Below are 57,671 nucleotides of genomic sequence, written 5' to 3'. Positions count from 1 at the left end.
TTGATCTAAGCAAAAGCAGCAAAGCTCTAAAAGATATCCTTTTACCAAATGGGGCAAAAGAGATAATGGATAAAATTTTAAGCTAGATCCTCGCCTATAGCGTAAGCTTTTAGCTCTCGTAGCTCGTAGATTAGATAGTGATAGATAAGCTCATTTGTCTTTAGGCTTTTGCCTGAAAGCACTGGTCTTATCATCTCGATGATCCTATCTGTGATGCCAGCGATCTCAACCAAAAGTAGCTCATCGCCCCTTTGTTTAGCCACTCTTATGCAGTTATAAAAAAATGTGTAGATAGTTTTAAAATTTTCCAAAACGACGTTTGAGACGATTTGAGAGTCGAGATGTAAAATTTTATTCATCCTATTTTGTAGCTCCATTAGCTCTGCAAGTAGCCCTCTTATCATCGCTGTGTCGCCACTTCTTGAGAAGATACTCTTTTTCTTTTTTTTATTTTGTATCTGATACTCGGCAACTAAAATTTGCATGATATTTGAGATGTTTGTTAGGCTCTCTTGCAGGTTTTGATTAGTCTTTAGGCTCACGCCAGCCTTTTCTATCTTGTAGTATAGGCTTTTGTTTGTCTGCTCTAGGTATGAGCTAATGTTTTCGTAGTAATCTTCAGTATTAAAGACATTTTTAAAAAAACTGCCCTCGTCTGTTGTGCTATAAAGTCTTTTTTTGATCTCTTCGACATTTTTATTAAAAGTAAGCGCATCGATCTTTGTCTCAGGCTCGACAACGCCGTTGTTTTCGATAACTTCCAAGTTTTTCTTAAGCGTGTTTATCAGCTTATCAATCTCATTAAAATCCATTTTGCCTCTTTGAAATTTTTGGCTATTTTACTATAAAAAGCTGAAGTTTTCGCTTGCAATTCTTAAAAAGATATTTATACTTCTTTTAATAAAATATCTCAAAAAAGGAGCAAAAATGAATGGTGAAGTTTTTAACTCTTGCATTATCGTAGCCTCTATAAAGCAAGCATTAAAGTCAAATTTAGAGCTAAACTACAAAAGCGAAAAATATATAAAAAGCCTAGTTTTTGACTTTATCTTAGGTGATGAGCCAGAAAAAAGAGAGCAAGCTAGCATAAATGAGTGGTTTAAGCACGCCTTAAAGCTTGGGCTAAGTGACGTGAAATTTGCTACAAATTTGATGGTTTCATCAAAGGAGCGCACACTGCAAGGCTTTTCAAATGCAAGCCACAAGTCAATCCTTTGCATTTATAAAGATAAGATGAGCTACTTCGTTCCGCACTGGAGCTTTGAAGAAGATAAAAAGGGCTGGGATATAGTCTATAAAGAATTTAGCCTAAATGGCACGCCAAAAATTCAAAAATTTAGTGACAACACTTTGGAATTTAAAGATATCCTAATAAGGATCACTAAATTTGCAGATGAGATAGAGTGTGAGAACTTTGGCGACTGCTTTAGAAAAGGGCTAAAAGCGCTAAACGAGCCAGAAAATATAGAGCAAAATATCCTAAATGCGCCACTTATGCCAAAGCTAAATTTAGCTCTTTTTACTGCGGCAAGCGCGGCAGATGTCTTTGGTGGCATGGGCTCTTGGAACGACGACGCAGCAGGATTGGCGCAGCATAAAAGACGAGGCAAAGAGTATGATGAGCTTAGCAGTGAGCTTTTTACGCAGATGCGAAAAGCCACTCTTTTTGCCATAAATGAGTGGTAGCTAGCCGTTTATCTGATAGATCTTTTTTCGCTGGCTTGAGCTGCCGATGTTTAGGATTTTGCGGTATTTGGTAATGGTTCGGCGAACGATTTGGATGTTAAATTTAGCTTGGATTAGCTCTTGGATTTTTAGATCAGAAAGTGGCTTTTTGTGATATTCATTTTTGATAAGCTCTAGCAAAAATTCCTTTATCGCGGCGTTTGAAGTTTCCTCGTCAAAGCCAGTTGCGAAGAAATTTTTAAGTGCGACCGTGCCTCTTGAAGAGCTTAGATATTTGTTCGCAATCGCTCTTGAGATGGTTGAAGGGTTGCGTCCAAGCTCGTCAGCTAGGTCTTTTAGCTTCATAGGCTTTATGTCGCCGCCCAAAAAGTAATCATACTGATACTCAACTATCATGAGCCCTATCTTATAAAGCGTCGCCTTTCTCATCTCAAGGGCGTCTATGAGCTCGCTAGCCTCTTTTATGCGCGAGCTTACAAAGGCCTCTTTCTCGTCTAGTCCCTCGGTGTCGATAGAAATTTCAGGATAATAGTCGTCATTTATCTGCACGCTTATGCCACTACTTGTGCTTAGCACGAAGATGTCAGGTACCGCCTCTTTTTCATCTTCAAGATATTCAATAGCTGGGGGATTTTTAAATTTCTTTATGATCTTTAGCGCGTCGTCATAGAATTTAAGCTTTCTAAGCTTCTCTATATTTTCAAAATTTAAGATGATCTTTTTTGCGCACTCGATGATCTCATCACTCGCCTCTGCCTCGCCAAGCTGAAACAAAAAGCTCTCTTTAACATCCTTTGCGCCCACGCCACAGGGCTCAAGGTAGGCAAATCTCGCTCTAACCCGCTCCACCTCATTCTCATTAAAATCCGTAAAAATTTCATCATCATAAGAAAAATAGCCCTCATCATCTAAGCACTCAATGATCTTATATGCGATATCTTGGGACTTTTGTGTGGGGAAAAGTGGTGGATTTATCTGGCTAACGAGCTTTTCATAGAGGCTTTCTTTATAGATGCTTAAAGCCTCGATACTTTCGCTAACCGAGTTTTTGCTAACCTGCTCAAAAAAATTTCGCTTTTTTTCGCTTTTTTCTAAATTTTTATGCTCAATCGTGGCAAATGGATTTTCTTTTATAAAAGGCTCAAGCGTCTCTTTTAGCTCGTCAAGCCCGCTTTGAAGGATAGGAAGCCAGCTTCTTAGCGTTTGGTTTAGTTTGATCTTTGGCGCTAAAGTTTGCTTTTGCCTTAGCATCATCTACTCAAGCAGCTTAAATTCTTCGCCAAGATAGTGCGTTCTAACGAGCTTATTGTTTGCCACTTCGCTCGCACTGCCGCTTGCTAGCAGCGAGCCATCTTTGATGACGTAGGCTCTGTCGCAAATGGCTAGTGTCTCACGGACGTTGTGGTCAGTTATCAAAACGCCTATGCCTAGCTTTTTAAGGTCTCTAACGATGCTTTGGATGTCGCTAACTGCGATAGGATCGACGCCTGCAAATGGCTCATCAAGCAGCAAAAATTTTGGCTTTATAATGAGGCTTCTAGCGATCTCACAGCGTCTGCGCTCGCCACCACTTAGACTAACGCCCTTTCTTAGGCGGATAGGCTCGATATTTAGCATATTTAGCATCTCATTTACTCTTTTGGAGATATCTTCTTTGCTTTGATTTAAAATTTCAGCCCCAAGGAGTAAATTTTCCTCTACGCTTAGCTCTTTAAATATGCTTGACTCTTGCGGCAAATAGCCAATACCAAGATGCGCTCTTTTGTGAAGCGGGACATTTGTGATCTTTTCGTCGTTTAAAAAGACATCTCCGCTAGTTGGCGAGATGAGCCCACAGATCATATAAAAAGTGGTCGTCTTTCCAGCGCCATTTGGCCCAAGAAGCCCCACGACTTCGCCGCTATTTACCTCTAAAGATATGCCTTTTATGATCTCACTTTTCTTAATCGTCTTTTTTAGATCTTTTACTTCTAGTTTATGCACTTATAACCTCGTATTTTCTGCCATTTTTGCTAGGAGAAATTTTTACTAATGTATAGCTTTCGCCGTTTTTCTTTAGAGCTTTTTCTAAATTTTCATCGCCCCACTCTACTAGATGAAGCCCCTCTTCAAATAAATTTTCAAAAAGGCCATTTTTTGCCATCCCGTCAAATCCGATCTGGTAAATGTCGTAGTGGTAGATATCTTTACCATAAATTTGCATCAAAGAAAATGTTGGCGACGTCACGCTATCTTCTATGCCATGAGCCTTGATGATCGCCTTTACAAGCGTCGTTTTGCCACTTGCTAGATCGCCGCTTAGTAGCACCACGCCACTTTTTGGCAGCACCCGCACAAGCCGATCAAGCTCATTTTCTAAAAGCTCAAAAATCATCAAAGCTCTTTTACATATTCGCTTTGAGCGCTTTTTGGTATGCTTTTTGTAGTTGGGATCGCTAGCACCTCGTATCTCGCCTCGCGAGCTAGAAATTTGATAGTGATAACATCGCCTATCTTTACATCTTTTGCCGCTTTTGCCTGCACGCCGTTGATGCTCACAACGCCGCTTTTACACATATCTTCGCTAACGGCACGCCTTTTGGTGATATTTACTACGTTTAAAAATTTATCTACTCTCATGCGGCGGATTTTAACAAAAATAGCCTTAAATTTTTAATCCTTCAGATATTTTAAAAGCTCTTTTAAATTTAGAGGTATGACGCTGCCATGGGTTTCATTTTTAAAAAGCTCAAAGTGAGAATTTACGCCGCTTTGCTTTAAAATTTGGGCTAGATCGCTCGCCTTTAAAATGCCAGCTTTGTCAGTCTTGCCCTTTCTCTTTTCAAGCTCGCCAACGCTAAGAAAGACAAATTTAGCTCTTATTTTCTCTTTAAATTTACCCTCACTCACATTTTGCTTTAAAATTTCAGACTCGCCCCACCAAAGAGATGGCGAAGCGATAAAGAAATTTGAAAATACGCCATCATTTTTAAGCAAGGCATAGAGCGTAAAAAGCCCGCCAAAAGAGTGTCCGTAAAGGCTTTTTTGGCTATTTTGCACGTTAAATTTCTCATCAATTAGCGACACTAAATTTTTAGTTAAAAAGTGGTAAAACGCATCAGCGCCACCACCCTTGCTAAACTCCTCGCCCTTCGCCTTTGGCGTGAGATCTCTTGTGCGTTTTTCTACCTCATAGCTTTTGTCGCTGTCATATCCTATGCCTATTATTAGCGGGGCAGTCTTACCATCAAATTCATTTAAGAGCATGTTAAACTGGGCGTTTGCGTCAAGCAAGAAAAGCACATTTTTAAACTCATTTTGCCCCTTTAGCTTGGCTGTGAAAATTTTATAAATTTCATCATTTGCGCTCATTTTAAAGGTTGAAATTTCAAATTTACTAGCAGCTTTTTGGCTAAGTGGCTCAGGCGTTTGGCTAGGTCCTGCGTGCAAAGTCTGCGTCACACCAAGCGTAAAAAGTAAAAATTTAAACGCTCTTACCATTTTGCAGCGACCTTAAACCAAAATCTCCTGCCCTCTTGCGGATACCAGTAATAGTTGCCGTCGTCTGCTAGCGCCTCATCGTATCTTACTTTATCAAAGATGTTGTAAGCATTTAGGCTAAGCGTTAGGTGCTTGTTTGCGTCCCAGCTGACACCTGTATCGAAGGTTAGTAGGTCTTTTGTGTTCTCTCTTACTCTGTTGCCAGCACCGAAATTTACGCTTGTTAGCTTGCTCTCATAGTTCGCGCCAAAAAATGTCTTAACGCTTTTTATAGGCTTATATGTAAGCGTGGCGTGAAGTGTGTGCTCTGGCGTTGCTGTTAGACTTTTGCCATCAAGTCTAGCTAGGTTTGTCTCGCTAAATTTCATAGGGCCTCTTGGCGTGTTTATCGTTGGGTTACCAGTTTTTATCTTTGACTTATTATAGGTGTAGTTTGAGCTTAAATTTAGATTTGAAAGGATGTCATAGTCGCCACTTAGCTCCACGCCCCAAACGGTCGCACCCTCAATGTTAAAGTAGGTTCCCCAGCCAGGGCAATCCACACTTGGGATTTTTGCGCTTGGCGGGCAAGGACCAAAGGCTGGAATTTTATTTACATTACTGCCGTCGGTGTCTAGGATCTTATCTTTAAATTCATTTCTAAAAAGCGTCACAGAGCCTCTAAAATCAGCCTGATTGTCATAATATGCCCCAACTTCATAAGTCGTGCTCTTTTCTGGTTTTAGGTCTTTATTACCAAAATCAACTATCCTCCAGCCACCTTGGATAGTGCCTACTTCTGGAGAAATTTGATTGACATCAGGTGTTTTGTAGCCAGTCGCTACGCCGCCTTTTAAGCTTAGCGTATCTGTGGCGTTATAGACTAGGTAGGCTCTTGGCGAGAGATGGTTGCCAAAAAATTCATTGTGCGTGAGCCTTGAGCCAAGCGTTAAAAATAGCTTCTCATCTAAAATTTGCCACTCATCCTCGATAAATCCCGCATGCTCGCTCATCGAGTAGGTCTTTGGATCTTTTAAGCCGTTTCTTGAAGCGTTTGAGACGATGAAGGTCGTGCCTACATTTTGCTTGCTAAAGTCATAGCCAAAAGTTAGTGAGTGAGCGCCAAGAAAGGTTGTAAATTTAGAGTTGAAGTTGTGATTTTTAGCTTTTGCAGGTATGAGGCTGTCAAAAAGACTTGTTCTTTGCGTCTGGTCATAAATGTAGCTGATATCGGCATTTAGGTTATCAAATTCGCCAAGGTAGCCCACGCCATAGCTCTTTTTCTCGTAGTCATAGGCGTTTAAAACCTTATTTGTCTTTGTAGTGGCTGTTTTGCCGACGGTGCGCGAGTAGTCGTGTTTTTCACTTGAGCCAAGGATAAAAAATTTATTGTGCTCATCTGGCGTGATCCAAAGCTTTGCGCTTAAATTTCTCTTATCGCTCTTTTGGTAGCCGCCTTTGTAATTATCCTCGTCTCTTAGCTTTTTATAGCCCCAAAGCTGAAGCGCAAAAAGCTCTTTATAAAGAGGTAAATTTAGATAAAAGTCGCCCTGTCTGCCATCACCTATGCCTTTATGCGCATTTATCGTAGTTGAGATGCCGACGTTGCCGCTAAATTTTGAAAAGTCCTTTTTGGTAATGATATTTATAACGCCTCCAACTGCGTCGCTACCATAAAGCGAGCTCATAGGGCCACGGATGACCTCTATACGCTCGATCGCTTCAGCTGGCGGGATGAAATTTGAGTTCATATCCCCTGCTCCGCCCTTTGGATTTGCACTGCTTGAATTTGCTCTTTTACCATCTATCAAAACTAGCGTTTGAGACTTCTCCATACCGCGTATCGAGATACCACTAGCTGGACCATCCTCGCCGCCAACGACATTTACGCCTGGCACTTTTTGCGCGATTGAGTGAAGCGAGGTAAAGCTATCTTTTGTAAGCTCATCGCCGCTTATCACACTAATGCTTGCAGGGGCTTCTTTGATCTGCTGCGAGAAGCCACTTGCACTTACTACGACGCCATCTAGCTTAGTTTCGTTGTTCTCTTTCTCTACTGCATAGAGAGAATTTGCCACACAAACACTAAGGCAAATGGCGATAAATTTTGATCTATTCACGGATGTCCTTTTGTTAAATTTAATCTTTGATAATGAAAGCGAAACGCAAATTTAACAAAGCAAGCATAAAAACAATATTAATTATCATAATTTTAAATGATAATGTAGAAAAAATTTATGAAAATAAAATTTAAATCAATCTAAGAGGAGCTAGACCCAAAGCGGGTCTAGCAAATTTGAAGTTATTTTGAAGCGACCATTTCGTTGTATGAGTTAAATATCTCTCTGCTAAGATCCTCAAGCTTTCTAAACTCAGTGACAAAATGTTTTAAATTTTTCTCGTTATAGCCCTTGCCAGCTTCTGTCAATATGGCTTTGATGTTTTTGTTAAACTCATCTACCAAATGGCGTGATTTCTCGTAAGTTTTAGTGTGACTAAAGCTCTTTGCGCACTCATTTTCATACCACGCTACAAGATCGTCTGCGTCTTTTGCTATATCGTCGCCGTAACCTTGCTCATTTACAGTGTCTGAATAGACGCCTACTTTATAGACGATGATAGCTATCTTTGCGATGATGCCAAAGGTCTTGTCTTCTACATATTTTGATCTTTGGGCTGTCTCTTTTGCATTTTGGTTGAAACTAGCTAAAGTTTGTTTGAAATTTTCGACATTTGCTGTGGCGATCTTTGAAATTTCATCTATCTTTTTAGAGTTTTCATCTATATCTTTGGCTTCTTGCTGAAGTGTTTGGATATTTACGCCGATCTCGTGTGTCGCTTTTTGTGTGTTTTCAGCTAGTTTTCTAACCTCATCAGCGACAACTGCAAAACCGCGTCCATGCTCACCTGCTCGAGCCGCTTCGATAGCTGCGTTTAGAGCTAGTAAATTTGTCTGCTCAGCTATATCTTTTATCAAATTTACAACCGAAGTGATGTCATCTGTTCTGCTATTTAGCGTGCTTATAGCGTGGCTTGAACCCTCTATAAGCTCTTCAAGTGAGCTCATATTTACGCTTAGCTCATTGATGCTTTGCGTCGTATCCTCAGCGATCTTAGCTGTATCTTGTGCCATGTGTGCCATTTGGCTAAGGTTTTTTATGCTCTCATTTAGATCGTTTCTAACATCTTCTATGCCGTCGTTGCCATTGCCAAGTGTGTCAAGCTCTTTTGAAAGCAGGCCACGAACTTTACTTTTGTGACTATCTTTTATACCAGTTACGCCGTTGCTCATAGAGATGGCATTTTGTTTAAATATACCGCGAAATCCATCTGTAAAGATATTTCTATATGTTAGTCCGCTTTGAGCAGCGTCTATTGAGGTTGAAATTTCTCTTTGGAGCGCCTCAACTTGATCAAGCAAGTCATTTATACCAAGTGCTACTTCATAAAGAGGGTCATTTTCTTTTACATTTACTATCCTAGGCTCTAATATGCCGTTTCTAGCTGAGCCTACTACGCTTAAAATTTCATTTATAGAGTCAAGTTTTTTTCCAAACATCTTATAGCCTTTGTAGGTTATTTACAAATTCATCATAACTTATATTTTTTTCTTTTAAAAATTCAGTTAAAAATTTCATCGAAGCATCCATGCCACCGCTCTTTTCTACCGATAACAACTTTTGATATATAGGCTCTATTATCTCAATCGCCTTTGGATTTGGCTTGCGTCTAACTGAGTAGTAGCCAACTGGATTGTTTTGCACATCAAGCGAAGTTGTGATATTTGCAAAGACCCAGTAAAACCCGCCATCAAAGCTTTTGTTTTTTACATAAGCAAAAATTTCTTCTCTATTTTTTATACGCTCCCAAAGTAGCTTGAAAACAGCTCTTGGCATATCTGGGTGTCTTATGATGTTATGAGGCTTACCCAAGACTTCAGCTTGCTTAGCTCCAACTATCTTTAAAAATGGCTCGTTACAATACGTAATACGTCCTTTTAAGTCGGTCTTTGAGACCAAAAAGGCGCTCTCTTCGACCATGTGTTCTTTGTTTTCAGACATCTTCTCTCCTTTAAGATTTTAATTATTTTAGTTTTTAACGGCTTTTGATAGATCCCACATCGGCAAAAATATACCAAGAGCCAGTAAAAGCACCATGCCTGCTATAAAAACAAGCAAGATAGGCTCGATATAGTTTGAGATGTTATCAATAATATCGTTAAATTTCATCCTGTAATAGTCAGTTACTTTTCCAGTCATATCATCTAAGCTACCGCTTTGCTCGCCAGCGCTTATCATCTGTATGAGCATATTTTCATATAAATTTGTATCTCTAAAAGCCTCTGTTAGGCTAACGCCCCTACCAACAAGTATCTTAACGCCGCTTAGCTTTTTTTTGATATCCTTGTTTGAAACCGTTATCACAGCTGTATCAAGGGCATCTGATATAGGCAAACCAGCTCGAACAAGCTCTGTAAAGATGAGGTTAAACCTGCTCATATTCGAATAAAATATGATCTTGCCGATGAGATAGACTTTCAAAAGATATTTATCGACCTTATCTTGAAATTCTTCACTCTCAAGATAGTATTTTCTAAGCAAATATCCGATAAATGCAAGTGCTCCAAGGATATAAAAGCCGTAGTTTGTCATGACGTATTCGATATTTAGCAAAATTTTAGTTGGCAGTGGCAGCTCTGCATTTAACTGCTCGAAAATTTCTCTAAACTGTGGCACAACAAGTATCATAAGGATGACAAAGGCTATGATGATCGCGCAGATGACTGTTATCGGATAGCGGATGGCCTTTTTAAATTTTTGCTGATTGTCCCAGACCTCTTGCAAGATAGAGGCAAGCTTTGCAAGCGCGTCAGCCATATTACCAGTGCTCTCGCCAAGTCTTATCATCGCTAGCGTCACGTCGCCTAGCTCTTCTTTAAAATTTTCTATACTATTTGTGAGGCTTGAGCCTTGATTTAGCTCCTCATCTATAGTTTGAAATATAAATTTAAGGCGCTTATCCTCGGTAGAGTTTGCAACCTCTTTAATGCTGTCGTGGATAGAAATTCCAGCATTTGTCATAACGCTAAGCTGTCTTATGGTGGCTACTAAATTTGGGATTTTCACCTTTGGATTAGTAAAAGCTTTTGCGATCACGTTTTGTAAATTTTCAAAGTTATTTATGCTAGAAGTTTGCGTCTCTTTGATCTTGACGATTATGCCAGTGACATTTGCTTTGTCTTTGATCTCGCTTTTATTGTTCGCTCTTAGGCTCATCTTATGGCGTTTGCCGTTTTGAATGTACTCAACCTCAAAGTATTTCATATCTTAGCAACCCTATAAACTTCTTCAAGCGTGGTTATGCCATTTGCTGCTCTTATGACGCCATCATGAAACATATCTATAAAACCCTCTTCGTAAGCTACGCTTTTAAGCTCATCTTTAGAAGCACCATTTGCGACCATGCTTGCTATATGGTCACTAATAGGTAAAATTTCACTTATCATCTCACGTCCTAGATACCCAGTTTGTGAGCATTGCGGACATCCGACGCTTTTATAAAACTGGTAGTTTTCTGGGACAAATTTCTTAACCTCGTCAAATGCCTTTTGAGATAGTGTGATCTTTTGTTTGCAGTGTGGGCAGAGCTTTCTAACAAGTCTTTGAGCCTCTATGCAAACGAGCGCGCCACTTACTAAATATGGCTCGATGCCCATATCTATCATACGAGGAAGTGCGCTAATGGCATCATTTGTGTGAAGCGTAGAAAAGACAAGGTGACCAGTAAGTGCCGCTTGTATCGCAATGCGAAGCGTCTCTTGATCCCTGATCTCGCCTATCATTATGACATCTGGATCTTGCCTCAAGATAGAGCGAAGGGCTGAGACAAAGGTAAGTCCAGCCTTTTCATTTACGTGCACTTGTTGGATCATATTTAGCTGGTATTCTACTGGGTCTTCAACTGTGATGATCTTGGTTTTTACGCTTTTTATATCATTTAGCGCACCGTAAAGCGTCGTAGTCTTTCCTGAGCCTGTTGGACCAGTAACAAGGATGATGCCATAAGGCGCTTTCATGCTCTTTTTAAATTTAGCAAAGTTATCAGGATGCATGCCAAGATCTTCTAAATTTATAATAACCTTTGACTTATCCAAAATTCTTAAAACTATACTTTCACCATTTAAGATAGGTAGCGTCGAGATACGAAAATCATACTCTTTGTCTAAAATTTGAGCTGAAAATCTACCATCTTGTGGGCGGCGGCGCTCTGCGATGTCCATGTTTGATAGTAGCTTCATACGGCTAACCATCGGCGGATAGATATCTTTGTCAAATATAAATGTCTCGCTTAGCATGCCATCGATCCTGCTTCTTACGATGCAGTTTGTCTCGGTTGGCTCGATGTGGATGTCGCTGGCTCTGCTTTGGATAGATGTTTTTAAGATGATCTCGATTAGCTTTAAAATTCCAGAGTTTTCACTGTTTTGACCTTGGCTAGCTGAGCTTGAAAGCTCTCTTCTGATCTCTGTTATCACATCTTTTATGCTCTCATTTAGTGCTAGCTTGCTTATATATTTTTCTATCTGAGTTGGCTGAGCGATGGCAACTTTTAGCAGTTTTCTATTAAATAAATTTTGCACCTTATCTTGAGCCATAACGTCAAATGGGTTTTTAAAAGCGACATATACGCTTATCTCATCTTCTTTTACTGGGATCGCGCTATATGTCTTTAGCTGAGCGGTGCTTAGCTTCTCGCTGATGCGGTAGTCGATGTCGATATCATCAAGGTCAAAGTATAAAACCTTAAATTTCTCGCTTATAAATTTAACAAAAGCCTTTATATCAAGCTCAAGGTCGTTTGAAATTTCATCGATATTTACATGTCCTCTTCTATAAATATCAGACAAAATTTCCATAAAATCATCGTCATTTAGTAAATTTTCATCTCTTAAAATTTTAACAAGACCTTTGCCTTCTTGTTCGCTTATCTGCTTTATCTTTTCTATATCTGATGTGCTTAGTTTGCCGTTTTGTTCTATATTTTTTAAGATTACATTTTCTACATTTTTCATTATCTATACTCTATTTGTGATTTCAGGTCGTTATTTTTAAAAATTTTAAGCACTAGCTTTGGTATTTGTCCATTTGTCGGGCTTATCTCATACCTTGTGTCAGAATTTGGCTCTTCAAAGATAAATGTGCCAAGCTCTTCAACATACTCTTTTTTTACAAATTTATCAAACAAAAATGAAAGTATATAATCACTCTTTGGAAGCCTGATATAACTTATATCAACGCCATCTATCATAGCGTGAAATAAGAGCTTTTTCTTAAATAAGATGTCAGCAAAATAGGCAGCATTTTCTCTTGATTTTTCGCTCTTTACTAGCTTATCGATCGGAGTTGCTAGCCTGTTTAGATCGTTCATCTTTATGCAAGCGATGCCAAACATAGAAATTTGCTCTTCGTTATTTTGTGTTTTTAAAAATTCCTCAACCTTTTGGTTGCAGACTTTTGCATAGTTTGCGCTGTTAAAGTCATCTCTTATCTCGGTCAGACTAACGGCAAAAACTTCACAAACAAAAACCAAAAAAATAACAAAAAATTTCATAATGTTCCACTTTTTATCTTATTTATAAGCTCATTTATCGAAGCTTTGTTTAAGTTTTTATTATACTCCCTTAGAGCTTTAACAGCATCATCGCTTTGCTTTAGCTTATATTTTGACTTTGCAAAGATGATCCACGACTCCTCTAAGCTATTATCTATATCGTTCGCTGCAAGCGACCACTTTATAGCTTCTTTGAAATTATTATTTCTAAAATTTAATCTAGCAAGCTCGAGCGCGATAGTTGGATTATTTGTCTTTAAAAACTGCTCTCTTAGCACGCTCTCTTCATTTGATGCTGAAGTTACTTGTATATTTACACGCTTTCTAGCTGGTTTTGACTCAAGATCTATCACTTCATCTTGTGGCACGCTTATGCCATTTATGCCATTTTGTTCGCTAAGTAGCTCTTCGTCAGGGATATTTAGCTTAAGCCAACCTTGTGAGCTTCTTTGCCTTTTTTGGTCATTTTTTGAAGTATCGTTTGTTTCGTTTATCTTTACGACTTCTTCTAGCTTTTTAGCTATCTTGTCAGCTAGCTCATCTTGCTTCTTACCCTCTTCAAATTTAGCCTTAGCAACCTCGCTCTTTTGCTTTAGCTCGCTAAGCATGCTTGCATTTGTCTCGTTTTTTTCTACCATTTTTACTGCGGTTGCATTTTTGGCTAAAAATTTATCGCTTTTACTAGCAAGACTTGGAGTTTTCTCTATGCTTAGCGCTATCAATGCAGCCAGCAAAATGATGATAAGTAAAAGCTCGATGATTAAAATTTTAGAGTTTTTGGCATTAAAAATTTTATGCAAAAAACCGCCATTTTTTTTCTTGTAGCTCTCATAAAGCTTTTCTAGTCTTTGAATTTCTTGTGGTTCAAGCATCGATTAGCCCCGCATCAAGTGCAGCCATGGTGAGTATCATGGTATTTGCCTTATCGCCGCTAAGCTTTGAAGGCTGATACTGCTCGTAGTATTCGCAAATTTCATAGAATTTATACATGATCTTGTTTAGCGTTCTTAAATTTCCACCGCAAAATGAGTAGGCGCACTCGTAGTCTTTTTTCTCAAATTTAAGGTATTTGTCATAGTTTTTTTGACTAAGCTTTCTTTGCAAGTAGATGATGATCTCATTTACATCAGCGCTACTTAGCTCGATGCTCTCCCATATCCTAGTCTGAAAATAATCTTTTGCCAAAATATCTTCGTTTTCAGTTTTGTGTATCGTAAAGAGAAATTTAAACATCCTAGTATCAGCCATAAGCCTTATCTTCTCGATAAGCTCAGTCGGATAGAGCTGCGCTTCATCTAGGATAACAGTCATTTGATTTTTTAAAATTTCATCTTTACTGCTAAAGTCTTTTGAATAAAATTTTATAAAGCTCTCAAAGTTGTTTATATCTTCAAGCTTTTTTCCATAAATTTGCTCACAAAGCGCCTCGATAAATGTCGCCTCGCTAAAAAATGGATGCGGGAAAAAGATGAGACTTTTATCTTCTTTTAGATCATTTGCGATCTTGTTTAGCAAAAAGGTCTTGCCACTACCTGGCTTGCCATAAAACAAGATGAGCTTTAGTGGCTTTTTTAGAGCTAAAACTATCTTGTTGTAGCAGCTTATAGAGTTGTCTAAATTTACGAAATTTAAACTCTCGTCTTCATCTATAAAAACATCTTTTATATGCGTATAAATATTTTCGTTACTCATAGATCGATTTAGAAAATCCTAGATCTTTTAGCGACTGCTGAACTGGTTTTGGATCTTCAAGATCAACAACTCTTGGCGTAATGACAAAGATAAGTTCAGTCGTTTTTACGCCATCTCTTGTGCTTTTAAAGACGCTTCCTATCAAAGGTATATCAGCTAGAAGTGGCACAGCTGTATTTTGCTTATTTTTAGTCTGTCCGATAAGACCACCAAGTATGATAGTATCGCCACTATTTACCTGAACAACTGTTGAGAGTTTTTTCTGAACGGTGTCAGGCGCTATCTCTCTAATAGAGGTGTTTTGACCTCTTGTGTCGTCTTCTGCATACTTAAAGCTGCTCAAGCTCGGGTTTATGCGAAGCATGATCTTGTTGTTATCTGAAACTTCTGGAAGTAAATTTAACAAGATACCGATAAATACAGAGTATTGCTTATAAGTTGTTGTAAGCCTATTGTTATTGTTATTGTTGCTACCATTATCTGTCTCTTCCATTACACGGTAGTTTATATTATCACCCACAGAGATTAGCGCTTGTTGGTTGTTTAGAGTGGTTACTTTTGGACTTGAAACGACCTTTGTTTTGCCATTTGTTTCAAGGAAATTTATCATACCATCAAGGCTAAAGTTTAAATTTGCAGCGATATTTAGTGTGCGACCAAAGCCATCGCTTAAGCTGTTGCCCTTATTTGTCCAGCTTGCACTTGAGCCGGTACTAGAGCCTTGGTTGCCTATATATGAGTTAAATCCAAGCTCAAATTTACTCCAATCAACACCTTGCTTATACTCATTATTTAGATCAACTGCGATGATAGAAACATCGATGATGACTTGTTTTTTAAGTCTTCTTTGCATCTCCGCTATATATTTTTCAACGCGTTTTAGCTGTGATGGGGTAGCTGTAACCGTGATAAGTCCAGCATTTTGGTTTATGATAGGATCTGGTGCGGTGATGTGCTCACTGCTATTATTTAAGATAGCTTTTAGCTCAGCGTCAAGCTTCTCCCAGAAGTCAAATTTCTCAGTTGTTCTTATCAAGTTGTTTTCATTTTTTATATCATTTGAGCTAGTATCACTGCTTGAGCTATTGCCTACTTCTGACGGAGAGGCATCAACCGAAGCTTTTGTGATAGCTGTGCCTTCACGGATAGAGGTGATATAGTCTATTTTAAAAATTTTTGTTTGAAGCGATGAGATTTTTAAGACATTATTTGAAAACTCATAGCTTAAATTTTTCTCGTTTAAAAGCAGATCAAAGACCTCGCTTAGGCTCATGTTTCTAATATTTACGCCAAAGACTTTATCGTCAAGCTCTTTTTTGCTATAAGCATCTTTTGCAACGATACTAAAATCACACATTTCAGAGAGCTGATTTAAAACATCTCCAAGACTTATATCGTCTGTGATCTTCATACTAAAATTTTTACTCAAGCATGTGCTTGGTTTTGCCATTATAGGGGTAGCTAAAAATGAAGCTAACGCCGCAGTTATAATAAATTTACTTAATTTTGATACCAACATTTTTACTTCCATTTTTAAGAGTTAGTTCTTGTTTTTCACCATCTTTTACGATGATAACCTTGCTGCCTTGAACACTTGTGATATTGTAATCATCAATCATATCTCCCACTTTATACCACTTGCCATTTATATTTGCCTTATTTAGCAAAATGGCCTTTAGCATAAACCCCCTTGCAGAAGAGTATTTTGTAGTGTTTTGATCGCCTTTTGGAGCAACTGGCAAATTTAGCTTGAAAGGATCTTGCAAGCTAGAAATTTCACCGCTATTAAGCCCCTTTCTTTGCTCCTTTATCTTAACAAAAACTTCATCATAGTTTTTCATCTCGCCTTCAAACTCACTGCCAAATAGGTTTAGAGCTAAAATTAAAAATAAACCAAATTTTTTCATCAGTACTTCATACCCCACACAGAGATAGAGAGCTTAGCTCCTAGATCTTTTTGAGTGGAATTTATATCCATTTTGTGAAGATCTACTACGAGTTTTGACTCTTCAAGTCCGTTTATATAGCTAAGCATATCTTTAAAATTCCCAAGGCAAGTGACATCTATATTTAAAATTTGCTCTATCTTTTGGAAATTTGGCTCTTTTATATCGCTTTTAAGCTCTAAAATTTTTATATTATTTTGTTTTGCCAAAAGCACGATGCTATCTATATAGTTTGCCCAGTTTTGATTGTCAAAAAGCAAAAATGAAAGCTCTTTAAGCTTTGAGTCAAAATAGGTATTAAATTTTAAAATATTCGTGTAGCGAAGTTTTAGATTGCTTAAATTTCTATTTTCTTCGTTTATCTTGAAATTTCTATCGCCATCAGGGGAGCTCACTGAGGCTAGATAGTTTCTAGTGTTTTCAAGCTTTGTAGAAATTCTCGTGTGTTTATCAAGCTTTTCATCAAAGAAATTTTGCGCAGGATCAAAGCATAGCATATAGACAAGATAAGCTATGATAAGCGCTGAGCCAAGAAAAATAAGGTTTGTTTCGTTTGGCTTTTTGCTATCAAAGTATTGATCTATTTTGCTTAAAATATCTTGTCTCATTGTCTAATCTCTATGCTTATATTACTTTCATACTCGTGTTTAGCGTCATCTGAACGAATTTTTTTAGTATTTACCAAGTATTTTTCATCTTTGCTGATATCTTTGATCAACTGGGTTATCCTTTTTTCATTATCGCTAACTGCAGTTATAGTCAAATTTCTATCGTTATTTACGATGTTTGTGATATGAACTGCGTTTAGATTTAAAATATCGGTAATTTTAAAAAGATTTAAACCCTTCATAGCGTAATTATCTTTTTTATTTTCAATCTCAGCAAGCAGACCTTTTCTGAAATTTAGCTTTTCATTCTCTTTTTGAGTCTGTTCTTTTACCGCCTCTTGTTCTCTTGAAATTTTAGCTAGCGTCTCTTTTATCTGCATCTCTTGTGCGTTTAGGACGCTATATTCGTCATTTAGTCTTGCGCTGTCTTTTTCTAAAACAAGGCCAGCTATGTAGTTGTAAGATGGATATAACATACTTAGCGCAAATGCCGCAGCGCAAGTGAGCAAAAATTTACCACTTTTTCTTTTGACAAATGGATCTGGACGGAGCATATTTGAGAGGTTAAAATTTTCATAAAATGGCTCTTTGGTATAAAATCTACCAAATAAAGCCATCACGTTATAACGCTCGTTTATAGTATAGTTTTTGTTGTTTATCGCAACTTTTATGTTTATATACTCTGCATCCAAACCAAGTTTGGTTGAGATAAAATTTGCAAAATTTTTGATCTCATAGTCGCAATCTATGTAAATTTTCTTTATGGCTATGCCATTTTGGCTATTTATAATGTTTAAAATATCGTTAAAGTAAAAGATATAATCTTCAAAAACTGTGTTTAGATCGTAGTTAAAGCCATCATCATCTTTATTTACAAGTCCTCTTTGAGACAAAACTTCGATAAATTTTTCATCGCTCAAGCGATCACCGCTTTGCTCTAAGAATTTATCTTTAAGATAGTTTAAGTTATAGCGAATTTCTCTAGCAGTAAAGAAATCACCATCTAAATATATACTTAAAAATGATTCATCTTTTCTAAGCGCTATAAAGCAGTCTGCTTGTGTGCTAGGTAACAAGCCTTTTTTATAAATAGCAGAGTAGATCAAAGGCTCAGGCGCAAGATAGTCGATATATGGGACTTTTTTTGCAACCGCTTTAAAGGTTGAATTTATATCTTCATTTGTGATAGCAAAAACAGTAAAAATTCTCTCTTGAGCTTTTGTAGTGCCTTCTGAAAAGAATATCTTATTGTCAAGCGCTGGATCAAGTGAGAGCTCTGCATAGGTTTTTGAATAAAGCTCCTCATATAGGGCGTCGTTATCAACACTTCTAGGGATAAAAAATGTTGTTGTTTTTAAGTCTTTAAATTTTATATATGAGATGAAAAAGTCGCGTTTATTGACTGTTTTTGAAAAGTTAAAAGCTTCTACATTGCTGTTGTGATAACGAAATCCTTTATAGTCATACGGATCTAGTGTAACTATAGAAATTTCACTATTTTTTTTAATATTCATCATGAATCAAAAAACCTTCCTAAACGCTTATATTGGGTATTTTAATATCTTTCTAATAAAAAATCAATAGCCGATTATCTGATTTAGGCTCTTTTCTTCTTTGCTCCAGCCTTTTTTAACGACTACATCGAGCTTTAGAAAGACCTTTGTGTTGGTTAAATTTTGTATTAACTTTCTTGCAAAAATTCCAATTCTTTTAATAGTTTCACCATTTTTCCCGATGATCATGCTTTTGTGGATGTCACGCTCCGTGATGATACTAGCATAAATTTCAGTTATGCCAGTTTTTTCTTTCACGCTTTTTATGATCACATCGCTAAGATATGGGATCTCATCGCTTAAATTTTCATAGATCGCTTCAAGTATAAATTCTCTAAAAATTTCCTTCTCATTTGTCGGTGTGAGAAATTCTGGATCATAAAAGTACTCATGCTCTGGCAAAAGCTTACAAATTTCATCAAGAAGCGGCTTTTTATATGTAGGCTGCTTGGTGCTAAAAGTAAGAAGTGCTGCAAATTTATCTTGAAATTTCTGGTACTTTGTGATCTTTTCAAGCACTTTTGCGTTTGAGCTTTCATCGACTTTTGTTAGCACTAATATGTGTGGTTTTTCAGGATTTAGAGCTAGAAATTTCTCGTAGTCGTTTGTATCATCATGGATAGGCGCTAAAAATACGATGAGATCGCAGTCTCCCATCGATTTTATAGCTTGGTTTATTAGTAGTTGATTTATCGTCTTGCTGCTCTCGTGAAGCCCTGGCGTGTCGGTGAAGATGATCTGATCTTCACCGTTCATAACGATGCCATTTATCTTTCTGCGAGTTGCGTTTTGTTTGTGCGAGACAATGGCGATCTTTTCGTTTAATAAAGCATTTAAAAACGAGCTTTTGCCAGCATTTGTGCGTCCTATGATGCTAACAAAGCCTGATTTCAAAGTATATACCTCGCTAGATCTTGATCCTCAACAACGTCTTTTAGGCGCTCTTTTACAAGCTCTTTTGTCACGTTTATCTTCTCGCCGCTCTTTTCGCTAGCCTCAAAGCTGATATCTTCTATCACGCGCTCGATCACCGTGTGAAGGCGTCTAGCACCGATATCCTCCATCTTTTCATTTGCTGCGTGAGCGATCCTTGCTATCTCTTTTATCGCTTCATCGTCAAATTCTAGCTCTACATTTTCAGTTGAAAGAAGTGCGATATATTGTTTTAAAAGCGAATTTTTTGGCTGGGTTAAAATTTGATAAAGCGCGTCCTCATCAAGGCTATCAAGCTCGACCCTTAGTGGGAAGCGGCCTTGAAGCTCTGGGATGAGATCGCTTGGCTTGCTTATGTGAAAGGCGCCAGCTGCGATAAATAAAATATGATCTGTCTTTAAATTTCCAAATTTAGTATTTACATTTGAGCCCTCAACGATAGGCAGCAAGTCTCTTTGCACACCTTCTTTGCTAGGATCTTGCCTATTTGAGCTACCTGAGCCAACGGCTACCTTATCGATCTCGTCTATAAAGATGATGCCCTCGTTTTCAGCTCTTCTTAAAGCCTCAGTTTTTACGCTCTCAAGGTCTAAAATTTTATCATTTGCCTCGCTTTGAAGTGCTTTTTTGGCGTCTTTTACCTTCATCTCTTTTTTGATGTTTTTGCCACCGATGCCAATTATCTTGATAAAGCTCTCTTGCATCTGCGCCATATCAGGTGGCACGTTTGAGCCAGCTTCAAGTGGGTTTTGCTGCACCTCGATCTCGATGCTTAGCTCGTCAAGCTCGCCATTTCTTAGCCTATTTAGCATCTTGTCATAGCTCTTAGCGTACTCTGCTTGCTTCTCTTCACTTGCACCTTTTGGAAGTGGCGGAAGTAGCTTTGAGACGATCTTTTCTTCGATATAGGCATTTATCTTGTCTTGGTTTTTCTCGCTTTGCTCGTTTTTTACGAGATTATATGATGCCATAGCAAGGTCTCTTACCATGCTCTCAACGTCACGACCAACAAAGCCAACCTCGGTATATTTGCTAGCCTCGACCTTGATAAAAGGTAGCCCCATCATCTTTGAAAGACGCCTTGCGATCTCAGTTTTGCCAACGCCAGTTGAGCCGATCATCAAGATATTTTTTGGCATGATGTCATCTTGCAAGCTCTTTTCAAGCTTCATGCGGCGGTAACGGTTTCGAAGTGCGATCGCTATGATCTTTTTGGCGTCCTTTTGACCGATCACATAGTCATCTAAAAATTTAACAATTTCTCTTGGTGTTAAGTTCATTTTCTCTCTTATTCTAAAACATAAGTTTTGATGTTTGTATTTGTATAGATGCAAATTTCGCCGGCGATCTTGAGGCTCTCTTTGACTAGCTCCTCTTCGTCGATATCAGCAAATTTATCTAGGGCACGAGCCGCTGAAAGGGCGTAGTTACCGCCGCTTCCGATAGCTGCTATCTTGCCATCTTCTGGCTCAACTACATCTCCTGTGCCACTAAGTAAGAAAATTTTATCCCTATCAAGCACAAGCATCATCGCTTCAAGCTTTCTTAAATACTTGTCTTTGCGCCACTCTTTGCTAAATTCTATTACCGCCTTTAGTAAGTCCCCCTTTGTATGTTCTAAATTTTTCTCAAACATATCAAAGAGATTAAACGCGTCAGCGGTGCTACCAGCAAAGCCAGCTAAGACTTTGCCGTTGTGAATTTTGCGGATTTTTACGGCATTGCCTTTTAAGACGGTGTTGCCAAAACTCACCTGTCCATCGCCACCGATGACCGCTTTATTTTTGCCTTTGTAGGCTAAGATGGTTGTCGCATGAAACATCTACTCTCCTTGCACATCAACCTTTAAGGTCGCATTTATCGAGTGTCCAAGCTTTATAGAGACATCATAAAGACCAACAGCTTTTAGATGTGTATCTAGATCGATAGCCTTTTTCTCAACTACCAAATGATGTGTCTTTTCAAGCTCTGCTGCGATCTCCTCTTTTGAAACTGAGCCAAAAAGAGAGCCATTTGCACCAAGAGTTTTCTTAACGACGACTGTCACTTTTGCAAGCTCTTCTTTAAGCTTTTCTAAATTTGCGATCTCATATTTTAGCTCTTCAGCCTTTCTTTTTTGAGCCGCTTCGTATTGACGAAGGACATCTGGAGTGGCTGCTTTTGCAAAGCCTTTGCCGATTAAAAAGTTGTTGCCGTAACCGTCTTTTACCTCTTTTATCTCGCCAGCTTTACCAAGTGCTTTTACATCTTTTATTAATAATACTTTCATTTTTATCCTTTTAAATTTTATTTTTAGTCAAATTTTCGCCCATTTTTGCGTGCGATGATGAAACGAAGCGCATTTAGTTTGATAAATCCAGCTGCATCTTTTTGATCATAAACACTATCTTCTTCAAATGTGCAGTACGCCTCGCTAAAGAGATTATCATCTTTGCTGTTTCTGCCAAGGATAGTCACATTGCCTTTGTAAAGCTCAACTTTTACAGAGCCATTTACGTGCTCTTGGCTCTTGTCGATGAGAGCTTGGAGCATATTTCGCTCAGGTGACCACCAGTAGCCGTTGTAGATTAGCTCGGCGTATTTTGGCATGATCTCATCTTTTAGGTGAGCTGCACCGCGGTCAAGCGTTATACTCTCGATCGCTCTGTGAGCTTTTAGCATTATCGTGCCGCCAGGAGTTTCGTAGCAGCCGCGGCTCTTCATACCAACTGAGCGGTTTTCTACGATGTCAAGTCTGCCGATACCGTGTTTTGCGCCAAGGCGGTTTAGCTCGGTTAAAATTTCAGCTGGGCTCATCTTTTTGCCGTTTATGCTCACTGGATCGCCTTTTTCATAGCCTATCTCAATGATCTCGCTCTTATCTGGAGCATCTTTTGGACTTACTGTCCATCTCCACATATCATCTTCTGGTGCGTGGCTTGGGTCTTCAAGCACTAGGCCTTCGTAGCTTATGTGAAGTAAATTTGCGTCCATTGAGTATGGGCTCTTGCCTGGTTTTTTGGTGATATCTATGCCGTTTTTCTCAGCGTATGCTAAGAGTTTTTCGCGGCTGTTTAGATCCCACTCGCGCCATGGAGCGATGATAGTTAGGTTGTCGCCAAGTGCGTAGTAGCCAAGCTCAAAGCGAACTTGGTCGTTGCCTTTGCCTGTTGCTCCGTGGCTCACACCATCAGCGCCAACAAGTCTTGCGATCTCGCTTTGGCGTTTTGCTATTAGTGGGCGTGCGATTGATGTGCCAAGTAGATATTCGCCCTCATAGATTGCGTTTGCTCTAAACATTGGAAATACATAATCACGTACAAATTCTTCTCTTAAATCTTCAATAAAAATATTTTCAGGTTTTACGCCAAGCGCTAGGGCTTTTTTGCGTGCAGGCTCTAGCTCTTCGCCTTGTCCGATATCAGCTGTAAATGTGACTACTTCGCATTTGTATTCGTCTTGGAGCCACTTTAAAATAATACTTGTGTCAAGTCCGCCTGAGTATGCTAAAACAACTTTTTTTACATCTTTTTTCATAGCTGTCCTTTTGTTGAAATGGTCGTATTTTAGCCTAAATTGATTAATCTTTAATAAATTAATCTATTAAATAATGTAAGTAAAATTTTATTTTTCTGATAGTTTTTGTCTGCGAAAATTATAAATTTTAGTTTAAGTTAGATTTGCTTGCAAATTTTAAATTTACAAGCAAAGTGTTTTTTCTAAACGCCTAGAAATTTAGCAAGGGCAAAATAAAATATAGCCGATGAGATAGCAGCTGCAGGAAGCGTGATGAGCCAAGCTAATATGATAGGTCTTACCATTTTCCAATTTGCATTTTTATTTACGATACCAATGCCCAAAACCGCGCCTATTAGGATATGCGTCGAGCTAACTGGTATGCCAAGCTTTGTAGCTAGAAGTATGACGATACTTGAGGCAAGCTCTGCGCTAAAGCCAGTCGTAGGTAAAATTTCAGCTAGTTTTGAGCCAATAGTTGTGATCACTTCTTTGCCTAAAAACCAGAGTCCAACAACAAGCGAGATGCCAAAGGTTACCATTGCGATGCTAGGTATCGGCGAGCTTTCGTTTATAGAGCCAGTTTTTAGTACATCAAGCACCGCAGCAAATGGTCCAACTGCGTTTGCAATGTCGTTTGCACCGTGTGAAAACGCAAAAGATGAAGCGGTAAAAATTTGAAACCATGAGAAAATTCTATTGATACTCTTTTCGCTATCGTTTTTGCTCATGACGTTTATGATAGCAAGGCTTGCAAGATACGCCAGAGCTCCGATGACGAAGATGATCCAGACTGTTTGGATGATGCTAAAGGCTAAATTTATATGCTCAAGCCCTTTAAAAAGCATCATTGATGAGATGACCATCGCGGCAAATCCAGCGATGATCGGGATGTGCTTTTTCATCGCTTTAAAGGTATCTATCTCTTTTTCGCTATCTTTCATGATACGAATTTTTGAGCGGTATTCGCTGTATTCAGTGGTTTCGATCTCGTCCTCATCGATAACTGCGATCTTTGAAAGAGTGGCTATCTGCTCCTCAGCTGGCTTTGTTTTAAGCGCTTTTATGAAGCTTTCTTTATAGGCTTTTCTCTCAGCTTTTAGCGCTTTTAAATTTGTCTTTAGCTCGTGCGTTGGCTCAATTATTTTGCTTTTTACGTAGCCAAATATAATGTAAGACATCACGCCGCCAAGCAGTGGCGAGATGACCCAGCTAACGGCGATCCTGCCGATCTCGCCCCAAGAGACCATATTAAATGGCTCAGGATCTTTTATCATAAACCCCATAGCAAGTCCTGCGCCAACGATACCGCCAACTATCGAGTGAGTGGTCGAGACTGGCAGACCTTTTTTGGACGCGTAAAATAGCCAAAGACCAGAGCTAAGAAGGGCTGAGATCATAATTATGACAAATTTCATCGGGTTTAGATCGCTTGGAAATTTTACGATCTCGTTTCTAATGGTATTTGTAACCTCAGATCCTGCAAATATCGCACCGCTAAGCTCAAAAATGGCGGCGATTACAAGAGCTTGTTTTAGTGTGAGTGTTTTTGCGCCAACGCTTGTGCCAAAGCTGTTTGCAACGTCATTTCCACCGATATTAAACGCCATAAAAAGGCCAAACATGCCAGCGATCAAGAATAAAAAGTAGTTATTTGCCGGGATGTATTGATAGCCCCAAACGAAAAATCCAACGCTGCAAATCGCAAAAATAACTAACGCCAAGAAGTTATCTCGAAGCAATCAAGCCCCCTTGTAAGAGTTTTTGGCAAAATTATATCTTGAAAATTATTAAAGTTTTTAGAATTTTCTCACTTTAAATGATACTAAATTATCATATGTTAGAATTTGGCAAAAATATTAAGGATAAATTTTGGTTATAGCGATCGATCTTGGCTCAAACACCTTTCGTGTGGCACTTATAAAAAAGGTGCAAAATGGCTTTAGCAACGAGCAAATTTATGAAAAAATAGTTGGAGCTGCAAGGGGCTTAAATGAAAGTGGCAAGATAGGCTTTGAGGCTAAAAATAGGCTTTTTAAAGCGATAGCGGAGGCTAAAAGCAAATTCGACTTTACTAAATTTAAATGCGTGGCGGTTGCGACCGAGGCTTTTAGAGTGGCATCAAATAGTGAAGAAATTTTTAGCGAGATAAGAGAGAAATTTGGCATAAATTTTCATATCATTGATGGGCAAGCTGAAGCAAAACTTACATTTTTAGGCGTGCAAAATGCCTTAAGAAAGCTTGGCATAAATGATAAATTTAGCCTGATCGACATCGGCGGTGCGAGCTCAGAGATAGGCGAAGAGGGAAAATTTATAAGCTTTAAATTTGGCATCATCACCTTTTATGAGAGGTTTAAGACGCTTGATCTGATGCAAGAAAATGCAAAAATTTATACAAAAGAGGCAATGGAATTTTTAACAAGTCTTGATAACAAGCTCATCGTGCTAACTTCTGGCGTGCCAACCGCTATCGCAGCGCTAAAGCTTGGGCTAAACTACGAAAGCTACGATCCCAAAAAAATGAGTGGATATGAGCTTAAAAATGATGATCTTGCTTGGTTTATAAATGAGCTTTTAAAGATGGATGATAGAAGCGCTGACGTGGCGGTTGGAAGAAGTAGAAAATATCCGCTCATCGCTGGAACGCTGCTTTTAGAGGAGCTACTAAACGGGCAAAACGCGAAATTTATAGTAATAGACGATGGGCTTAGAGAGGGCGTTGGGGCGGCTTATTTAAAAGGTATATTTCAAGAAATTATCACAAAATTTTAGTTATGATTTCAAAAATTTAAAGGAGAGAAAATGAGCATAAGAGAGCAAATTTTAGCCGACATAAAAGAGGCTATGAAAGCAAAAGATGAGTTTAAAAGAGACACCTTAAGGACGCTAAATGCAGCACTTAAGCAGGTTGAAGTCGATCAAAGGATCGAGATGACCGACGAGGTCGTGCTTCCGCTACTTCAAAAAGAGATCAAAAAGAGAGCTGACTCGGTTGAGCTCTATCTAAAGGGGGCAAGAGAGGATCTCGCCAAAAAAGAGCAGAGCGAGATCGAGCTAATCAAGGCATATCTACCAGCTCAGCTAAGTGATGATGAGCTAAAAGAGAAGATAAAAAGCATAATTGAAAAGGTTGGTAAAAATTTAGGCGCTGTGATGAAAATGGCAAAAGATGAGATCGGAGCTAGCGCTGAAGCAAAACGCATAAGCATGATCGCAAAAGAGCTTTTGGGTTAAAAACCAAATAGACCCATGCAAATTTTCGCATGGGTTTTAAAAGTTATAGTTAAATTTTATACGCTACAAAAGTATTTTATTTATTTTTAAATTTTTAAAAAGCTACTTTGAAAAATAAAATATTTTTGCATATTTTTTTAAAAAACTTGACAAATGACATTAAAGTCTATATAATTACAACTCTTAAAAACATTGGGGTATCGCCAAGCGGTAAGGCAACTGGTTTTGGTCCAGTCATTCAGAGGTTCGAATCCTCTTACCCCATCCACTCTTAAAAATCCCAAACAACTCTTATCGCGGAGTAGAGCAGTGGTAGCTCGTCGGGCTCATAACCCGAAGGTCGGCGGTTCAAATCCGTCCTCCGCAACCAAATACCAAGGACTTTTACCACCTTTTAATTAAACACCAACTCCCACACCATCACGTATATCATCAACATTTAGATGCACGTAATGTAGGCTACTTTTAATATCTGTGTGACCCATAAAAGCCATCAGTTTATGAGCGTTAAATCCCTTCAAACTCACTAACCTAGAAGCCACTGTATGGCGTAATACGTAAAGTCCGTGAGTGTTACTAGTCCCTAAATATCCAAGATGGTTTCTCACAGCCCACCACATACGATTTGCAGTATCGTGATTTAGGTGGGTTATAGGACATTTATCAAGTGGTAAGTCTTTGTATCTATAATAAAGTTAATTTAAGGCATCAAATTTATTTCGGCAGTGAGGCATTACTTTTTGCAGTTATGATATAACTCTTTTAGGTATCAATTAGCACGCTATGCGAATTTGTTTCATAAAGAGTTTAAATATTTTTGATTATGTTTTAGCTATTTCTAAAATTTATTTTTAAATTTTTTACGATAGTTTTAATTTGCAAACTTTCATTATCAATTAAATTTAGTAGATAAATTTAAATCAACACAAGGCTTTTATATATTATCCGCGACACATCTAACAAGTTCATTTTCATTATCGCCCGGATATTCACTCCAAAAATCAATCTTCAAAATTTTTCCTAACTGCTTTGAATTTTGCAAATCATCCAGCCAACGACCATCTATATAATCAACCTTTTTAACTTCTGAGAGTAGAATTTCTTGTGTTTTTAGCTCGTAAGTTTTTCTAATAAATGTTCCATCGTAATCTTCCTCTTCTTGCACATCATATAAAGATTTGTACTTTTCTATACACTCTTCGTATCTCTTATACTCTTTATTGCCAGGGTATAGCAAATTTGCACTTTTTTCTAGCCTATGATTTATAAAGTCCATTTGCACTATATACTCTGGCATAGGACCGTTATTATCACTAATAAAATATCTTACAAGCTTAAAATCTTTTCCGTCTAGCGCAAAAACATATTCCCAGTATCCGTACTTACCATAACTATAGAAAAATTTTAGCTCACTATTTTCTATCTCTACTACAAGCTCTGGTGGGAAATAAGCTCCGCCATCTTCATTTGGGCTCTCAAAGATATCTCTCTTAGTTACTGCAGCCTCATATTTATCACCATTTGAGAGCAAGATTACGATACCACGACGATTTTTATTTACTATTTGGCACCATTTATCGTCTTTGGTGCTCTCATCGCAACCATCACTAAACGGCATAAATTTTTCCTTAAATGTTTCTTGAGTTACTACAACTACATCCTCTACGCCATCTTTGTTTAGATCGCCCTTGATGGCATCATATAGTGCAGTTTGGTTTGGCAATGATACTTTCACTGCCGCTAGCATCTTATCATCTAGCTTGGATAAATTCTCTATCTCATACTCATTGCCAGAAAAAGGTATGTTCATCTGCTTTAGAGTTTTTAGCACAGAAGCTGATTTTGACGAGTTTTTCTCTACATTACTTGTATTAATATCTTGAGCAATGCTAAAATTTAGCATTAAAAAAGGAATACAAACGAGAAATCCAAATTTAAACATATTTATTCCTTTATATTTACATTGCTATATAAATTTAAACCAAAATTTCCCTTTGCCCTTTTGCATTGACAGGGCTTAAAACGCCCATTTTTTCCATCTGTTCGATTATATTTGCAGCTTTGTTGTAGCCAATTTTTAAGCGTCTTTGTAGGTAGCTGATCGATGTTTTTTGCTCGCTTAAGATGATCTCTTTTGCCTCTTCGTATAGCTCATCAAGCTCGTCTTCACCTAGCGCACCAGCAGCTGAGCCTGCGCTAGAGCCCTCTTCTGCTAGAAATTTCTCATCGTAGATCACATCTTGTTGCTCTTTTAAGAAATTTACGATTGTTTCTATCTCTTTTTCGCTAGCAAATGGCGCATGAAGCCTGATCACACCAGGGCTTCCAGGAGGCGTAAATAGCATATCTCCTCGCCCTAGCAAGCTCTCAGCTCCCATTTGATCAAGGATGACCTTACTATCGATCCTCTGACCTACTCTGTAGCTTATCCTGCTTGGTAAATTTGCCTTTATAAGGCCAGTCACGACATCGACACTTGGGCGCTGAGTGGCAACTATCAAGTGTATGCCACTAGCCCTTGCCATCTGCGCTAGACGGCCTATATAAAGCTCCACGTCCTTGCCGCTAGTCATCATAAGATCGGCTAGCTCATCGATGATCACGACGATGTATGGAAACTGCTCGCCGCCCTCACTCTTCATCTTTTCGTTGTAGCTCTCTATATTTTTTGTGCGAGTTTGGCTCATTATTTTGTATCTTCTCTCCATCTCAGCGACCATGTTTGCAAGCGCTGTGATCGCCTTTTTAGCCTCTGTGATAACCGGAGTCAAAAGGTGCGGGATATCGTTATATATGCTAAATTCAAGCATCTTTGGATCGATCATCATTAAGCGCAAAGTTTGCGGGCTATTTCTATAAAGCAAGCTTAAAAGCATCGCGTTTATACCCACACTCTTGCCAGATCCAGTTGTGCCAGCGATTAGCAAATGTGGGAGCTTTTTGAGGTCAGTCACAAAAGGAGCACCCACGATATCCTTGCCAAGAGCCATAGTTAGCGGGCTGCTAGCGTTTTTAAATATCTCGCTCTCTAAAATTTCTTTTAGATAGATCGTCTCTAAATTTTGATTTGGCACCTCGATACCAACGACGTCTTTACCAGGGATCGGCGCTTGGATACGGATAGTTTGAGCCTTTAGCGCCATCGCTAGGTCATCTTGCAAAGTGAGGATTTTACTTACCTTGATGTGCGGGGCTGGGCGAAACTCAAATGTCGTGACGATAGGGCCAGTATAAGTTCGCACCACGTCGCCATCTATCTTAAATTTACGCAGTTTATCTAGTAAATTTGAAATTTGTTGGTCGATCTCGGCCTCATTGATATTGTGCGAGCGCTTTGGAGGGTCGTTTAGAAATTTAAGTGGTGGCAAGACAAAGTCTTTTGGCTTTTCGACCTTGCCGCGTTCTATCTGATCAAGAAGTTTTTTGTTTTCAGCCACTTCATTTAAAATTTCAACCCCGCCTATGGTTGCAGGTCTGCTCTCTTGTACCGGCTCCATCTCTGGTTCTGGTTCACTATCTAAATTTGGCTCATCATCATTTAGCACCTGAGCGTCTATAAGCTCTTCTTCTTTTATCTCGTCGGCTTTTGGCTTTTTGCGCTCTATCTTTGGTATCTGCCTTGCCCTTACCTCTTTTACACTTCTGCTTTTTTCTTCATAGCTATTTGGCTCTTTATCTACGAAAGCCTTTCTTAAAACGATAATAAAATTTTCTCTAAAAGCAAGTCCAAGCGAGATGATAAATATCATAAGTATAGCAACCGCAGTGCCGATAGCGCCGATGACTTCTTTTAGCGCTGAGACTATAAAGCCACCTATCACGCCGCTATTTGTCCCAGAAGTACTTAGCGCTTGAAACATCAAAAATGCGATAAAAAATAGAAAAATCCCAACTACAAACTGGGCAAAATCAAAGTCAAATTTCTTAAAATTTTTATATACAAAATAGCCTAGAACGATAAGTAAAAATGGATAAACATAGGCGATAAGTCCAAAATATTTAATATTAAAAACGCCAAGGCTTTGTCCAAGTGAGCCTACAAAATCAGCAGTTGGAGCAGCCGTAGCGATACCAAAATATATAAAAAAACAAACAAAAATAGTAAATAATATATGTCTTAAAATTTTAGATCCTTTTGTTAAAAAGGCTTATTATAGCACGCTTGAGTTTAATTTTTAAAAAATCAGCAAGCTAGGCCTGCTGATTTATCATTTTAGTTTAGGTAGTTTAGCAAGCTTAGTTGATTTATCTTAGCGCTTGCTTGAAGTGTCGCTTGATATGAGAGTGAAAGCTGTGTAAATTTAAGGTATGACTCTGCATAGTCTGCGTCTATGACGTCATTTTTAACGGTTAGCACATTTACTTTCATGACCTCTGCACGCTGATTTGTCGCAGTTAGAAGCTTTGTTTGAGAGCCTATCTTTGTAAGCTCTTTATTTGCGTGATCTATCAAGTGATCTAGCCTTTTTAAAGCGCCTTGCATGCCTGTATTTCGCGGGTCGTGGTTGTTAGCATCTGCTCTATAGTAGCCATTTCTAACGGCAAATATCATATCATCAAGGTCTTGAAAGACGCTTGTGCTTGGCTCATCGATAGTTAAAGCATTGTTTTCGTTAAAGCTAAATACTGAGCCCTTGCCTTGAGGATGGCTTGCAGCGCCAGCTGTGTTCATACCAGTGCTATCTCCGTCAAATATATCTCCATTTTTCGCATCATACATGGTTAGTTCTATATTTGTGACAGATTTCGTCTTGTCAGTTAAAACCATCCTGCCACGATCGTCTAAATTTACCTCTACTGCGCCTTTAGTCTTTGACAAAGCGTCTTTATAGGCATTGTAGTTTTGATCTCTTCTTACCTTTTCGATATCTGTATCAAAATTTGCATTTTCTACGTTTTGAGGATCAGGGATGTTATCGCTTGCAGCCATCGCTACGATATCCATTAGCTGACGATATGTAAAGTCGCTTGCATAGGTTCTGTAACTGCCAAATTCATCTGAGTTATAGACGGTCAAATTTCTAGTTGGAGATACCACGCCAGCAGCTGTTGTTGATGTTATTTGAAACTGCACTGGTGTATTTACGCCACCTGCTTCGCCCATTTTTACTTTGATGTCATACGTTGTGCCAGTGATTGATTTTACTTGAAGACCTATCTCTTGATTATCTATATTGTAAAGCTCTCTCTTTCTAGCATCGACATCTTTTGGGTATAAATTTCTATTGTAGCTCTCTTTTGTGCCAGAAACCTCACTTAGCTTGGTCTGATCAGTTGCAAACTCGCCTGTTCTTCTAGCAACTTGTGGTAAATTTGCTATTAGTTCATTGTCTTTTCGCTCAAATCTAACCTTGTCATAGTCAAATGCGTTTGTTAAATTTCCATCTTTATCAAGGTATTTGCTCTTTGTAAATTCAGTTATATGAACCGTTTTTGGTACAGCATTTGCCATATTTTCAAGGCTTTGTAGCGAATTTATCGTATCAAGGGTATTGTTTGGAGCTATCGCACCACGATTTGCCGCGACAGAAGTAGCTGCAACCATGTGAAAGTCTATCGTTTGATTGCCTTTAGTAAGGTCTTTTATATTAAATTGTCCGTCGTTATTTATGCTCACATCGACAACTTTTGTCGTCTTTGTGTTGCCAAATTCCATACCGATCTTCTCCATCAAACCAGCCATTGACGTATCAGCGCTCATCTTAAATTTACTTGTAAATGTCGTGCCGTCTGGCTTTTTGCCTTGCATGAAAAAGTATGTGTCAGGGAAATTTACATTTGAAGTATCCAAAAAGTCAAAATCAGGCTCGATCGTGCCTTTATAAGAGCCATCACTGCCCACAACTGAGTCACTTGCGTAGTTTAGGCCGATCATATTTTTTATCTTGCTATTTTCATCAAGATATTTTGGCGCATAAGAGATGTCAGTTCTAGTTTGATCAGCTAGCATCACGTTTGTTGTTAAAATTTTGTTGTAGTCGCCATCTTTTCCTAAAAATAGATCAAATCCTGGGATATTGTAAGGTAGCTCAACCTGTGCACCGGCTGAAGTTTTCATATAGTCGCGGTTGCCTTGATATTTGCCTGAGCCATCGATCGGCTTAGTATCCACAGCACTACCTGAGAATAAAAACTGCCCATTTATAGAGGTATTTGCGATATTTACAAGGTGGTTTTTGATGCCCTGAAGGTCGTTTGCCAAAGCTTCAAGAGATGTTGTGCTATGCACGTCACTGGCTGCTTGAACGACTTTTGTTTTAAAATTTTCAAGCTGTTTTTCAAATTCTTTCAGCGCATTGTCCGTGTTTTTTGCAAAATTTACTGACTTACCGGTAGCATCTGCCACTTGAGTGAGAGTGGTCGCTTCATAATCAAGCCTCATTGCATCGTTATAAACCGCAGCACCGTCGTATGGATCTTGGATTTTAAGTCCGTTTGAGAGCTGCTGGTAGCTTTTATTTACGCCAACCATATTTTTTTGATAGTCGTGCAAAGTCTGACTAAAACGTAGTTGATTTGTAATTCTCATAATTTTTCCCTAAATTTTTATTCACTCTAAGCAAGAATAATTCCGCTTTGTAATATATCGGTGAAAATTTGATTTTTTTTAGTGCGAAAAAGTTTTATTGTATAATCTGCCAAAATTTACATATATAAAATAGGAAAGAAAATGGCGTTAAAAATCCTCTTCTCACCAAGCGAAAGCAAAATTTCTCTAAACACAAGTGATAAATTTGATGGCAAAAATTTGATATTTCACGAGCTTTTTAACAAAAGGGCTGAAATTTTAAATAAATATGATGAGTTTTTAAAAAGTGCAAATTTAGACGAGATAAAAAAACTTTTTGGACTAAAAGAGCTTGAAGAGAGCAAGCAGCTGCGAGAAAGCCTTTTTCAAAAAGGCAGCATAAAAGCTATCTTAAGATATGACGGCGTTGCCTACAAGCACTTAAACTACCGTGGGCTAAGCGATGATGCTCAAAAATATATAGATAATAATGTTTTAATATTTTCAAATTTATTTGGGCCAATTTTAGCAAAAGATGAAATAGCTGAGTACAAACTAAAGCAAGGCGAAAAGCTAGCTGGCTTTGATATTTCAAAATTTTATGAGCAAAATTTTAGCAAGGCGGTCGATAGCTTTTTAGAAAATGATGAAATTTTAGATCTTAGGGCTAAATTTTATGAGAAATTTTATGTGATAAAAAAAGAATTTACGACATTTTGTTTCTTGAAAAACAAAAAGATACTAAGCCACCATGCAAAAGCTTATAGAGGTGAGGTTTTGCGCCAGATCGCAAATGCTAAAGTGACAAACAAAGATGAGCTAATGGCTTTAAATTTTGAAAATTTAAAGCTTGTAGATATGAAAAAGATAGGGCTAAAAAACGAGCTTACGTTTGAAATTTGTGAGTGAGAGTTCAAAATTTGGTCTTTTTTACTAAAAAAATGCAAAAAAAGAGCTAAATTTAGGGAAAAAGTATTGTATTTTTTTTTAAAAGAGTGTAGAATTGCCGCATAACTTCTTAAAAGGATGGTTCATGAAAAAAGCTGAATTTATTCAAGCGGTTGCCGACAAGGCTGGTCTTTCAAAAAAAGATACTCTAAAAGTTGTTGATGCTACTTTGGAGACAATCCAAGCGGTTCTTGAAAAAGGCGATACAATTAGCTTTATAGGCTTTGGTACTTTCGGTACTGCTGACAGAGCTGCAAGGAAAGCTAGAGTTCCTGGAACTAAGAAAGTAATCGACGTTCCTGCTAGCAAAGCAGTCAAATTCAAAGTTGGCAAAAAACTTAAAGAAGCAGTTGCTGCTGGTGCTGCTAAAAAAGGTAAAAAGAAATAATTTTCTTTTTCGGGGAGCAAGTCTCCCCTTTTTCTTTCTTCTCACAAATCTAAAAATTCAATCTTAACTTAGCCCGAGTGGTGAAACTGGTAGACGCGTCAGACTCAAAATCTGATAAGGGCAACCTTGTGTCGGTTCGAGTCCGACCTCGGGCACCATTATAAGCTTAAACATTTTATAAATTTAGCCGATATTGGGTGCAACATCTTTAAAAGGATTTTAGATGAATGTTGCACCGCAAAAGTATGATTTTATAAATTTAAATGATTTGCAAAATCTCTCCAAAAGATTTTTAAATCATGGCGATCAAAATAGCTCAAAAGTAAATTTAAGCCAGTTTAACGAGCTTTATGAAGCAAGTAAAACAGATACCATCTACATAACTGAGGCTGATATCAAAGAATACAACAAATATCTAGCAACACAAAAAGCAGAAGAAATTTTAAAAGATTACTCGCAAAATTTAATAAATAGCAACAATAAAATTTACTCAGACGAATTTTCTAATGGCTTTAACAAAAACGCCTACTTTAAAAACATAAATGCCACAGATGACGCTGCCATGCTACCTGTCTTAAAAAGTGGCTACTTAGAAAATACAAAATTTAAAAACTTAAACGACTACGCCCACTCAAACACTCTAAAGACAAATTATGGCGAAGTGGAAGTCTTTTTAGACATTTATGGCGATAACGATGGGCTAGGCGTTGGAAAGCTAGAAAACAACAGCGCACTTTTTAGCTTTGATAGCAATAATGACGGCACGCTAGATCAAAAAGATATACTCTTTGACAAGCTAAAAGTAAGAGGATACGACAAAGACGGAAATGAAAAAATAGCAAATTTAAGTGACGTCACGACTAGAGTTGATCTTAGGCAGTTTATCAGCACAAATGTCATAAATCACAATCAAATAGCAAGAGAAGAGCTAAACCATAAAGCAATAATCACAAATAGTCCCGATCTTTACGTAGATACAAAAGAGATCGATCACAGACACTCATACTACGCCTCAGATCCAAATACCTTGTTTGCTGCCGAAAATAGATATGAAAAGATAGGAAAAAATGATATAAATAATTTCTTTAAGAAATATGCTCAAAATGACGGCTGGGTCGATCTAAGACACAATAATATCTTTGGCAAGGATAGCTCTTTTAAAAATTTCGCTTACACAAAAATAGGCTTTGATGATACTGCAAGACTAAGCGAGTTTAACCCGATCATCGAGCCAAGCAAAGAGCACAAAAAAGATGAAAATTTCTCATACACAAAATTTCAAAAAGATAGTTTTATGAAATTTTATAATGACTACAACGCTGAGCTTGATGCACACAATAAGACGATAGAAAATCTTAGCGCTAATTTAAAGAAATTTGACGAAAATGCGGACGCTTACATATCAAAGCTCAAAGATACAAAATCCACCAAAATGATCGCAATGGAAAATGAATTTAAGCAAGTAACTGGGCTTGATTTTAGCATCTCAAATTTAAAAAAGGTAAAAAAGGCTTTTACTACAAATGAAGCCACAGCTGCCACTGCACTGCGAGATAGCGATAGCGTCATAGCTATGAAGCTAAATCAAGATGGCACGATAAGATTAAAATTTGATAGTGGCAGAGAGCTAGACGTAAATGAGCTTTACAATGACACTGGCAAACTAAATACGCCAAGCGAGCTAAAAACTAGCGTAAATTTAGAGGCAAAAAAGATGGACAATGCGCAGCTAAATGGGCTAAATTTCAATGATATCGGCGTCATGCAAAATGGCAAGATCACAAGCCTAAAAGATGCTGGAGCGATCGCTATCATCAACCTATCAAATAAATTTGAGAGTAAATTTTTAATCAGCCTAAATAGCGGCAAAAGCATATCTGCAAGAGAAATTTATAATATCAGCTATCTTGAAAACGATCTAAAAAATAAAGAAAAGATAGATGAGAGGGATAAATTTTACAAAAAGGTTGATACTAGGGTTTAAATTTAAGAGTAAAATCCAAAAAAGTTTATTGTAATTTAATCTTTTGGGGCATATAATCAATTCTTTGTAAATTCCAAACTTAAAAGAGACTGCTATGAATTTCACACCACTTTTTGCAATATTTTTTATAATCGCAACTGGTTTTTTTGCTAAAAAAGTCGGCATTGTTGAGCAAAAGCACTCGATCCCTTTTGTGGATTTTGTCCTTTGTTTTGCAATGCCTGCGCTAATCTTTGACAAAATTTACCACGTAAATGTCGATGCCTCACTTATAAACACGATCCTTATTGGCTTTGCTTCAACCGCCATTAGCGCCGCTTTGGCATTTGTCATAGGCAGGGTTTTTAAATTTACCAAAATAACAACTGTCAGTATGGTCATGCTAAGCCTTTTTGGTAACACACTATTTGTCGGTATGCCTGTCATTCAGGGCTTCTTTGGCGATGCGATGGTAAATGAGGTCATCTTTTATGATCAAATAGCCACTGGTATCCCACTTTCGATCCTTGGACCACTCATCCTATCTTTTGCCGCACCTGAGAAGGTCTCGCTCTTTCAAAATACGATGAAAATTTTAAAATTTCCACCATTTATCGCGCTCATTATGGGTCTTGTCTTAAAAGAAGTCCCGCTTCCAGATTTTATCTTTGCGCCACTTAGGATGTTTGAAGGTAGCGTCACCCCAGTGGCACTTTTTGCGATCGGTGTTGGCCTTAACTTTAATAGCATCACAAGCTCATATAAAGGCGTTAGCGTCGTGCTTTTGTGTAAGATGATATTGCCAGCTATCGTATTTTTCATCATATTAAAAGTCTCAGGCATCCAGATGAGCAAAACTTGGGTCGTTGGTCTCTTTCAATGTGCGATGCCGACATCAGCCCTTGCAAGCGCGATGGTCATAAAAGCTGGACTTGATAGCTCACTAGCCATCTCATCAGTTGCTATTGGCGTGCTTTTTTCATTTATCACGCTTCCAGTTATCTATTTTGTATTTGCGTAAATTCACACTTATTTCACACTAAGTGACTACAATTGCAACATAATTTAATTTAAAGGAGACTTTATGAAAAAGTTAATCTTAGTTGCACTTGGTGCTATGTTTATGTTTGGCGGTCTTGCAAATGCTACTGAAATGATGCAAAAGGACAAGATGGGCAAAGATGAGATGATGAAGAAAGAGCAGATGATGAAAGATGATATGTCTAAAAAACATCCTGTCAAAAAACACGAAGCTAAAAAAGAAGACATGGGCATGAAAGACGAAATGAAAAAAGACGACATGGGTATGAAAAAAGACGACATGGGCATGAAAGACGAAATGAAAAAAGATGACATGGGTATGAAAAAAGACGACATGGGCATGAAAGACGAAATGAAAAAAGGCATGTAAAGGCACTTGATGGTCAGAATTTTGCTTGTTGAAGATGATGAAACATTACTTGATCTAATAAGCGAGTATCTGGGCGAAAATGGTTACGATGTCACCACTACAAACAATGCCAAAGACGCACTAGATCTTGCATACGAGCGAAATTTTGACCTACTTATACTAGACGTCAAACTCCCGCAAGGCGACGGCTTCTCCCTACTTTCATCGCTACGTGAGCTTGGCGTCACAACACCTAGCATATTTACCACCTCGCTAAACACCATAGACGACCTTGAAAAAGGCTACAAAAGCGGCTGCGATGACTATCTAAAAAAGCCATTTGAGCTAAAAGAGCTACTTATCCGCATGCAAGCTCTCATAAAAAGAAATTTCTCACACCAAAACGGCGAAGATATCAAAATTTTAGATGATCTTTGCTTTCACCCACAGAGCAAAACTCTAAGTAAAAACGGCGAAAATGTAAATATCTCGAGCAAAGAGAGCGACCTGCTCGCCCTATTTTTGCAAAACAAGGGCAAAATTTTAACCAAAGATGAAATTTTTAATAAAATTTGGAAATTTGACGAGGAGCCAAGCGAGCTTAGCCTTCGTGTCTATATCAAAAATTTACGTCAAATTTTAGGCAAAGATGCTATTTTAAATAGGCGTGGAGATGGCTACATCTATGTCTGAAAAGACGCAAATTTTATTTAAAATTTTATCCCTCTATCTCGTTAGTTCCGTGCTCTTTCTGGGCTATTTTTTTATACACGAATACCAAAATAAAAAAGAAGCACTCATCTTAAACGAGGTCAAAATGCTAAAAGAGATAAAGATGGGCATTTACATGAAAGCTAGAATGAATGGACTTTACTCAATCTCAAGTCTAACAAAAGAAAAAGGGGTGAAGGCCTGCATCATTTCAAAAAATGGAGCGAAAATTTATCAAGACTTTGCCTGCGATAAGATAGATAAAGAAAAAAATATAAATTTGATAAACGGCAAGGTTACGATATTTGAAAACATCCAAAGCATGGATAACGACATAACAGACGAGCTTTCTAGCGCCGAGATATTTTTAGTGGGCAAGGACATCAAAAAAGAGATATTATCCCTTGTAATTTCATGCATTGTGGATGCTATATTTTTCCTTTTTATACTGCTTTTCATCGCCTTTTATCTAGCAAAGCTAAGCCTAAAGCCACTTTATGAAAAGATAGATACGCTAAATCACTTCATAAAAGACTCAACACACGAGATAAATACACCTCTAAGCGTCATTTCTATGAGCATAGAAACGGCCGATCTTGAAAACCTAAATGAGCGAAATTTAAAGCGTTTTAACAACATCAGCCTTGCTGCAAAGAGCCTAGGCAGCATCTATGACGCGCTCGTTCATCTAAGTTTTAACCTTGATAAGCCAAGCAAAAAAGAGCTCATAGATCTAAATTTGCTAACTACGCAAAGGTTAAACTATTTTTCACCATTTTTTGCCAAACGCGGACTTAAGATAGATGCTAGCCTAAAGCCTAGTTTTATAAACGCAGACCTTGAAGATGTGAGTAAAATTTTAGACAACCTCTTAAGCAACGCCTCAAAATATGCAGCGCCAAATTCAAAGGTTAGCATCATTTTAGCGCCAAATTTCTTTAGCATAAGCAACACTGGGCGTGGCATCAGTAAAGAGGACCAGATAAAAATTTTTGATCGTTACACGAGATTTAACGACGATCAAGGCGGCTTTGGCATAGGACTAAATTTAGTAAAAGAGTGCTGCAAGAAAAACGGCATCGCCGTAAAATGCCAAAGTGAGCTTGATGGCGAGACTACATTTTCGCTCTCCTGGCAGAGTTAAATTTAAAACTACCCTACTCTAAATAATAAAATTTATTAAAAAAGAGAATTTATACCAAAAATTTATTTTTGATAAATTTTATTAATATTATAATCCTTTTACAAAATCTTAATCAAGGAGAAAAGTATGAAACTACTTGAAAAATACGGGCTTTTCATAAATGGTGAGTGGCGTGACGCAAAAGACGGCGCTACACTTGATGCCAAAAATCCAGCAAACGGCGAGCACCTTGCAAAGATCGCTGACGCTACCGAAGAAGATGTAAATGACGCAGTTCGTGCTGCACGTGAGGCTTTTAAGAAATTTAAACACACCACAATTAGCGAGCGTGCAAAGCTACTAAACAAGATCGCTGATATCATAGACGAACACAAAGAGCACCTTGCAAAAGTCGAGAGCATGGACAACGGCAAGCCAATCCGTGAGACGCTAAATGTCGATATCCCTTTTGCAGCCGAGCATTTTAGGTACTTTGCTGGCGTTATCATGGGCGAAGAAGGCAGCGCAAACGTGCTTGATGAGAAGCAACTCTCTATCGTTTTGCGCGAGCCAATAGGCGTAGTGGGTCAGATCGTGCCTTGGAATTTTCCATTTTTAATGGCAGCTTGGAAGCTAGCTCCAGTTATCGCAGCGGGCGATGCTAGCGTGTTTAAGCCTTCAAGCGAGACAAGCCTAAGCGTGCTTGAGCTATTTAGACTGATAGATAAAATTTTGCCAAAAGGTTTGATAAACATAGTAACTGGCAGAGGTAGCAAGAGCGGCGAGTGGATCAAAAACCACCCAGGCCTTGACAAGCTAGCATTTACTGGCTCAACCGAGATCGGCCGCGATATCGCCATAGCTGCGGCTCGCCGTATCATCCCAGCCACACTTGAGCTTGGTGGCAAGAGCGCAAATATCTTCTTTAGCGACGCAAATTTAGACAAGGCACTTGACGGCCTTCAGCTTGGAATTTTATTTAACCAAGGTCAAGTTTGCTGCGCGGGATCGAGAATTTTCGTAGAAGAGAGCTTTTATGATAAATTTATAGAGGCTGCGGTTAAGAAATTTAGCACCATAAAAGTTGGCGATCCACTTGATCCTAAGACTCAAATGGGCTCTCAGATCAATAAAAAACAAGCTGAGCAAATTTTAAACTACGTCGAGATCGGTAAAAAAGAAGGTGCAAAAGTGGCAGTCGGCGGCAAAGCCTACACTGCAAATGGTTGCGACAAGGGTGCATTTGTCGAGCCAACGCTGCTAGTTGATGTGACAAATGATATGAGAGTGGCTCAAGAAGAAATTTTTGGACCAGTTGGCGTTGTCATCAAATTTAAAGATGAAGCCGAGCTTATCAAAATGGTAAATGACAGCGAATATGGCCTTGGTGGCGGAATTTTCACGCAAGACATCACAAAAGCACTTCGCGTTGCAAGGTCTATGGAGACTGGCAGGGTCTGGATCAACACTTACAACCAAATCCCAGCAGGCAGCCCATTTGGCGGATATAAAAACTCAGGTATCGGCCGTGAGACGCACAAGATCATCCTTGAGCACTACACTCAGATGAAAAACATCATGATAGACCTCACCGGCAAGGTTAGCGGCTTTTACGCACAATGATTTTAGGGGGTTTTGCCCCCCCTTCTGCTTTAAATTTCATAAATAACTTTTCTTTCTAAATTTATCAGCAAATAACAATCTCTATTTTTAAGTTTAATAGACTAAAATTTGGCGCAAAGGAGAAAATTTGAGCGAGCAAATTTACATTATCGGCGACGTTCATGGCTGTTTTAACACGCTTTTAGAGCTTATAAAGCAGTTTCCAAACAAAGAAAAATCTCAAATTTGCTTTGTCGGAGACGTGATAGATCGTGGGCTTTTTAGCTGCGACGTGGTCGAGCTTATCATGCAAAATGACTATAAAATGGTAATGGGAAATCACGAGCGAAGGCTACTTAGCAATAAATTTGAATTTCTAAACAACAAAGTGCCATTTGACAGGAGCTGGTTCTTTGGAAACGGCGGAGAAGAGACATATAGATCATATCTTGGGCAAAGCGTGGAGTTTAAGCAAAGGCATGTGGATTTTTTAGAAAGCAGGCCAGTTTATCTGGAATTTAAAGATTATAAAACCCAAAATGGCGAGCATCTAGTCGTCTCTCACTCAGCCGTTGGCAATATGTGGGAGCTAAGAAACGATAAATATGCTAGCGAAGAGTTTAAAAGGCACCTACTCTCAGGCAGAGGCGACGAGATGCAAGTAGAGGGCATATTTAACGTCTATGGGCACACGCCAGTAAAAGAGGTAAAATTTTATAAAAATAGCGCAGATATCGACACAGGCTGCGTTTTTAATGAAGTTGGTTATGACAAACTAAGTGCGTTAGAATTTCCATCGATGAAAATTTATACGCAAAGAAATGTTGAAAATTTTAACAAAAAGGATAAAGATGTGGTTTTCTAAAAAGAGTTCTAGCTTTGCTAGCAGGGTTGATAAATTTTGGTGCGAGCTTGGTAAAAATTTAGACACCATCAAGCGTAATTTAGAGGATAAAAATTACGAAACAGCGAGTAAAATGACTGAGGAGGCGCTAAATTTATGTTTAGTAGATCCAACTTTTATGATAGGCCTTGTTGATAATAAGATCGATCTAGTGCTAACACCAGAAGGGATGAAATATAGGCTTTTTTGGCTTAAATTTATCAAATCACGCATGCCAAAAGAGTATGAGACAAAGCTTACTTGCACGCTTGGCAAACCACGTGCACCACGCGACGTAGCCACTATACAGATGTATGGCGTGAGTGTTGATGCAAATGAGGTCATGGTCTATGCAAATTTTGAAGAAAAAAGCGTGGATATGTGCCTATACAACGAGACTTTAAGCAAGCTAAAAAGCGAAGATGAAAACAAGGCCTACACACTAGCTTTCATACTTTGCGACAATGTTGTTGGCGAGACAGCGATGATAAACACACTTGGCGACTTTGAGATCGTAGATGAGCCAAGAGAAAAAGGCGTCGCGCTTACCGACTTTGCCGATCTTATAGATGATAAATTTGGCAAAGAGGCCTCGAGCGAACCGCTAAAGCAGTTTAGCTTTTATGAGCTTGAACCCCGCTCAGACGCACTAAGAGATGATGTATTTATGGGATATACGAGCCTAACCTCGCTACTAAATGAATACTATGACGGCAAAAGCGATATCTATAATGAAGCCTACGAGCTTGGCATAAATTTCTGCTTTTTAGCCCTTGATCACGGTGGCGACGTGCAGTTTGGGGTTGATAGTAAAAATAAGATAGAAGATGAGCTTGAAGGGAGCACTTTTTGCGAGAGTATGGGCGCAGCGACTGGCACTAAGCACTCTTATGTTGATCTTATCTGCTTTGATAAAGACGAGCTTGAAAAGGCTGTTAGCAAATTTAGCAAAGAGCTTGATATCAAGATAGAAATTTGCGAGTTTAAACGCTAGATACATAAAATTTTACGTAAAATATTGCATATACTGCTAGCTGGTAAATTTAAAATTGCCAGCTAGCAATAAATTTATCCTTTAAATTTAGAGCTATTTGAGAGATAGGCGCAAAATTTAAGCCCATATAAAAAGATGATCCACGAGATGTATATCCACACAAAGAAGAAAAGCACGGCTGAAAACGAGCCATAGACGCTTAGATAGGTCTTGTTGTAAAGGACATAATAGACAAAGGCTGACTTGCCAAGATACCAAACGAGCGAGGCGGCAAATGAGCTAAAAAACGCGCTTTTAAATTTTATCTCGTCATTTACTGAGATGAGATATGTGACGCAAAATATCACCCAGATGATGAGATATGGCACGATGCTTAAGAAATTTATCCAGCTTGTAAATTTAGTCGAGTTTAGCATCTCTTGCACAAGGCTTGATAGGTAAAAGCTGCCAGCAAGTCCGAGCGGTGCAAGCGTGATGAGCGTCCAGTATGAGCTAAGTGCCGACCAAAAGCCCCTAGCCTTGCTAGCTCTTGTCACTTTTAAGACTACGTATTCATAATCGCTAAAAAACATAGCTGAAGTAAATATCATCGCCACAAAGCCAACTATGCCTAAATTTCCGCTATTTTGGAGGAAATTTTGCAAGTAGTTTGAGATGATCTCTTGGTTGCTTGGCAAAAGAGCTGAGAAGACAAAGTCTTGAATTTTGGCGTAATAATCCTCAAAGCTAGGCAGTTTTGTAAAGATAGAAAACGATATAAGAAGTATCGGTATGATCGATAAGATCGTGTGAAAGCTAAGGCTTGCTGCGTAGTGAAAGAGCTCTTTGTCCTTAAGAGCAGCTAGCAAATTTAAACCACTCTTTAAATCGCTCTTGCTTAAGGACAAACGGCTCATTTATCAGTTGTCTTCTTCAAAAAGTTTTTCGTAGTGAGCGTCGTAGTTGTTGATGTGCTCGCTATTTAGCTTCCAAAATACAGTGTCTATGTCGCTAACTCTTGTGTAAAATGGCAGTTGATAGTACTCAACCTCGCCAGTTTTAAACTCTTTTAGCACCTTAAAGCTTTGGCAATCAGCAAAAACGCTTCTGCCATCCATCGCGACAAAGATAAGACCAGCTGCACTTTGAGCGCACATCTTTCTAAAGTCATCTCTGCTTGGATTTGGCTTGTATTCGTAGCTTAAGTATGCTCCGACAAGGTCTGGGTGGATAAATATCATATTAGGAAATGCGCCCAAAACCTCTTCATAAATTTCTTTATTTGGCACGACGATTAGCGAGCGGTTATAAAGGTAGTTTAGCACGACTATATCGCCACTTGCAGGTGCGATGCCAGGGAGCGGAAGAGCCTTTTGTTCGAGCAGATCAAACACCTCAAATCTAACCTTCGCAAAGCCGGCATTTTTAGAGACAACGCTCACTCTTGCGATGATAGAGCTATCAGTGTCAAATTTATGAAGCACGACGCCGCTTGATCCGATCAAAATTTCAGGACTATCAACTATCGTTGCTGTGCCGTCACTCTCGACGCTAATAAGAGGAGTTCTATACTCATTTAAAGAAAAATCAGCCCCAAAAGCAAAGCCAAAAAACAGCGATAAAATCACGATTATACGTTTCAAAAATATCTCCTAAGTTTAAATTTTTAGAGCGATTATAGCCTAAAATGCTTTATCTTTTGCAAAATTAAAGCAAGTTTTAGTTAAAATCCCTCCCAGCTTTTTAAAAGGATATCGATGCCTCGTATATTTGTGATTTTTGCAATATTATGTATAAATTTATATGCCATAAAACCAACTATCGATGAGCTTAGTTGGCCAAATGGCAGCAGCTTTTTAAATTTCCTTGAAACAAATAAAATTCCACTTTCACTTTACTACAACCTAGCAAGCGAAGATCAAGAGCTAACAGAAGAGATCATCGCTGGCACAAAATATCAAATTTACAAAGACGATAACGGCGAGGTTAAACAAGCTCTCATCCCCGTTAGTGACGAGCTTCAGATACATATTTATAGAGATGACAAGGGTAAATTTCAGCTTGAGTTTATCCCGATCTTATACCAAAGCGAAGATAAAGTTTTAGCCCTAAAAGTCGATAAATCAGTCTCTGAAGATATCTTTGACTACACCGGCTCTGGCACGCTAGCACTTGGTTTTAAAGAGGTTTTTAGCGGCAGCGGGATCGATTTTAAAAAGATAAACAAAGGCGATACGATCGCTATTGTCTATAACCAAAAACTACGCATGGGACGCTCTTTTGGCACACCTGAAATTTACGCAGCGATGATAGAGACTAAAAACAAACGCTACGTGATGTATAAATTTGAAGATAAATTTTATGATAAAAACGGCAAGAAAAATGACAAATTTTTGCTCGTTCGCCCTCTTGCAAACGCTAGGATCACATCAAATTTCACCCTAAAAAGATGGCATCCGATCCTTCAAAGATATAGAGCGCACCTTGGAGTTGATTACGGTGCTCCAAAAGGCACACCGATCAAGGCTGCAGGCGATGGCACTGTCAAATTTGTCGGTCAAAAGAGCGGTTATGGCAGAACCGTCATCATCTCTCACGCTGGCGGCTACGAGACACTTTACGCGCACCTAAACGGCTTTGCAAAGGGCATAAGAAGCGGTCTTAAAGTAAAACAAGGCACGCTAATAGCATACGTTGGCACAAGCGGCATGAGCACTGGCCCACATTTGCACTTTGGCCTCTATCTAGGCGGCAAGCCGATCAATCCAGAAAGCGCCATCAAGGTCGTAAAAAATATAGAGGACAAAAAAGAGTCGGCTAAATTTAAAGCAGTCATAAATAGAAATGATGAGCTGATAAGACAAGCTCTAAGCAATGACAAAGAGTATCACAAGGTGGAATTTTTCCCTAACGTAATAGATTTTTAAAGGTAAAACTTGAGCCAAGAACTAGAAGAAGCAAAAGAGCTGATAGATCAGCACTTAGATGAAAATTTAGAAGACGGCGAGCTCTCTCCTTACGAGCTAGCCCAGCATCTTAAAACACTTAAAAAGCATGACGAGGAGCTTTTTGCCAAGTACCTTGAAAAGCTAGATCCTGAAATTTTGGGTGATGTGGCGATAGAGTTACCTGATCACATGCTAAAAGACGTGATCGATACGCTCCCAGCTGAAAAGATCGTAGAAGCGCTCGAAGAGCTAGAGAGTGACGATGCTACCGACCTACTCCAATACATCGAAGATATCGATGAAGACAAAGCTAGAGAGCTTTTTAACGAGCTAGATAAAGAAAATCAAAACGAAATTTTAAGACTTAGAAGCTACGATGAGGATAGAGCTGGTGCGCACATGCAAACAGAGCTATTTTCAGCTCATCTTGAAGAGAAGCTTGGCAGCGCAGTTGCAAGACTAAGACAAGAGAAGCAAGAAGGCAAACTAGAAAACGTCTCACAGCTTTTCATCATAGATAAAAATAGTGTCTTGCAATACGCCATCCCGCTTGAAGATCTCATCCTATTTGACTTTACAAAGACGCTAAAACAAAATATCGAATCAACCCAGATCGACCACTACAAGCCTCACATGGCAAACGATATGGATCTCATGCAAGATGTCGCTGATATGTTTCAAGAGTACGATCTAAACGTTATCGCAGTTACAAGTAGCACTGGAATTTTGCTAGGTCGTATCACGTATGATGATATCCACGACTACATCCAAGAGAGCGCTACAGAGCAAATTTATAACCTAGCTGGCGTTGATGACGAGTCAGAAGAGGACGATACGCTATTTAAAGCGGGTCGTGGCCGTGCGGTTTGGCTTGGCATAAATTTACTAACAGCACTTTTTAGCTCATCTATCATCGGACTTTTTGACGAGACGATCGCAGCTTACGTCGCACTTGCCGTGCTTATGCCAATAGTTGCTTCAATGGGTGGCAACACTGGCACGCAAGCACTTGCCGTTACGGTTCGTCGTTTGGCACTTGGCGAGATAGAATTTAAAGATGCAAAGAGCGTTTTAAAGCGTGAGGTGACGATCTCACTTGTAAATGGCCTCATCTTTGGCGCTATCATGGGCGTCATCGCCGCTGTTTGGTTTGACAAAGGTATGCTTGGCGTGGTTATTGGCCTTAGTATGGTTACAAATTTATTCTTTGCTGGCTTTTTTGGCACGATCATACCTTTGACGCTAAGGCGCTTTAACATCGATCCTGCCGTTGGCTCAGCGGTCATTCTTACTACATTTACCGATGCGATAGGATTTTTTAGCTTTTTAGGACTTGCAAAATGGATACTACTATAACAAATTTAGAAATTTTACCTCTTGGTGAGTCAAAATACCTAAAACCATTTAAGATGAAATTTAAACAAAATGGCCTGCAAAGGGACTGGGACTGCGTCAAGGTGATGAATAGCGTTAGTATATTTTTATATCACGAGCAAAAAGATGCATTTTTGTTTGTCAAGCAGTTTCGCCCAGCCGTTTGGTACTCGCAAGAAAAAGAAGGCATCAAAACAAGCGAGCAAGGCTTTACTTATGAGCTTTGCGCAGGGCTTATGGATAAGGGGCTAAGCGAAGAGCAGACCGCTAGAGAAGAGGCAGTCGAAGAGGTCGGATACGAGCTAAAAGAGATGGAGCGCATAACGATGACGTATGGCGCTTTTGGCTTTGGTGGCAACATGCAAACGATGTTTTACGCAAAGATCGATGAGAGCATGAAGGTAAATGCAGGCGGCGGTGTCGATGGCGAGGATATCGAGCTAGTTTTTATAAAACGAGAAGATATGATGAAATTTGCCTTTGACGAGAGCAAGGTCAAGGGCTTTGGGCTCATCTTTGCCTACTTGTGGTGGGAGAAATTTAAAGGTTAAAAAGAGACCTTTTTGATAAGCGCAAAGACAACAACCGCCACAACAAAAATGCCAACTAAAATAATATAATCCGACATAAGAAACCTTTACGTTTAAAATTTGCACTATTGTAACTAAATTTTTAACAAAATAAGAACTTTATAACCGCACATATCGTAAAATAATCAAAAATTATAAGGAGAAAATGATGAGCGAAAACGAAACTCTTTTTATCAACCGCGAATTAAGCTGGCTACGCTTCAACTCAAGGGTGCTCGCTCAGTGTGAAAAGGATATACCTTTACTTGAAAAGCTAAAATTTATAGCCATTTATATGACAAATCTTGATGAATTTTATATGATAAGAGTAGCTGGTCTAAAGCAGCTTTTTGCAGCTGGCGTGACGACAAGTAGCAGCGATGGCATGAGCCCGCTTGATCAGCTACGTGAGATCAGAAAGTATCTGCAAGATGAACAAAATTTAGTCGAAGCTCACTACAAAAGCACCGTGGATGCGCTTAGTAAAGAGGGTCTTTTTATCAAAAACTACGACGAGCTTGATGATAGCTTAAAGCAAAAATGCGACGAATACTTTTTCTCAAACATCCTGCCAGTTATCGTGCCTATCGCTGTTGATGCAACCCATCCATTTCCGCACCTAAATAATCTTAGCTTCTCACTTGCCGTTAAGCTTGCTGACATCGAGCATCCTGAAATTTTAAAATACGGCATGATAAGAATTTCAAGAGTATTGCCAAGATTTACCCAGCCAAGTAGCAACGTCTTCGTGCCGATTGAGACGATCGTGCACCGCCATGCAGAAGAAATTTTCCCAGGATATAAGCTCATTAGCTCAGCTGCTTTTAGAGTGACAAGAAACGCTGATATCGTCATCGAAGAAGAAGAAGCGGATGACTTTATGATGATACTTGAGCAAGGGCTAAAGCTTCGTAGAAAAGGGGCTTTTGTGCGTATGCAGATAGACAAAGACGCTGACGCTGATATCTTAGAGTTTTTAAATTTTCATATGAAAATTTTTCACAAAGATATCTACTTTTCAAGCATCCCGCTCACACTTAGCTCTCTTTGGGAGATAGCTGGGAGCAAAAATTTTAGCCACCTAGCAAACCCTCCCTACGCCCCAAAAACCCTGCCTCCATTTGGCAACGGCGTCTCGATCTTTGACGCCATAGACAAAGAGGATGTGCTGCTAGTTCATCCATTTGAGAGCTTTGATCCAGTCGTTAGCTTTATAAGAGAAGCGAGCAAAGATCCAAAGGTGATCTCTATACGCATGACGCTTTACAGAGTCGATAAAAACTCGCCGATCATTCAAAGCCTAATAGACGCTGCAAGCGACGGCAAACAAGTAACCGTGATGGTCGAGCTAAAAGCAAGGTTTGATGAAGAAAATAACCTCCACTGGGCAAAGGCACTTGAAGATGCTGGCGCACACGTGATATATGGCATCACAGGCTTTAAAGTCCATGCAAAAGTTAGCCAAGTGATCCGCCAGATCGGCGATAAACTCAAATTTTACATGCACTTTGGCACTGGCAACTACAACGGCAGCTCAGCAAAAATTTACACCGACGTTAGCCTATTTACTAGCAAAGAGGAATTTAGCCAAGACACGACCTCGTTTTTTCACATCCTATCAGGATATAACAAAAACCGCCGTCTAAACGCCCTTAGCATGTCGCCCTTTCAGATAAAAGAGCGCATCATCGAAAAGATAAGAGTGGAGGCCAGCAAAGGCAGCGAGGGCAGGATCATCGCTAAGATGAATGCGCTAATAGACGAAGACGTGATAAATGAGCTTAGTCGCGCCTCGAATGCAGGCGTGAAGATCGACTTAATCGTCCGTGGTGTGTGCGGACTAAGGCCTGGCGTAAAAGGCAAAAGCGAAAACATCAGGGTTCGCTCGATCATCGGTAAATACTTGGAGCATGCTAGAATTTTATATTTCAAACACGCCAATCCAAAAATTTACATCTCAAGCGCTGACTGGATGCCACGAAATTTAGAGCGCCGCTTGGAGCTCATGACGCCTATCTTTGAGCCAAGACTGCAAGAGAGACTGCTTGAAATTTTAGAGCTTCAGCTAAGTGATAATGACCTAGCATTTGAGCTACAAAATAACGGCGAATACACAAAAGTAGCTAGACGCGAGGGCGAAAAAGTGATCTCTTGCCACGAAGTTTTAGAAAACTACATCTCTAAAATTTATAAATCCGTCAAAAAAGACACCGACAAAGCAAAAGCTGACATGCTTGCAAGCAAGCTTTTAAAAGAGAGCTAAAAGATAAATGGCTTTTAAATTTAAGTTTAAAAGCCATTTTTACCATAAATACTAAATCTTAAATCCAAATTTCTAAATTTTCATATACTTTAAATTTACATTGTAAGCCTCTAAAATGCTAACTTTTATCGCATAATAATTTTTATATATAAATTACTCATAAAATTTTATAATTAATTATCAAATTTTATATTTTAAATATTACATAAGCATAGGCGTTATAATATTTAAACAAATTCCAAATCAAAGGAGGCTTTATGAAAGAGAGTAGTGATACTAAAAAACTCGTCATCGGTACGATCACACTTGCAATTGCGATCGTTTTCTTTGGAGGTTTTTTACAAAACACCTATGGTGGTATCTTTGACTTTAGCAAACTTGCTGGTCAATTTCCAGAATGGTTTAAAACAGGAAGTGGCACTAGCGCAAAAGGTGGCTTTTTATTTGCCCTTAGTCTTGCCCCTGCTGTTATGCTCGCACTTGGCTTTGTTGCTATTTTTGAGAAATACCATGCACTTTACGCAGCTTCAAGACTGCTAACACCTGTTTTAAAGCCACTTATTGGCATACCAGGATGTTGCTCTATCTCTTTGATAGCAAGCACACAAAGTACCGACGCAGGCAGCTCAACGGCTAAATTTTTGCGTCAAGATGGCCTCATATCGCACAAAGAGCTTCTCATCTTTGCAGCGTTTCAGTTTAGTGCTGGTGCGATGATCACAAATTTCTTATCTTCATTTGCACCTGTTTTACTAGTTACCGACAAAGCTGGTAACACAGCCCCTGCTACTATAGCCATGGTGCTTGGCATAGTCTTTGTCTTTAAAATTTTGGGCGCAAATTTGATGAGACTTTATGTCAAAAAATTTGTCAAAGATGATGAGGAGTAAGAGATGACTGAAAATAAACTAATAACCGACGTATTTGTAGAGGGCGCTAGAAAAGGCTGGGACATCGCCGTAAAAAACACCATCCCAAACGTGCTTATGGCATTTGTCATCATCCACATCCTAAAAGTATCTGGCGCGCTTAGCGTGATAGGCAAATTTCTAGGATTTATCATGCTTCCACTTGGTCTTCCAGGTGAGTCCATAGCCGTTTTCATGGCTGCATTTTTGAGCTGGGGCGGCTCAGCAGGCGTGCTAGTAGCGCTTGTGGGAGATGGTACGCTAAATGCAAACGATATCGCTGTCTTGCTTCCTGGAATGGCGCTAGTTGGCTCGACTGTGCAGTACATGGGACGAGTTTTAGGCGTGCTTGAAGTACCAGGTAGACACTATCTCGTGCTTTTTGGAATTTGCATCCTAAATGCCTATTTAGCGATGTTTGTGATGAGCTTGCTCGTATAAGGATAAAAGATGAAAGATAGTGAAATAAATGAATATTTAGCCGATTTAAAGGAGCTAACCGACATCGAAAGCCCTACTTCAAGCATAGATGGCGTAAATGAAGTTGCAGCTTGGTTTAAAAAAAGAGCTGAAATTTTAGGCTTAAAAAGCAGGAGCATAGAGCTTGGCACTGACAAGGTCGCTCCTTGCCTTTTCATCTCAAACGACCTTGAGACAAAAAGCTACGACTTTTTATTCATCGGACACATGGACACCGTTTTTCCTGTGGGCACAAAGGCTGATGTGCCATTTAGCAAGATAGATGAGCGCATCAACGCACTTGGCGCGATCGACGATAAAGGCGGCAGCCTGCTCTCGCTTTACGTCATCAAAGAGCTTGATCTTAGCAAACTAAAGATCGGCCTCTTTTTAAACTCACATGAAGAGACTGGCTCAAATTTCGCCAAAGACGCCATAAGAGAGCTAGCCAAGAAGTCTCGCTACGCCCTAGTCGTCGAGCCTGCAAGAGAAGATGGCTCGATGGTGGCTACTAGAAAGGGCGTGATCTCTTATGTGCTAAATTTCCGTGGCGTTAGCGCGCACGCTGGCAACCACCCAGAGCGCGGCCGTTCGGCTGTCGTGGAGGCTGCAAATTTCATCGTTGAGCTTTCAAAACTCACTGATTTTAAGGCTGGTCATACATTTAATAGTATAATGACAAAAGGTGGCGACGCCCAAAACGTCGTGCCAGACTTTGCCAGTGTGACATTTGAGATGAGATATCGCCACGCTAGCTCGGTAGAGTTTTTGCATAAGAAGATGGATGAAATTTTATCTCATCCGATAGTGTCAGAAGTGAGCTGTGAGCGCATCCTTATAAACGAAGAAGGGCCGATGATAGACGAGGTAAATTTGCCAAATATCAAAAAAGTCTTTGACGAGGCTGCGAAGGCCACTGGCACAAAGGTCACTTGGGTCAATGCTGGCGGACTAAGTGATGGCAATATCAGCGCATCGGCAGGATGTCCTACGATAGACGGCCTTGGTCCAACTGGTGGCAACATGCACACGAAAAACGAATATCTAGAGATAAACTCAGTCGTTAAAAAGTGCAACCTCATAGTTGAAGCGATCAAAAAACTTTCGTAGTTTAGGCAAGCTATATGCTTGCCTAATTTTTAAATTTATAACATTACAGCGATCAAAACCTACCCAAATATCTCAAATTTATGAAATAGCTCAGGCTCATCTTTCACTACGCCACGCTTCACAAGCTCAGCCACCACTTCGCGCTCGCAGTCAGTTTGCATAGGCCAGCCACGAGTATAGCCCTCTAGCTCGTCCTTGCTCGTCGCATCCACGCAGAAATTTTCACCATCTATGTAGATATCACGCAAGGCATCTATATTGTTTGTCACACGCCAAAGCAGCATATATGGATTTTCTTAACATTTGGCACAACGCTTTAAAATTTAGCCAAAAGCTCATCATCACTTAAAACCTCAGGGCTAAATTTAACTCCAAATTTACTGCAAAGTCTTTGCCAAAGTAAATTTTCACATTGACACAAGCTCTAAATTTGCTACAAAAGAAAAACAGCCTAACAAACTGCGTTATCGGTAATGACGGCTTGGCTATGCGCATACAAAAACTGGCAAACATGAGAAATTTATCATAATAGCAACGTTGTTTTAGGGATTTTGTAAAGATCAGCGCTTGCAAGGCGATAGACTGCGGCGTTTTTGAAAGCACGATGATTGCAAACTACACAAGGACATAAAGTCTCGTTTAAAAGCCCTCAACTAAATCAAATTTCTAAATTCCCAGCCAAGTGGCTTAAATTTAAACCTGCCCTACTCCAAAGCTTTTAAAACTGGCTCTGGTTTTAGCTTTACGCTTGGGGCATTTTTGCTAAAGCTTATGAGATCCTCTGTCGTTTGGATGCTAAAAGGTAGGCGCTTGAGGCAGACTTTAAAGATTTCAGCCGCTGCTATTGCGTCATTTAGGGCTCTGTGGTGGGTATTGTTGATGCCAAGGAGTTCTTTTAGCGAGCCAAGGCCGTATTTTTGCGAGGCGATGGTGCGGCGGCTAAGATCGATGGTGCAGAGTTTTCTGTTTAGCAGTATGCCAAGGCCGATCTCATTTAGGCTATGCGAGATAAATCCGTAGTCAAAATTTACGTTGTGTGCGATAAAGACGCTAGTTCCAAGAAAAATTTTAAACCGCTCCAGCACGTTTAGCAAATTTGGCGCACCAACTAGATCGCTCGCTCTTATGCCAGTTAGCTCTGTGATATTTTCAGGTACCATAGGAGCTGCTACAAAGCTTTCAAAGCGCCCTATTTCGGTGCCATTTTTCATTTTTATAGCGCCTATTTCTATGATCTGGCCATTTGTCGTGCCACCAGTCGTTTCGATATCAACTATGCAAAATTCCTGCTCGCTAATATCTCTAAATCTCGTGCCAAGCTCGATCTCGTTGCTTTCATTTCTAGTGATGTCAAGCCCGAGAGTTCGCCACATATCAAGGTCGCGCACGTCAATGAGCGATGAAATTTCCTCGATATCACTAAATTTCAAGATAAACTCGTGATAGCCTAAATTTTGCCTAGCTAAAATTTCAATGCTATTTTCTAAACGCTGTTTTTTTGGTTTCAAAACTCAAGCTTTATGGCGCGAATGGCTTGTTCGTATGAATTTGATGAAAAGATATAGCTGCCAGCCACCAAGACATCAGCCCCGGCCTCTTCAAGATCAGGCGCATTTAGTCCGTTTACTCCACCATCTACTTCGATGAGGCACTTGGCATTTTTGCGCTCTATTAGCTCTCTTAGTGCCCTTGTTTTCTCAAGCACGACTGGCATAAATTTCTGACCACCAAAGCCGGGATTTACGCTCATTAAAAGCACCATATCGACTTCATCGATGATATGCTCAATCGCACTAACTGGCGTGTGCGGATTTAGCACGATGCCAGGGCTAACGCCATTTTTTCTGATGTGATCGATGAGCCTCATTGGATGCTTCTCTTCTTCTATGTGAAAGGTTAAAAATTTTGGCTTTAGCGGCAAGAAAAGGTCAGCAAAAAATGAGTTATTTTCAACCATCAAATGTATATCAAGTGGCTTTGTAGCAGCCTTTGCAACGGCACTTACCACGACTGGTCCAATGGTTAAATTTGGCACAAAATGCCCATCCATAACATCAACATGCACCAGATCGCACCCAGCCTCGCAAATGGCTCTTATCTCAGCTGCTAAATTTCCAAAATCAGCCGACAAAATACTAGGTGCAACGTACATTTTTTCTCCTTATTTGCTCACAAATATCACGCCAGTTTGGCTCTCTTTTGAATTTAATGTGGCTAAAATTCCACTGCTAGCTCTGTCAAAAAACATCTCATTTTCATAAATTTTAAAAGCGCTCATTTTTACCTTGAGCTCTCTCTCTATGAAAATGGCTATAATTTTGCTTGCAATGATACTAAAAATTTGCGAAAATCCGCTTAAACAGCCACACTCTAGATCGCCATTATCTGAAAAAATAGAGCAAATTTTACCAAGCTTGTCCTTTTTAACACCAAGCAAAATTCTCATCTGTACGTCGCCATAAAAGAGCACGCAAGCCCTCAAATAGTCATTTTCGCCCTCTACATTAAAGTTGCTGATCTTCGCATCAAGGCATAAAATTTCACTCTCTATCAAAGGCGAGAGCACGTCTGTGACACTTGAAATCACAAGTGGCAAAAACTCAACCAAGTTTTTATTCATCTTTGTAGGCTCAATGTCGATAAGGCGCTTTTTAAAATAAAGCGTCGAGTCATCTTTGAAAAAGTCATCCATCTTTTTATATAAAAGTATCTTTGCCGCTTTTAAATTTGATGCAAGTGTCTCTGAGATGTTGCCCTCATTTAAGCCACAAATTGCCACTATAGCGCCACTTTTTTGGCTCAGCTCAGATAGCTTTATCAAAAAACTAGCGCCTATGGTATTTAAAGCGCCAACCGAATCAGACCAAAAAACAAAGAATTTAAAGCCTACCTTTTGCAACCTTTCGTGAAATTTATAGTCAAATTTCTGCACAAAAGAGCTATCTATAAGCCCTGCTGCCTTATAAATGACAACGTCGCCTCTTACAAAGGTGCTAAACTCTTTTTTGCCTAAAACGATGTGATTTAGGATGCTAATGGTGTATTTGTAAGCTTGTTTGGCAGCGTTAAATTCTTCTACGCTTTTTACAAATTTACACTTGTAACACTTTTGCTCCAAAAGCGAGTTGATGTAGTCTTTGTACTGCTCGTTTTTGTTATAAATCACAATGGCTTCGCTGCTATCTGCTAAAGTATCGTTTAAAAATAGCGTCGCAACTTTTTCATTTTCAAAGAGTGAAAATCTCAAAATATTTTTTGAAGTCTTTGCGACAAGCTCATAAAAAGTATCGTCATAGTCGCAGACTGCAAACTCAGCGCCTATTTCTCTGGCGATGCTTGATAGATGCTCGCATGTGCTATTTAGCCAAAGAGGACTAAAAAATGTGACATTTTTTAATGAAAGCAAAATAGCACTTATCTGCCTTGCGCAAATTTGCTCTACTTCGGCCTTTTTGATGCTTGAAGGAGTGATATTAACCTCTAAAAATCCAAATGGCCTAACTATGGCTAAAGAGCCCTCAAAAGTTACTTTCATTTTCTAAGAGCCTTTTTTAAATTTATAACCATATCAGCCGAAGCATGGACGCTAACATCGGTGATCCTGTCGATACCAAAGTCAAAAAATTTAGCAGTGCTTGCCTCATAAGAGAGCAAAATTTTAAAGTATTTTAAGACCAAAACCTCTTCTCTAGTGAGCCTATCGCTCTCCCATCCTGCAAGCTTTAAAAGTACTCCAAATAGCGAAATATCAAACCTTCGCTGCAAGATCCTATCAAAGCTCATATCAGAAAAACCAACGATATGCTTAAGCGAGTGTGGATACTTCAAAAAGATCAGCTCGCAAAATATAAGCAAAATTAGCGCGTAGGCAGCTAGAAATAAATTTTTTTGATTTTTTAGCCCAAGATAGTTTAGAAGTTTGCTCCAGTCAGATAGAAATTTGGCATTAAACTCCATCATCGAGTGTAAATTTACGCCAAAATTTTTATATCTTTTTGGAGATTTGATAAAAACAAAATAAGAGCAAATTATCATTTTTAGGTTGTCTATGCCTAGCGGATAAGCCATAGCATAGATATCTCTAGTGTGGTTTTGAACGCCAAAATCGCCTAAATTTACTATCGTAGCAAAGTACGCTTTAAAAGTCTCACTACCCCTCAAAAGCTCCATAGCAGCAGTGATGTCGCCCTCATCCAAGTGCTTTTGGCACTCATAAAAAGCATCGGGCATTTTATAGATAAAATTTGAAATTTCATCTATTTGATTTTTAGTTAGCATTTTTGTTTTACCGATTTTTTATTTTGGGGCTATTTTAGCCTTAATTAAATAAAAAATCAACAAAACTTATAAATATAAATGTTCATTTTAAGCAATACTTTGGTTTTGTTTAGATAAAATCAGCAGAAATTTTTGTTTATAAGGAAAAAAAATGTCAAAAAGATGTGCGATAACTGGCAAAGGACCAATGGTAGGCAACAACGTGAGCCACGCCAACAATAAAACTAAAAGAAGATTTTTACCAAATCTTAGAACTATCCGTGTTACTCTAGAAGATGGCACAACAAGAAGAATAAAAGTTGCTGCTTCTACTCTAAGAACTATGAAAAAGCAGTCAAACTAAGAGATAAAATGAAGAGGAATTTATGTCTTTTCTCTCAAGACTTTTAAAATTCCTCAACTGGTCAAACTCCGCAAAACCAGAAATAAGCCTAGATACTGAGCTTTACGAACAACTAAAACCTTTTAGATTTCCACTAATTTCAGTGGTACTACTGTTACTTTTTGGAACACTAGGTTATATCTTTATAGATAACTTCTCTCTCATAGATGCATTTTACCAAGCAGGTATGACCTTCACGACGGTCGGTTTTACCGAAGTTGCGCCCATAACTCCAAAGGGGCGAATTTTTACTATAACATTTATCCTTGTTGGCTTCATTATTTTTACGCTATCAATCGGTATCGTTGTAGAAGTTCTAAAAAGAGGCACATTAATTAGCATTTTAAAGGAAAGGCGTATGCTTTACAAGATCGCAAGACTAAAAAATCACTTCGTTATTTGTTATCACAACCTCTACACGATCGAGCTTAGCGCTCAGTTTCGTGAAAATCACATACCATTTGTGGTGGTTGATGACAGAGAAGATATCGCAGAATTAGCTCAAATTTACAAGTATCCATACTTCATAAAAGCTCAGCCTCACACTCAAATAGCCTTTTTAAAAACGCATCTATCAAGCGCAAAAGGACTAATCACTCTTAGCCCAAATATCGCTGACAATATCGCACTTATCGCATCTGTTAGACTTTATGAAAAAGAGATAGGCCGCA

56 protein-coding genes, 3 tRNA genes and 2 pseudogenes (2 of these 61 only partly in view) are annotated in these 57,671 nt (G+C 38.9%); 26 read left to right on the top strand and 35 right to left on the bottom strand.

Translation table 11 applies throughout. From position 1 onward, the window contains the following. Window positions 1-86: the end of an undecaprenyldiphospho-muramoylpentapeptide beta-N-acetylglucosaminyltransferase gene (gene murG, locus CCS77_RS04905; protein ID WP_107916733.1), read on the top strand. Its footprint begins 937 nt before the window's first position; only the last 86 of its 1,023 coding nucleotides appear in the window; its start codon lies off the left edge, out of view; the stop codon is at window positions 84-86. Here the strand turns inward: murG and CCS77_RS04900 are convergent. Then, a complete protein-coding gene (locus CCS77_RS04900; protein ID WP_103614670.1) occupies window positions 78-812 on the bottom strand; it encodes an imidazole glycerol phosphate synthase in 735 nt (244 codons plus the stop codon). The genes murG and CCS77_RS04900 overlap by 9 nt on opposite strands. A gap of 115 nt (window positions 813-927) precedes the next feature. Here CCS77_RS04900 and CCS77_RS04895 point away from each other — a divergent pair, with 115 nt between their 5' ends. Beyond that, complete coding sequence (locus tag CCS77_RS04895; protein ID WP_107916732.1) at window positions 928-1,686, top strand: hypothetical protein; 759 nt, start codon at window positions 928-930, stop codon at window positions 1,684-1,686. Here CCS77_RS04895 and CCS77_RS04890 read toward each other — a convergent pair whose 3' ends face one another. From CCS77_RS04890 to CCS77_RS04780, 23 genes and pseudogenes are all read right to left on the bottom strand, one after another. After that, the gene (locus CCS77_RS04890) at window positions 1,687-2,937 is read right to left on the bottom strand and encodes an RNA polymerase factor sigma-54 (protein WP_035142336.1); all 1,251 of its coding nucleotides are present in this window, start codon (window positions 2,935-2,937) and stop codon (window positions 1,687-1,689) included. It lies immediately after the preceding gene. A 3-nt stretch (window positions 2,938-2,940) separates the two neighbouring features. Beyond that, window positions 2,941-3,669, bottom strand: a complete 729-nt coding sequence (gene lptB, locus CCS77_RS04885; protein ID WP_002940487.1) for an LPS export ABC transporter ATP-binding protein — start codon at window positions 3,667-3,669, stop codon at window positions 2,941-2,943. Beyond that, the gene (gene tsaE / locus CCS77_RS04880; protein ID WP_107916731.1) at window positions 3,662-4,060 is read right to left on the bottom strand and encodes a tRNA (adenosine(37)-N6)-threonylcarbamoyltransferase complex ATPase subunit type 1 TsaE; all 399 of its coding nucleotides are present in this window, start codon (window positions 4,058-4,060) and stop codon (window positions 3,662-3,664) included. Before tsaE ends, lptB begins: the two co-directional genes overlap by 8 nt. Continuing rightward, window positions 4,060-4,305 (bottom strand): RNA-binding S4 domain-containing protein, encoded by a 246-nt coding sequence (locus CCS77_RS04875; RefSeq protein WP_002940508.1) that lies wholly within the window; start codon window positions 4,303-4,305, stop codon window positions 4,060-4,062. The genes tsaE and CCS77_RS04875 overlap by 1 nt, the downstream gene beginning before the upstream one ends. 33 nt (window positions 4,306-4,338) lie before the next feature. Next, window positions 4,339-5,166: an alpha/beta hydrolase gene (locus tag CCS77_RS04870; RefSeq protein ID WP_107916730.1), complete on the bottom strand. Its 828-nt coding sequence runs from the start codon at window positions 5,164-5,166 to the stop codon at window positions 4,339-4,341. Next, a complete protein-coding gene (locus tag CCS77_RS04865; RefSeq protein ID WP_107916729.1) occupies window positions 5,160-7,265 on the bottom strand; it encodes a TonB-dependent receptor domain-containing protein in 2,106 nt (701 codons plus the stop codon). The genes CCS77_RS04870 and CCS77_RS04865 overlap by 7 nt, the downstream gene beginning before the upstream one ends. A gap of 182 nt (window positions 7,266-7,447) precedes the next feature. Further along, a pseudogene (locus CCS77_RS10850) lies at window positions 7,448-8,167 on the bottom strand (methyl-accepting chemotaxis protein); the annotation flags it as partial. Between the two features lie 538 nt (window positions 8,168-8,705). Further along, a complete protein-coding gene (locus CCS77_RS04855) occupies window positions 8,706-9,206 on the bottom strand; it encodes a PAS domain-containing protein (protein ID WP_103649640.1) in 501 nt (166 codons plus the stop codon). Window positions 9,207-9,233: 27 nt separating this feature from the next. Then, window positions 9,234-10,469 carry a type II secretion system F family protein gene (locus CCS77_RS04850; RefSeq protein WP_107916727.1) on the bottom strand — a complete coding sequence of 412 codons (1,236 nt, stop codon included), beginning with the start codon at window positions 10,467-10,469 and terminating at the stop codon, window positions 9,234-9,236. Continuing rightward, window positions 10,466-12,217, bottom strand: a complete 1,752-nt coding sequence (locus tag CCS77_RS04845) for a GspE/PulE family protein (protein WP_103558076.1) — start codon at window positions 12,215-12,217, stop codon at window positions 10,466-10,468. Before CCS77_RS04845 ends, CCS77_RS04850 begins: the two co-directional genes overlap by 4 nt. Further along, window positions 12,217-12,756: a hypothetical protein gene (locus tag CCS77_RS04840; RefSeq protein WP_009293846.1), complete on the bottom strand. Its 540-nt coding sequence runs from the start codon at window positions 12,754-12,756 to the stop codon at window positions 12,217-12,219. Before CCS77_RS04840 ends, CCS77_RS04845 begins: the two co-directional genes overlap by 1 nt. After that, on the bottom strand, window positions 12,753-13,628 hold the full coding sequence (locus tag CCS77_RS04835; RefSeq protein ID WP_107916726.1) for a CDC27 family protein: 876 nt from the start codon (window positions 13,626-13,628) through the stop codon (window positions 12,753-12,755). Before CCS77_RS04835 ends, CCS77_RS04840 begins: the two co-directional genes overlap by 4 nt. Further along, entirely contained in the window at window positions 13,621-14,448 is an 828-nt protein-coding gene (locus CCS77_RS04830; RefSeq protein ID WP_002940497.1) for an ATP-binding protein, read from the bottom strand. Before CCS77_RS04830 ends, CCS77_RS04835 begins: the two co-directional genes overlap by 8 nt. After that, window positions 14,441-15,967, bottom strand: a complete 1,527-nt coding sequence (gene mshL / locus CCS77_RS04825; protein ID WP_002940454.1) for a pilus (MSHA type) biogenesis protein MshL — start codon at window positions 15,965-15,967, stop codon at window positions 14,441-14,443. Before mshL ends, CCS77_RS04830 begins: the two co-directional genes overlap by 8 nt. Then, window positions 15,945-16,355 (bottom strand): hypothetical protein, encoded by a 411-nt coding sequence (locus CCS77_RS04820; protein ID WP_107916725.1) that lies wholly within the window; start codon window positions 16,353-16,355, stop codon window positions 15,945-15,947. Before CCS77_RS04820 ends, mshL begins: the two co-directional genes overlap by 23 nt. After that, complete coding sequence (locus CCS77_RS04815) at window positions 16,355-17,002, bottom strand: hypothetical protein (RefSeq protein ID WP_012001744.1); 648 nt, start codon at window positions 17,000-17,002, stop codon at window positions 16,355-16,357. The genes CCS77_RS04820 and CCS77_RS04815 overlap by 1 nt, the downstream gene beginning before the upstream one ends. Next, a complete protein-coding gene (locus tag CCS77_RS04810) occupies window positions 16,999-18,519 on the bottom strand; it encodes a C4-dicarboxylate ABC transporter (protein WP_107916724.1) in 1,521 nt (506 codons plus the stop codon). Before CCS77_RS04810 ends, CCS77_RS04815 begins: the two co-directional genes overlap by 4 nt. A gap of 60 nt (window positions 18,520-18,579) precedes the next feature. Then, window positions 18,580-19,449, bottom strand: coding sequence for a GTPase Era (era, locus tag CCS77_RS04805; RefSeq protein ID WP_107916723.1), 870 nt, complete (start codon window positions 19,447-19,449; stop codon window positions 18,580-18,582). Beyond that, a complete protein-coding gene (gene hslU / locus CCS77_RS04800; RefSeq protein WP_012001741.1) occupies window positions 19,446-20,768 on the bottom strand; it encodes an HslU--HslV peptidase ATPase subunit in 1,323 nt (440 codons plus the stop codon). Before hslU ends, era begins: the two co-directional genes overlap by 4 nt. Window positions 20,769-20,776: 8 nt before the next feature. Beyond that, the gene (gene hslV, locus CCS77_RS04795) at window positions 20,777-21,310 is read right to left on the bottom strand and encodes an ATP-dependent protease subunit HslV (protein ID WP_002940451.1); all 534 of its coding nucleotides are present in this window, start codon (window positions 21,308-21,310) and stop codon (window positions 20,777-20,779) included. Then, complete coding sequence (gene rplI / locus CCS77_RS04790) at window positions 21,311-21,757, bottom strand: 50S ribosomal protein L9 (protein ID WP_021086217.1); 447 nt, start codon at window positions 21,755-21,757, stop codon at window positions 21,311-21,313. 23 nt (window positions 21,758-21,780) lie between these two features. Then, window positions 21,781-23,004 (bottom strand): argininosuccinate synthase, encoded by a 1,224-nt coding sequence (locus CCS77_RS04785; protein WP_103574603.1) that lies wholly within the window; start codon window positions 23,002-23,004, stop codon window positions 21,781-21,783. Window positions 23,005-23,186: 182 nt separating this feature from the next. After that, the gene (locus CCS77_RS04780; RefSeq protein WP_002940474.1) at window positions 23,187-24,725 is read right to left on the bottom strand and encodes an inorganic phosphate transporter; all 1,539 of its coding nucleotides are present in this window, start codon (window positions 24,723-24,725) and stop codon (window positions 23,187-23,189) included. 130 nt (window positions 24,726-24,855) lie between these two features. Between CCS77_RS04780 and CCS77_RS04775 the strand changes: the two genes are divergently transcribed. The 4 genes from CCS77_RS04775 to CCS77_RS04760 all read left to right on the top strand — a co-directional run bounded on the left by CCS77_RS04775 (window position 24,856) and on the right by CCS77_RS04760 (window position 26,590). Beyond that, window positions 24,856-25,758, top strand: a complete 903-nt coding sequence (locus tag CCS77_RS04775; RefSeq protein WP_107916722.1) for a disulfide bond formation protein DsbA — start codon at window positions 24,856-24,858, stop codon at window positions 25,756-25,758. A gap of 30 nt (window positions 25,759-25,788) precedes the next feature. After that, complete coding sequence (locus CCS77_RS04770; protein WP_103586352.1) at window positions 25,789-26,220, top strand: GatB/YqeY domain-containing protein; 432 nt, start codon at window positions 25,789-25,791, stop codon at window positions 26,218-26,220. A 193-nt stretch (window positions 26,221-26,413) separates the two neighbouring features. Beyond that, a tRNA-Gln gene (locus tag CCS77_RS04765) sits at window positions 26,414-26,488 on the top strand. Window positions 26,489-26,515: 27 nt separating this feature from the next. Further along, a tRNA-Met gene (locus CCS77_RS04760) sits at window positions 26,516-26,590 on the top strand. A gap of 28 nt (window positions 26,591-26,618) precedes the next feature. On the opposite strand, the gene CCS77_RS04755 is transcribed toward CCS77_RS04760, so the two are convergent. The 4 genes from CCS77_RS04755 to CCS77_RS04740 form a co-directional block, all read right to left on the bottom strand. After that, on the bottom strand, window positions 26,619-26,873 hold the full coding sequence (locus CCS77_RS04755; protein ID WP_223232074.1) for a site-specific integrase: 255 nt from the start codon (window positions 26,871-26,873) through the stop codon (window positions 26,619-26,621). Between the two features lie 281 nt (window positions 26,874-27,154). Continuing rightward, window positions 27,155-28,162, bottom strand: a complete 1,008-nt coding sequence (locus CCS77_RS04750) for a hypothetical protein (protein WP_107916721.1) — start codon at window positions 28,160-28,162, stop codon at window positions 27,155-27,157. A 34-nt stretch (window positions 28,163-28,196) separates the two neighbouring features. Then, window positions 28,197-30,302 carry an FtsK/SpoIIIE family DNA translocase gene (locus CCS77_RS04745; protein ID WP_103594302.1) on the bottom strand — a complete coding sequence of 702 codons (2,106 nt, stop codon included), beginning with the start codon at window positions 30,300-30,302 and terminating at the stop codon, window positions 28,197-28,199. Window positions 30,303-30,433: 131 nt separating this feature from the next. Beyond that, window positions 30,434-32,749 (bottom strand): flagellin, encoded by a 2,316-nt coding sequence (locus CCS77_RS04740; RefSeq protein WP_107916720.1) that lies wholly within the window; start codon window positions 32,747-32,749, stop codon window positions 30,434-30,436. A gap of 141 nt (window positions 32,750-32,890) precedes the next feature. Here CCS77_RS04740 and CCS77_RS04735 point away from each other — a divergent pair, with 141 nt between their 5' ends. The 11 genes from CCS77_RS04735 (at window position 32,891) to CCS77_RS04685 (ending at window position 42,730) form a co-directional block, all read left to right on the top strand. Next, window positions 32,891-33,637 carry a YaaA family protein gene (locus tag CCS77_RS04735; protein WP_107916719.1) on the top strand — a complete coding sequence of 249 codons (747 nt, stop codon included), beginning with the start codon at window positions 32,891-32,893 and terminating at the stop codon, window positions 33,635-33,637. 124 nt (window positions 33,638-33,761) lie between these two features. Beyond that, a complete protein-coding gene (locus CCS77_RS04730; protein WP_012001719.1) occupies window positions 33,762-34,064 on the top strand; it encodes an HU family DNA-binding protein in 303 nt (100 codons plus the stop codon). Between the two features lie 71 nt (window positions 34,065-34,135). After that, a tRNA-Leu gene (locus CCS77_RS04725) sits at window positions 34,136-34,222 on the top strand. Window positions 34,223-34,287: 65 nt separating this feature from the next. Next, window positions 34,288-36,048, top strand: coding sequence for a response regulator (locus tag CCS77_RS04720; protein WP_107916718.1), 1,761 nt, complete (start codon window positions 34,288-34,290; stop codon window positions 36,046-36,048). Window positions 36,049-36,142: 94 nt separating this feature from the next. After that, window positions 36,143-37,048 (top strand): AEC family transporter, encoded by a 906-nt coding sequence (locus CCS77_RS04715; RefSeq protein ID WP_107916717.1) that lies wholly within the window; start codon window positions 36,143-36,145, stop codon window positions 37,046-37,048. Between the two features lie 63 nt (window positions 37,049-37,111). Further along, a complete protein-coding gene (locus CCS77_RS04710) occupies window positions 37,112-37,438 on the top strand; it encodes a hypothetical protein (protein WP_021085558.1) in 327 nt (108 codons plus the stop codon). 9 nt (window positions 37,439-37,447) lie between these two features. Continuing rightward, the gene (locus CCS77_RS04705; RefSeq protein WP_021089189.1) at window positions 37,448-38,110 is read left to right on the top strand and encodes a response regulator transcription factor; all 663 of its coding nucleotides are present in this window, start codon (window positions 37,448-37,450) and stop codon (window positions 38,108-38,110) included. Continuing rightward, window positions 38,103-39,272: a sensor histidine kinase gene (locus CCS77_RS04700; RefSeq protein WP_107916716.1), complete on the top strand. Its 1,170-nt coding sequence runs from the start codon at window positions 38,103-38,105 to the stop codon at window positions 39,270-39,272. Before CCS77_RS04705 ends, CCS77_RS04700 begins: the two co-directional genes overlap by 8 nt. 126 nt (window positions 39,273-39,398) lie before the next feature. Continuing rightward, window positions 39,399-40,874 carry an aldehyde dehydrogenase family protein gene (locus CCS77_RS04695; RefSeq protein ID WP_021089160.1) on the top strand — a complete coding sequence of 492 codons (1,476 nt, stop codon included), beginning with the start codon at window positions 39,399-39,401 and terminating at the stop codon, window positions 40,872-40,874. A gap of 127 nt (window positions 40,875-41,001) precedes the next feature. After that, the gene (locus CCS77_RS04690; RefSeq protein WP_107916715.1) at window positions 41,002-41,718 is read left to right on the top strand and encodes a metallophosphoesterase; all 717 of its coding nucleotides are present in this window, start codon (window positions 41,002-41,004) and stop codon (window positions 41,716-41,718) included. Next, window positions 41,705-42,730 (top strand): hypothetical protein, encoded by a 1,026-nt coding sequence (locus CCS77_RS04685; protein WP_107916714.1) that lies wholly within the window; start codon window positions 41,705-41,707, stop codon window positions 42,728-42,730. The genes CCS77_RS04690 and CCS77_RS04685 overlap by 14 nt, the downstream gene beginning before the upstream one ends. A 74-nt stretch (window positions 42,731-42,804) precedes the next feature. Here CCS77_RS04685 and CCS77_RS04680 read toward each other — a convergent pair whose 3' ends face one another. Both CCS77_RS04680 and CCS77_RS04675 read right to left on the bottom strand, forming a co-directional pair. Then, on the bottom strand, window positions 42,805-43,626 hold the full coding sequence (locus CCS77_RS04680) for a YihY family inner membrane protein (protein WP_002942744.1): 822 nt from the start codon (window positions 43,624-43,626) through the stop codon (window positions 42,805-42,807). Window positions 43,627-43,629: 3 nt separating this feature from the next. Further along, window positions 43,630-44,352, bottom strand: a complete 723-nt coding sequence (locus tag CCS77_RS04675; RefSeq protein WP_002942758.1) for a plasminogen-binding N-terminal domain-containing protein — start codon at window positions 44,350-44,352, stop codon at window positions 43,630-43,632. A 114-nt stretch (window positions 44,353-44,466) separates the two neighbouring features. Here CCS77_RS04675 and CCS77_RS04670 point away from each other — a divergent pair, with 114 nt between their 5' ends. The 7 genes from CCS77_RS04670 (at window position 44,467) to CCS77_RS04640 (ending at window position 52,340) form a co-directional block, all read left to right on the top strand. Then, window positions 44,467-45,636 carry a peptidoglycan DD-metalloendopeptidase family protein gene (locus CCS77_RS04670; protein WP_107916713.1) on the top strand — a complete coding sequence of 390 codons (1,170 nt, stop codon included), beginning with the start codon at window positions 44,467-44,469 and terminating at the stop codon, window positions 45,634-45,636. 9 nt (window positions 45,637-45,645) lie between these two features. Next, entirely contained in the window at window positions 45,646-47,013 is a 1,368-nt protein-coding gene (mgtE, locus tag CCS77_RS04665; RefSeq protein ID WP_103581714.1) for a magnesium transporter, read from the top strand. Then, entirely contained in the window at window positions 46,998-47,582 is a 585-nt protein-coding gene (locus CCS77_RS04660) for an NUDIX domain-containing protein (RefSeq protein WP_103569500.1), read from the top strand. Before mgtE ends, CCS77_RS04660 begins: the two co-directional genes overlap by 16 nt. Before the next feature lie 163 nt (window positions 47,583-47,745). Continuing rightward, entirely contained in the window at window positions 47,746-49,863 is a 2,118-nt protein-coding gene (locus CCS77_RS04655) for an RNA degradosome polyphosphate kinase (protein WP_256372124.1), read from the top strand. 257 nt (window positions 49,864-50,120) lie between these two features. Further along, window positions 50,121-50,753, top strand: a complete 633-nt coding sequence (locus CCS77_RS04650; RefSeq protein WP_021085148.1) for a nucleoside recognition domain-containing protein — start codon at window positions 50,121-50,123, stop codon at window positions 50,751-50,753. Window positions 50,754-50,756: 3 nt separating this feature from the next. Beyond that, on the top strand, window positions 50,757-51,212 hold the full coding sequence (locus tag CCS77_RS04645; protein ID WP_002942766.1) for a YjiG family protein: 456 nt from the start codon (window positions 50,757-50,759) through the stop codon (window positions 51,210-51,212). A gap of 9 nt (window positions 51,213-51,221) precedes the next feature. Beyond that, window positions 51,222-52,340, top strand: coding sequence for a M20/M25/M40 family metallo-hydrolase (locus CCS77_RS04640; RefSeq protein WP_021089181.1), 1,119 nt, complete (start codon window positions 51,222-51,224; stop codon window positions 52,338-52,340). 59 nt (window positions 52,341-52,399) lie between these two features. On the opposite strand, the pseudogene CCS77_RS04635 reads toward CCS77_RS04640, so the two are convergent. The 5 genes and pseudogenes from CCS77_RS04635 to CCS77_RS04605 form a co-directional block, all read right to left on the bottom strand. Continuing rightward, a pseudogene (locus tag CCS77_RS04635) lies at window positions 52,400-52,636 on the bottom strand (menaquinone biosynthesis decarboxylase); the annotation flags it as partial. Between the two features lie 408 nt (window positions 52,637-53,044). Beyond that, window positions 53,045-53,848 (bottom strand): 3'-5' exonuclease, encoded by an 804-nt coding sequence (locus tag CCS77_RS04620; protein WP_107916712.1) that lies wholly within the window; start codon window positions 53,846-53,848, stop codon window positions 53,045-53,047. Beyond that, entirely contained in the window at window positions 53,845-54,492 is a 648-nt protein-coding gene (gene rpe, locus CCS77_RS04615) for a ribulose-phosphate 3-epimerase (protein WP_009293926.1), read from the bottom strand. Before rpe ends, CCS77_RS04620 begins: the two co-directional genes overlap by 4 nt. A gap of 9 nt (window positions 54,493-54,501) precedes the next feature. Next, a complete protein-coding gene (locus CCS77_RS04610) occupies window positions 54,502-55,875 on the bottom strand; it encodes a prephenate dehydrogenase (RefSeq protein WP_107916711.1) in 1,374 nt (457 codons plus the stop codon). Beyond that, complete coding sequence (locus CCS77_RS04605) at window positions 55,872-56,618, bottom strand: hypothetical protein (protein WP_103558120.1); 747 nt, start codon at window positions 56,616-56,618, stop codon at window positions 55,872-55,874. Before CCS77_RS04605 ends, CCS77_RS04610 begins: the two co-directional genes overlap by 4 nt. Before the next feature lie 151 nt (window positions 56,619-56,769). On the opposite strand from CCS77_RS04605, the gene rpmB reads away from it, so the two are divergent. Beyond that, window positions 56,770-56,961 carry a 50S ribosomal protein L28 gene (gene rpmB / locus CCS77_RS04600; RefSeq protein ID WP_002942221.1) on the top strand — a complete coding sequence of 64 codons (192 nt, stop codon included), beginning with the start codon at window positions 56,770-56,772 and terminating at the stop codon, window positions 56,959-56,961. Window positions 56,962-56,983: 22 nt separating this feature from the next. Next, on the top strand, window positions 56,984-57,671 hold the 5' portion of the coding sequence (locus tag CCS77_RS04595) for a potassium channel family protein (protein WP_009293929.1). Its footprint extends 443 nt past the window's final position; 688 of the gene's 1,131 nt are visible here — the first part of the coding sequence; its start codon is at window positions 56,984-56,986; its stop codon lies beyond the right edge, outside the window.

Source organism: Campylobacter concisus (assembly GCF_003048375.1).
GTDB classification, from domain to species: domain Bacteria; phylum Campylobacterota; class Campylobacteria; order Campylobacterales; family Campylobacteraceae; genus Campylobacter_A; species Campylobacter_A concisus_T.
The sequence above is the reverse complement of the archived record's forward strand: the minus strand, read 5'-3'. Positions and strand labels throughout refer to the sequence as shown.

Excerpts from the sequence above, each read along its gene's own strand:
- CCS77_RS04870 (WP_107916730.1), bottom strand. The coding sequence starts at position 5,166 with ATGGTAAGAGCGTTTAAATTTTTACTTTTTACGCTTGGTGTGACGCAG.
- rplI (WP_021086217.1), bottom strand. The coding sequence starts at position 21,757 with ATGAAAGTATTATTAATAAAAGATGTAAAAGCACTTGGTAAAGCTGGC.
- CCS77_RS04850 (WP_107916727.1), bottom strand. The coding sequence starts at position 10,469 with ATGAAATACTTTGAGGTTGAGTACATTCAAAACGGCAAACGCCATAAG.
- mshL (WP_002940454.1), bottom strand. The coding sequence starts at position 15,967 with ATGTTGGTATCAAAATTAAGTAAATTTATTATAACTGCGGCGTTAGCT.
- CCS77_RS04835 (WP_107916726.1), bottom strand. The coding sequence starts at position 13,628 with ATGCTTGAACCACAAGAAATTCAAAGACTAGAAAAGCTTTATGAGAGC.
- CCS77_RS04680 (WP_002942744.1), bottom strand. The coding sequence starts at position 43,626 with ATGAGCCGTTTGTCCTTAAGCAAGAGCGATTTAAAGAGTGGTTTAAAT.
- CCS77_RS04645 (WP_002942766.1), top strand. The coding sequence starts at position 50,757 with ATGACTGAAAATAAACTAATAACCGACGTATTTGTAGAGGGCGCTAGA.
- CCS77_RS04830 (WP_002940497.1), bottom strand. The coding sequence starts at position 14,448 with ATGAGTAACGAAAATATTTATACGCATATAAAAGATGTTTTTATAGAT.
- CCS77_RS04715 (WP_107916717.1), top strand. The coding sequence starts at position 36,143 with ATGAATTTCACACCACTTTTTGCAATATTTTTTATAATCGCAACTGGT.
- rpmB (WP_002942221.1), top strand. The coding sequence starts at position 56,770 with ATGTCAAAAAGATGTGCGATAACTGGCAAAGGACCAATGGTAGGCAAC.
- CCS77_RS04890 (WP_035142336.1), bottom strand. The coding sequence starts at position 2,937 with ATGCTAAGGCAAAAGCAAACTTTAGCGCCAAAGATCAAACTAAACCAA.
- CCS77_RS04685 (WP_107916714.1), top strand. The coding sequence starts at position 41,705 with ATGTGGTTTTCTAAAAAGAGTTCTAGCTTTGCTAGCAGGGTTGATAAA.
- CCS77_RS04770 (WP_103586352.1), top strand. The coding sequence starts at position 25,789 with ATGAGCATAAGAGAGCAAATTTTAGCCGACATAAAAGAGGCTATGAAA.
- CCS77_RS04820 (WP_107916725.1), bottom strand. The coding sequence starts at position 16,355 with ATGAAAAAATTTGGTTTATTTTTAATTTTAGCTCTAAACCTATTTGGC.
- CCS77_RS04650 (WP_021085148.1), top strand. The coding sequence starts at position 50,121 with ATGAAAGAGAGTAGTGATACTAAAAAACTCGTCATCGGTACGATCACA.
- CCS77_RS04810 (WP_107916724.1), bottom strand. The coding sequence starts at position 18,519 with ATGATGAATATTAAAAAAAATAGTGAAATTTCTATAGTTACACTAGAT.
- CCS77_RS04640 (WP_021089181.1), top strand. The coding sequence starts at position 51,222 with ATGAAAGATAGTGAAATAAATGAATATTTAGCCGATTTAAAGGAGCTA.
- CCS77_RS04730 (WP_012001719.1), top strand. The coding sequence starts at position 33,762 with ATGAAAAAAGCTGAATTTATTCAAGCGGTTGCCGACAAGGCTGGTCTT.
- CCS77_RS04875 (WP_002940508.1), bottom strand. The coding sequence starts at position 4,305 with ATGAGAGTAGATAAATTTTTAAACGTAGTAAATATCACCAAAAGGCGT.
- CCS77_RS04670 (WP_107916713.1), top strand. The coding sequence starts at position 44,467 with ATGCCTCGTATATTTGTGATTTTTGCAATATTATGTATAAATTTATAT.
- CCS77_RS04750 (WP_107916721.1), bottom strand. The coding sequence starts at position 28,162 with ATGTTTAAATTTGGATTTCTCGTTTGTATTCCTTTTTTAATGCTAAAT.
- CCS77_RS04785 (WP_103574603.1), bottom strand. The coding sequence starts at position 23,004 with ATGAAAAAAGATGTAAAAAAAGTTGTTTTAGCATACTCAGGCGGACTT.
- tsaE (WP_107916731.1), bottom strand. The coding sequence starts at position 4,060 with ATGATTTTTGAGCTTTTAGAAAATGAGCTTGATCGGCTTGTGCGGGTG.
- CCS77_RS04740 (WP_107916720.1), bottom strand. The coding sequence starts at position 32,749 with ATGAGAATTACAAATCAACTACGTTTTAGTCAGACTTTGCACGACTAT.
- CCS77_RS04605 (WP_103558120.1), bottom strand. The coding sequence starts at position 56,618 with ATGCTAACTAAAAATCAAATAGATGAAATTTCAAATTTTATCTATAAA.
- CCS77_RS04705 (WP_021089189.1), top strand. The coding sequence starts at position 37,448 with ATGGTCAGAATTTTGCTTGTTGAAGATGATGAAACATTACTTGATCTA.
- hslV (WP_002940451.1), bottom strand. The coding sequence starts at position 21,310 with ATGTTTCATGCGACAACCATCTTAGCCTACAAAGGCAAAAATAAAGCG.
- CCS77_RS04720 (WP_107916718.1), top strand. The coding sequence starts at position 34,288 with ATGAATGTTGCACCGCAAAAGTATGATTTTATAAATTTAAATGATTTG.
- CCS77_RS04845 (WP_103558076.1), bottom strand. The coding sequence starts at position 12,217 with ATGAAAAATGTAGAAAATGTAATCTTAAAAAATATAGAACAAAACGGC.
- CCS77_RS04900 (WP_103614670.1), bottom strand. The coding sequence starts at position 812 with ATGGATTTTAATGAGATTGATAAGCTGATAAACACGCTTAAGAAAAAC.
- CCS77_RS04610 (WP_107916711.1), bottom strand. The coding sequence starts at position 55,875 with ATGAAAGTAACTTTTGAGGGCTCTTTAGCCATAGTTAGGCCATTTGGA.
- CCS77_RS04855 (WP_103649640.1), bottom strand. The coding sequence starts at position 9,206 with ATGTCTGAAAACAAAGAACACATGGTCGAAGAGAGCGCCTTTTTGGTC.
- CCS77_RS04710 (WP_021085558.1), top strand. The coding sequence starts at position 37,112 with ATGAAAAAGTTAATCTTAGTTGCACTTGGTGCTATGTTTATGTTTGGC.
- CCS77_RS04735 (WP_107916719.1), top strand. The coding sequence starts at position 32,891 with ATGGCGTTAAAAATCCTCTTCTCACCAAGCGAAAGCAAAATTTCTCTA.
- CCS77_RS04840 (WP_009293846.1), bottom strand. The coding sequence starts at position 12,756 with ATGAAATTTTTTGTTATTTTTTTGGTTTTTGTTTGTGAAGTTTTTGCC.
- CCS77_RS04700 (WP_107916716.1), top strand. The coding sequence starts at position 38,103 with ATGTCTGAAAAGACGCAAATTTTATTTAAAATTTTATCCCTCTATCTC.
- CCS77_RS04895 (WP_107916732.1), top strand. The coding sequence starts at position 928 with ATGAATGGTGAAGTTTTTAACTCTTGCATTATCGTAGCCTCTATAAAG.
- rpe (WP_009293926.1), bottom strand. The coding sequence starts at position 54,492 with ATGTACGTTGCACCTAGTATTTTGTCGGCTGATTTTGGAAATTTAGCA.
- CCS77_RS04695 (WP_021089160.1), top strand. The coding sequence starts at position 39,399 with ATGAAACTACTTGAAAAATACGGGCTTTTCATAAATGGTGAGTGGCGT.
- CCS77_RS04660 (WP_103569500.1), top strand. The coding sequence starts at position 46,998 with ATGGATACTACTATAACAAATTTAGAAATTTTACCTCTTGGTGAGTCA.
- hslU (WP_012001741.1), bottom strand. The coding sequence starts at position 20,768 with ATGAACTTAACACCAAGAGAAATTGTTAAATTTTTAGATGACTATGTG.
- CCS77_RS04815 (WP_012001744.1), bottom strand. The coding sequence starts at position 17,002 with ATGAGACAAGATATTTTAAGCAAAATAGATCAATACTTTGATAGCAAA.